At 51.3% G+C, this 57,671-nt stretch carries 46 protein-coding genes (1 of these 46 running past the window's edge); 20 read left to right on the top strand and 26 right to left on the bottom strand.

Features of this window, described 5'->3' with window-relative positions:
- Positions 1 to 66 carry the beginning of a TlpA family protein disulfide reductase gene (locus FJM74_RS17890; RefSeq protein WP_187264012.1) on the bottom strand. 435 nt of this gene lie to the left of the window's left edge, so the window shows 66 of its 501 coding nt (coding positions 1-66); it begins with the start codon at positions 64 to 66; its stop codon lies beyond the left edge, outside the window.
- A 313-nt stretch (positions 67 to 379) separates the two neighbouring features.
- Entirely contained in the window at positions 380 to 1,684 is a 1,305-nt protein-coding gene (locus tag FJM74_RS17885; RefSeq protein ID WP_187264011.1) for a PepSY-associated TM helix domain-containing protein, read from the bottom strand.
- Between the two features lie 765 nt (positions 1,685 to 2,449).
- On the opposite strand from FJM74_RS17885, the gene FJM74_RS17880 reads away from it, so the two are divergent.
- Positions 2,450 to 3,004 carry a type 1 glutamine amidotransferase domain-containing protein gene (locus tag FJM74_RS17880; RefSeq protein ID WP_187264010.1) on the top strand — a complete coding sequence of 185 codons (555 nt, stop codon included), beginning with the start codon at positions 2,450 to 2,452 and terminating at the stop codon, positions 3,002 to 3,004.
- Between the two features lie 95 nt (positions 3,005 to 3,099).
- Here FJM74_RS17880 and FJM74_RS17875 read toward each other — a convergent pair whose 3' ends face one another.
- Positions 3,100 to 3,858, bottom strand: coding sequence for a YceI family protein (locus tag FJM74_RS17875; protein WP_187264009.1), 759 nt, complete (start codon positions 3,856 to 3,858; stop codon positions 3,100 to 3,102).
- 22 nt (positions 3,859 to 3,880) lie between these two features.
- Entirely contained in the window at positions 3,881 to 4,522 is a 642-nt protein-coding gene (locus FJM74_RS17870; protein WP_187264008.1) for a porin family protein, read from the bottom strand.
- 474 nt (positions 4,523 to 4,996) lie between these two features.
- On the opposite strand from FJM74_RS17870, the gene FJM74_RS17865 reads away from it, so the two are divergent.
- On the top strand, positions 4,997 to 5,899 hold the full coding sequence (locus FJM74_RS17865; protein ID WP_187264007.1) for a histone deacetylase family protein: 903 nt from the start codon (positions 4,997 to 4,999) through the stop codon (positions 5,897 to 5,899).
- Between the two features lie 332 nt (positions 5,900 to 6,231).
- Here the strand turns inward: FJM74_RS17865 and FJM74_RS17860 are convergent, their stop codons facing one another.
- The 4 genes from FJM74_RS17860 to FJM74_RS17845 form a co-directional block, all read right to left on the bottom strand.
- The gene (locus FJM74_RS17860; protein WP_187264006.1) at positions 6,232 to 6,438 is read right to left on the bottom strand and encodes a hypothetical protein; all 207 of its coding nucleotides are present in this window, start codon (positions 6,436 to 6,438) and stop codon (positions 6,232 to 6,234) included.
- 99 nt (positions 6,439 to 6,537) lie between these two features.
- A complete protein-coding gene (locus FJM74_RS17855) occupies positions 6,538 to 7,254 on the bottom strand; it encodes a methyltransferase domain-containing protein (protein ID WP_241739231.1) in 717 nt (238 codons plus the stop codon).
- Positions 7,244 to 8,356: a type III polyketide synthase gene (locus tag FJM74_RS17850; RefSeq protein ID WP_187264005.1), complete on the bottom strand. Its 1,113-nt coding sequence runs from the start codon at positions 8,354 to 8,356 to the stop codon at positions 7,244 to 7,246. The genes FJM74_RS17855 and FJM74_RS17850 overlap by 11 nt, the downstream gene beginning before the upstream one ends.
- 141 nt (positions 8,357 to 8,497) lie before the next feature.
- Entirely contained in the window at positions 8,498 to 9,610 is a 1,113-nt protein-coding gene (locus tag FJM74_RS17845) for an NAD(P)/FAD-dependent oxidoreductase (protein WP_187264004.1), read from the bottom strand.
- A gap of 162 nt (positions 9,611 to 9,772) precedes the next feature.
- Between FJM74_RS17845 and FJM74_RS17840 the strand changes: the two genes are divergently transcribed.
- Positions 9,773 to 10,156 carry a T9SS type A sorting domain-containing protein gene (locus FJM74_RS17840; RefSeq protein ID WP_187264003.1) on the top strand — a complete coding sequence of 128 codons (384 nt, stop codon included), beginning with the start codon at positions 9,773 to 9,775 and terminating at the stop codon, positions 10,154 to 10,156.
- A gap of 177 nt (positions 10,157 to 10,333) precedes the next feature.
- The gene (locus FJM74_RS17835) at positions 10,334 to 10,732 is read left to right on the top strand and encodes a Spy/CpxP family protein refolding chaperone (RefSeq protein WP_187264002.1); all 399 of its coding nucleotides are present in this window, start codon (positions 10,334 to 10,336) and stop codon (positions 10,730 to 10,732) included.
- Positions 10,733 to 11,225: 493 nt separating this feature from the next.
- Here FJM74_RS17835 and FJM74_RS17830 read toward each other — a convergent pair whose 3' ends face one another.
- Positions 11,226 to 11,540 carry a hypothetical protein gene (locus FJM74_RS17830; protein ID WP_187264001.1) on the bottom strand — a complete coding sequence of 105 codons (315 nt, stop codon included), beginning with the start codon at positions 11,538 to 11,540 and terminating at the stop codon, positions 11,226 to 11,228.
- A gap of 344 nt (positions 11,541 to 11,884) precedes the next feature.
- Between FJM74_RS17830 and FJM74_RS17825 the strand changes: the two genes are divergently transcribed.
- From FJM74_RS17825 to FJM74_RS17815, 3 genes are all read left to right on the top strand, one after another.
- Positions 11,885 to 12,445 carry a hypothetical protein gene (locus tag FJM74_RS17825; RefSeq protein WP_187264000.1) on the top strand — a complete coding sequence of 187 codons (561 nt, stop codon included), beginning with the start codon at positions 11,885 to 11,887 and terminating at the stop codon, positions 12,443 to 12,445.
- Between the two features lie 81 nt (positions 12,446 to 12,526).
- Entirely contained in the window at positions 12,527 to 13,150 is a 624-nt protein-coding gene (locus FJM74_RS17820; protein WP_187263999.1) for a WG repeat-containing protein, read from the top strand.
- Positions 13,151 to 13,348: 198 nt separating this feature from the next.
- The gene (locus FJM74_RS17815) at positions 13,349 to 13,918 is read left to right on the top strand and encodes a DUF4256 domain-containing protein (RefSeq protein WP_187263998.1); all 570 of its coding nucleotides are present in this window, start codon (positions 13,349 to 13,351) and stop codon (positions 13,916 to 13,918) included.
- A 79-nt stretch (positions 13,919 to 13,997) separates the two neighbouring features.
- On the opposite strand, the gene FJM74_RS17810 is transcribed toward FJM74_RS17815, so the two are convergent.
- Together FJM74_RS17810 and FJM74_RS17805 are read right to left on the bottom strand one after the other, a co-directional pair.
- Positions 13,998 to 14,654 carry a beta/alpha barrel domain-containing protein gene (locus FJM74_RS17810; RefSeq protein WP_187263997.1) on the bottom strand — a complete coding sequence of 219 codons (657 nt, stop codon included), beginning with the start codon at positions 14,652 to 14,654 and terminating at the stop codon, positions 13,998 to 14,000.
- Between the two features lie 191 nt (positions 14,655 to 14,845).
- Positions 14,846 to 15,865 carry a sugar kinase gene (locus tag FJM74_RS17805; RefSeq protein WP_187263996.1) on the bottom strand — a complete coding sequence of 340 codons (1,020 nt, stop codon included), beginning with the start codon at positions 15,863 to 15,865 and terminating at the stop codon, positions 14,846 to 14,848.
- A gap of 108 nt (positions 15,866 to 15,973) precedes the next feature.
- Between FJM74_RS17805 and FJM74_RS17800 the strand changes: the two genes are divergently transcribed.
- The 3 genes from FJM74_RS17800 to FJM74_RS17790 all read left to right on the top strand — a co-directional run bounded on the left by FJM74_RS17800 (position 15,974) and on the right by FJM74_RS17790 (position 19,051).
- Positions 15,974 to 16,999 (top strand): LacI family DNA-binding transcriptional regulator, encoded by a 1,026-nt coding sequence (locus FJM74_RS17800; protein ID WP_187263995.1) that lies wholly within the window; start codon positions 15,974 to 15,976, stop codon positions 16,997 to 16,999.
- A gap of 283 nt (positions 17,000 to 17,282) precedes the next feature.
- Entirely contained in the window at positions 17,283 to 18,125 is an 843-nt protein-coding gene (kduI, locus tag FJM74_RS17795; RefSeq protein ID WP_187263994.1) for a 5-dehydro-4-deoxy-D-glucuronate isomerase, read from the top strand.
- 134 nt (positions 18,126 to 18,259) lie between these two features.
- Positions 18,260 to 19,051: a gluconate 5-dehydrogenase gene (locus FJM74_RS17790; RefSeq protein ID WP_187263993.1), complete on the top strand. Its 792-nt coding sequence runs from the start codon at positions 18,260 to 18,262 to the stop codon at positions 19,049 to 19,051.
- Between the two features lie 88 nt (positions 19,052 to 19,139).
- Here FJM74_RS17790 and FJM74_RS17785 read toward each other — a convergent pair whose 3' ends face one another.
- Both FJM74_RS17785 and FJM74_RS17780 read right to left on the bottom strand, forming a co-directional pair.
- Positions 19,140 to 20,288, bottom strand: a complete 1,149-nt coding sequence (locus FJM74_RS17785; protein ID WP_187263992.1) for a methionine aminotransferase — start codon at positions 20,286 to 20,288, stop codon at positions 19,140 to 19,142.
- A gap of 120 nt (positions 20,289 to 20,408) precedes the next feature.
- Positions 20,409 to 20,996 (bottom strand): uracil-DNA glycosylase family protein, encoded by a 588-nt coding sequence (locus FJM74_RS17780; RefSeq protein ID WP_187263991.1) that lies wholly within the window; start codon positions 20,994 to 20,996, stop codon positions 20,409 to 20,411.
- Positions 20,997 to 21,749: 753 nt separating this feature from the next.
- On the opposite strand from FJM74_RS17780, the gene FJM74_RS17775 reads away from it, so the two are divergent.
- On the top strand, positions 21,750 to 22,286 hold the full coding sequence (locus FJM74_RS17775) for a hypothetical protein (RefSeq protein ID WP_241739230.1): 537 nt from the start codon (positions 21,750 to 21,752) through the stop codon (positions 22,284 to 22,286).
- A 45-nt stretch (positions 22,287 to 22,331) separates the two neighbouring features.
- Here the strand turns inward: FJM74_RS17775 and FJM74_RS17770 are convergent, their stop codons facing one another.
- The 9 genes from FJM74_RS17770 to FJM74_RS17730 all read right to left on the bottom strand — a co-directional run bounded on the left by FJM74_RS17770 (position 22,332) and on the right by FJM74_RS17730 (position 37,107).
- Positions 22,332 to 22,796, bottom strand: a complete 465-nt coding sequence (locus tag FJM74_RS17770; protein WP_187263989.1) for a hypothetical protein — start codon at positions 22,794 to 22,796, stop codon at positions 22,332 to 22,334.
- A gap of 371 nt (positions 22,797 to 23,167) precedes the next feature.
- Entirely contained in the window at positions 23,168 to 23,992 is an 825-nt protein-coding gene (locus FJM74_RS17765; protein WP_187263988.1) for a hypothetical protein, read from the bottom strand.
- Positions 23,993 to 24,156: 164 nt separating this feature from the next.
- A complete protein-coding gene (locus tag FJM74_RS17760; protein ID WP_187263987.1) occupies positions 24,157 to 24,564 on the bottom strand; it encodes a response regulator in 408 nt (135 codons plus the stop codon).
- A gap of 21 nt (positions 24,565 to 24,585) precedes the next feature.
- Complete coding sequence (locus FJM74_RS17755) at positions 24,586 to 27,654, bottom strand: PAS domain-containing protein (RefSeq protein ID WP_187263986.1); 3,069 nt, start codon at positions 27,652 to 27,654, stop codon at positions 24,586 to 24,588.
- A 248-nt stretch (positions 27,655 to 27,902) separates the two neighbouring features.
- Positions 27,903 to 29,531: a PAS domain-containing protein gene (locus FJM74_RS17750; protein WP_187263985.1), complete on the bottom strand. Its 1,629-nt coding sequence runs from the start codon at positions 29,529 to 29,531 to the stop codon at positions 27,903 to 27,905.
- Positions 29,532 to 30,123: 592 nt separating this feature from the next.
- Positions 30,124 to 33,501: a transcription-repair coupling factor gene (gene mfd, locus FJM74_RS17745; RefSeq protein WP_187263984.1), complete on the bottom strand. Its 3,378-nt coding sequence runs from the start codon at positions 33,499 to 33,501 to the stop codon at positions 30,124 to 30,126.
- 468 nt (positions 33,502 to 33,969) lie between these two features.
- Positions 33,970 to 34,518: an REP-associated tyrosine transposase gene (locus FJM74_RS17740; RefSeq protein WP_187264063.1), complete on the bottom strand. Its 549-nt coding sequence runs from the start codon at positions 34,516 to 34,518 to the stop codon at positions 33,970 to 33,972.
- Positions 34,519 to 34,703: 185 nt separating this feature from the next.
- Positions 34,704 to 35,330 carry a hypothetical protein gene (locus FJM74_RS17735; protein ID WP_187263983.1) on the bottom strand — a complete coding sequence of 209 codons (627 nt, stop codon included), beginning with the start codon at positions 35,328 to 35,330 and terminating at the stop codon, positions 34,704 to 34,706.
- 565 nt (positions 35,331 to 35,895) lie between these two features.
- Positions 35,896 to 37,107, bottom strand: a complete 1,212-nt coding sequence (locus FJM74_RS17730; RefSeq protein ID WP_241739229.1) for a mechanosensitive ion channel family protein — start codon at positions 37,105 to 37,107, stop codon at positions 35,896 to 35,898.
- 1,051 nt (positions 37,108 to 38,158) lie between these two features.
- Between FJM74_RS17730 and FJM74_RS17725 the strand changes: the two genes are divergently transcribed.
- Entirely contained in the window at positions 38,159 to 39,667 is a 1,509-nt protein-coding gene (locus tag FJM74_RS17725) for a GumC domain-containing protein (protein ID WP_187263981.1), read from the top strand.
- Between the two features lie 19 nt (positions 39,668 to 39,686).
- On the opposite strand, the gene FJM74_RS17720 is transcribed toward FJM74_RS17725, so the two are convergent.
- The gene (locus FJM74_RS17720) at positions 39,687 to 43,943 is read right to left on the bottom strand and encodes a hybrid sensor histidine kinase/response regulator (RefSeq protein ID WP_187263980.1); all 4,257 of its coding nucleotides are present in this window, start codon (positions 43,941 to 43,943) and stop codon (positions 39,687 to 39,689) included.
- A gap of 827 nt (positions 43,944 to 44,770) precedes the next feature.
- Here FJM74_RS17720 and FJM74_RS17715 point away from each other — a divergent pair.
- Both FJM74_RS17715 and FJM74_RS17710 read left to right on the top strand, forming a co-directional pair.
- Complete coding sequence (locus tag FJM74_RS17715; RefSeq protein WP_241739228.1) at positions 44,771 to 45,811, top strand: DUF4421 domain-containing protein; 1,041 nt, start codon at positions 44,771 to 44,773, stop codon at positions 45,809 to 45,811.
- A gap of 300 nt (positions 45,812 to 46,111) precedes the next feature.
- Complete coding sequence (locus FJM74_RS17710) at positions 46,112 to 47,191, top strand: acyltransferase family protein (protein ID WP_187263979.1); 1,080 nt, start codon at positions 46,112 to 46,114, stop codon at positions 47,189 to 47,191.
- Between the two features lie 169 nt (positions 47,192 to 47,360).
- Here FJM74_RS17710 and FJM74_RS17705 read toward each other — a convergent pair whose 3' ends face one another.
- Positions 47,361 to 47,987: a TetR/AcrR family transcriptional regulator gene (locus FJM74_RS17705; RefSeq protein WP_187263978.1), complete on the bottom strand. Its 627-nt coding sequence runs from the start codon at positions 47,985 to 47,987 to the stop codon at positions 47,361 to 47,363.
- 83 nt (positions 47,988 to 48,070) lie between these two features.
- On the opposite strand from FJM74_RS17705, the gene FJM74_RS17700 reads away from it, so the two are divergent.
- On the top strand, positions 48,071 to 49,204 hold the full coding sequence (locus FJM74_RS17700; protein ID WP_187263977.1) for an FAD-dependent monooxygenase: 1,134 nt from the start codon (positions 48,071 to 48,073) through the stop codon (positions 49,202 to 49,204).
- Positions 49,205 to 49,566: 362 nt separating this feature from the next.
- On the opposite strand, the gene FJM74_RS17695 is transcribed toward FJM74_RS17700, so the two are convergent.
- Positions 49,567 to 51,324: an ABC transporter ATP-binding protein gene (locus FJM74_RS17695; protein ID WP_187263976.1), complete on the bottom strand. Its 1,758-nt coding sequence runs from the start codon at positions 51,322 to 51,324 to the stop codon at positions 49,567 to 49,569.
- 215 nt (positions 51,325 to 51,539) lie between these two features.
- Here FJM74_RS17695 and FJM74_RS17690 point away from each other — a divergent pair, with 215 nt between their 5' ends.
- The 4 genes from FJM74_RS17690 to FJM74_RS17675 all read left to right on the top strand — a co-directional run bounded on the left by FJM74_RS17690 (position 51,540) and on the right by FJM74_RS17675 (position 54,925).
- Complete coding sequence (locus tag FJM74_RS17690) at positions 51,540 to 52,313, top strand: hypothetical protein (protein WP_187263975.1); 774 nt, start codon at positions 51,540 to 51,542, stop codon at positions 52,311 to 52,313.
- Positions 52,314 to 52,481: 168 nt separating this feature from the next.
- Entirely contained in the window at positions 52,482 to 52,958 is a 477-nt protein-coding gene (locus tag FJM74_RS17685; protein WP_187263974.1) for a hypothetical protein, read from the top strand.
- Between the two features lie 798 nt (positions 52,959 to 53,756).
- Positions 53,757 to 54,287: a DUF2911 domain-containing protein gene (locus FJM74_RS17680; protein WP_187263973.1), complete on the top strand. Its 531-nt coding sequence runs from the start codon at positions 53,757 to 53,759 to the stop codon at positions 54,285 to 54,287.
- Between the two features lie 77 nt (positions 54,288 to 54,364).
- Complete coding sequence (locus FJM74_RS17675) at positions 54,365 to 54,925, top strand: GNAT family N-acetyltransferase (protein ID WP_187263972.1); 561 nt, start codon at positions 54,365 to 54,367, stop codon at positions 54,923 to 54,925.
- Between the two features lie 313 nt (positions 54,926 to 55,238).
- Here FJM74_RS17675 and FJM74_RS17670 read toward each other — a convergent pair whose 3' ends face one another.
- Positions 55,239 to 56,174: a glutamate--tRNA ligase family protein gene (locus tag FJM74_RS17670; RefSeq protein WP_187263971.1), complete on the bottom strand. Its 936-nt coding sequence runs from the start codon at positions 56,172 to 56,174 to the stop codon at positions 55,239 to 55,241.
- A 534-nt stretch (positions 56,175 to 56,708) separates the two neighbouring features.
- Between FJM74_RS17670 and FJM74_RS17665 the strand changes: the two genes are divergently transcribed.
- Positions 56,709 to 57,653 (top strand): glycoside hydrolase family 43 protein, encoded by a 945-nt coding sequence (locus tag FJM74_RS17665; protein ID WP_187263970.1) that lies wholly within the window; start codon positions 56,709 to 56,711, stop codon positions 57,651 to 57,653.
- Positions 57,654 to 57,671: the final 18 nt, after the last annotated feature.

The raw sequence follows: 57,671 nt of genomic DNA, 5'->3' as shown, positions 1-57,671 counted from the left end.
CAGTGTTGGCAAGGCTGCCGCCACTGAGAGGGCAAAGGCAAAAGCCAGGTGTCTTAACTTGATCATAAGATAGAAACGGTGCCGGGTTTAGAAATGATATGTGGGCAACCTAATTTACGGAAAATCTCCAAATGTTGCAGCTATTACATAAGTAGATAATCCGCCTTGCGAAACTGGCCGTTTGGCTATAATGCGCACAAAAAAACGGCAGCTTACAAAGAAATCGTAAGCTGCCGCTGAAATGTTTTGAATGAAAAAGCCCCTCCGGAGCTGCGCACGCTGCGAGGTTTGTTCTAAAACAAATTATTCTAATGAAAATACCCCTCCAGGAGCTCTGCTGCTCCTGCTGCGTACCATCAGTTATTTAGTTGGCGCAGTGCTACGCCGCCATGCTTCTGCTTTTTGGCGCGCTTTTCTTCCCGGATTTTTTCCTAAGCTTATTGATCCAGATAATGGTGCCGGTTACCGGGAGTGAGGTGGCTACCAGGCAGGCAATAAAGTACAGGATTTTGGAGAAGGTGCCGAAAATGTCGCCCACGTGCAGCGGCTTTATCAGGCTGGCCACCTGTGCGTTAAAGGCTTTGTCGGAGAACTTCTCTACTTTTAGCGGTTCGTTGGTGTACTGGTTCAGCTGCACCTTGTCGGAGGCGGCGAGGGCAAAAAAGCCGGCCTTGTTTTTAGTTACCACCACAGAGCCAGCCGAGTCGGCAGGTAGTGCCACGCGCAGGTTGCCCTCGTAAGGCAGCAGCAGGTTAGCCTGCTGCACGTAATCGGCTACAGTGGGCCGGCTGGCCGTGGCCGTGGCAGGGTCCGATGGCAGCGGCTTCTCGCGGCGGCCTTTAAAGATCTCCTCGCCAAGCACGGCACCCAGGCCATCTTTGTACCACTCAAACGACCAGCATAGCCCAGTAAGCGACATAACCAGCAGCAGCAGAAAAGAATAGAAGCCAAGCGTGTTGTGCAGGTCGTGGTTGGTGCGTTTCCAGTTGCCGCTGGCTTTTACTTTAAGGCCCTGCTTCCAGTTCTTCAGTTTTACCGGGAACCACAGCACCAGCCCCGACAGCAGCAGAAAGGTGAAGATGATGGTGGAGGTGCCCACAATCACTTTGCCCGGGTTAATAGCGCCCGGCTCTGCTTCTACGAGCAGCCAGCGGTGCAGCTTCATCATCGATTTAAAAAACTCCGTGGCCGGGCCTTCCGGCGTTCCTTTTACCGCACCAGTATACTGGTCTACCAGGTAGGTTTTGCCACGGCCACCGCCAGGAGGGCCTTTGGCCTCTGCTTTGCCTCCCTTGCCGGCGACTGCGCCCTCGGCGTGTTTGCCGTGCTGTTCTCCTTTAGCTGTAGCGCCTGCCTCCTTTTTCCTGCCTTCTCCGCCGCCTTCGGTTGCAGCAGCCACGCTGGCACGATACGGCTTCTCAGGATCCTGCGGAATCTCCAGCGATATAACCTTGCCCTTCAGCTCCTGCTCCAGGCTGGCGATGAGCACATCCGGAGCAATAGGTACAGCATTGGCGGGCACGGCAACACTGTATTTGTCGGGCTCCAGCAGCTCCTCCACCTCGGTATGGAAGGTGTAGATGGTGCCGCTCAGGCACACCACAAAAAGCACCAGGCCGCTACCTATGCCCAGCCACAGATGCAGGTCGTTAATTAGTTTTCGCCAGAGAGGTTTCTTTTTCATACACAGTTTTACTAAGGAGGTATAGGTATAGGTTTGCGTTCTTAAAGAATCGGTTGCAATATGTACAGATGCGCATGATATTGTGCCCAAATTTAAAGTTATTTAGACTAATTCCAAACAGTGTAAGTGGATAATATTATGCAAGCCGGGAAATGGGTGTTCCGGTACAGTGCGGATTCAGATCCGAGACCTTTGAGGTAAAAAGATGAGCAGGTTCGGAAATGAACGGGCAAAGCAGGTTTTAAAAGTTATCAACTCTTCACGCTCAACCCGCCTGCCTTTGCTTCGCAGCAGCCAATTTCACCACTTGTATTTGGTATTGCGGCTTTTTTCGCTGCTCTGGCAGTGAGGTTCGCCGGAGACTACACCCAGCGACTATGTTCCGCACGATCCCGGAAATCCTGAGGATAAGGGGCGCTGAATAAAGACTCTTCCATAATGTCTATCATCAAACTTCTTATTAAGCAGCAGCAGAGGCTCCGGAGGGGCAAATTCATTCAAATAATTCAGGCTGATGTTAAGGAATGCGCTCCTTATGTAGGCGAAATATGCCTCTCCCTTTACCAGGCAGTCTTTTTTCAACAAATAAGAATTCCTCTCGTTTATAAAGAGCTACAAAAGAAAACAGCGTTGCATTAAATTATCGCAGAGGGCAGGAGCACCAGTAGTAATATAGGTGCCTGAACCAATAAAAGTCCTGCGTACTGTGACTGGAAACCTGTATTCTCTTGCTTTTGATGTTTAACCTTAAAAATAAAATAAAAGATGGCTACACAACTGGCTGGAAAAAAGATAGCGATATTAGTAGATAATGGATTTGAGCAGGTAGAACTGACCGATCCGCAGAAAGCCTTAGAAGGTGCGGGCGCCGAAACGCACATCATTTCGCCACAGGATGGGGAAGTAAAAGCCTGGAAGCACACCGACTGGGGCGATAAGTTTAGAGTAGACAAAAAGATAAAGGAGGCCAGGGCAGAGGATTACGACGGTTTGCTGCTGCCAGGCGGCGTGATGAACCCGGACCACCTGCGCGGAAACAAGGAGGCCGTTGCGTTTGTAGACAAGTTCCTGACAAGCGGAAAACCAGTGGCCGCCATCTGCCACGGCCCCTGGACCCTGATCGAGACGGGTAAGGTAAAAGGGCTGAAAATGACAAGTTACCCAAGCCTGCAAACCGACCTGAAAAATGCCGGTGCAGAATGGGTAGACCAGGAGGTAGTAGTAGACAAAGGTATCGTGACGAGTCGGAACCCGAACGATATTCCGGCCTTTAATAAGAAGATAATCGAAGAATTTGCCGAGGGGAAACATGAGCGCTAAGCTCATGTAGTATTGTGACGAAGTGAAACGGCTGCCTTGCAAAGGGCAGCCGTTTCTTGTTAGTCGGTCCTGAGAAGGAGCAGGTGCTGCTGCCGCTACTCCGATTCTGCTAGCGAGTCGTCGGATGCGGGCCTGGCAACAATATCGAAGCCGATGTTGACGCTGGAGTAGATCGTCTTGTCACCAAGCGATTCGTCGGAGCGGTAAACCAGGCCCCACTGGGTGCGGTCTATGTTGAAATTTGCTTTGGCTCTCAGCTGGTCCTTCTCCAGCCTAACCTTTGCCGGAAAAGAGATGCTCCTGGCAGTGCCCTTAATAGTGAGGTTGCCCGTAATGGTGTGAGTCGGACTATTTATTTTAAGCTCGCTATAGTTGGCCCGGGTATGTGGTGTCGCTTCTTTTCTGGAAAGGCTGTCGTATGGGGCCACCGACACTATTTCGAAGGTGGCTGTAGGATGGTTCTCTACATCAAAGAAGTCGGCCGATTTCAGGTGGGTGGCCAGTTTCTTGCTGCTTTCTGCATTAATATTTTTGTCGGTGCAGACCAGTTTGGTAAGGTCAATCACAATGTGCCCACCACTGATCCTGCCCTGTAGCAGCTGCAGCTCACCGGTTTCTATACAGATAGTGCCATTGTGCCTGCCCGTCATTTTGGAGCCGATCCAGGTAACCTGGCTTTGGGCTGTGTCTATAATCATCGGCTCAGATGAGGCAAAGGGCCTGGCGCTTTGCAGGGGCTCACCTACCTCTGCGTCGTCCGTTTTTATGGTTGTGTCGCAAGCCGCCAGCTGCAACGCCAGGAGCATGCATGCCATAAGCCCGTAGACTTTTTCCCATCTGCTTTTGCCTCTCATGGTTAGTAATACGTTTATTCGCTTAAATGCCGATGCCCAGGTACACCTGGAAAACGCCGTTCTTGATATCTTCGTTAATTTTCTGGCCTAAATCGTTTTCTTTGCGCAGGTCAGTAAGGCCCAGGTAGTAGCGCGCGCCCAGTCTGAACCGGCTTATTCTGGCCTCGGCACCTACTGCCGCGCCATAGTCGAAGGTATTGTAAGGCGCCAGGTCAATTTCTTGTTCGCTTTCCTTTCCCGACATCAAAATACCGATCTGCGGGCCGGCATGAAAACTGATGTTGTCTGTTACGTTAACAACAGCCAGGATGGGTACGTTCAGATAGTCGAACCGGAAAGTAGAGTCGTTGCGCTCGTAGCCTCTGCGCGAATACAGCACTTCGGGCTGAATAGAGAACATCTCTGACAGCGCAAATTGCGCAAAAACGCCGGCATGGAAGCTGGTATGACCACTTACACTTCCGAGCAGGTCTTTGTCGCTGCCTCTTACCTGCGAAAAGTTTAAGCCCCCCTTAATGCCGAAGCCGGAGTTGTGTGTGTTTACGCCACCAAAAATATTGTGGTTCTGTTGCATGCCAGTTGGTCCGCCATAATCTTCTTGCTGGGCGTGGGCTGCAAAAACTAGGGTAAGTAATATCGCAAAAGTGGTTAGTGTCTTTCTCATAGTTCCGTTGGTTAGGAGGTGTAGTAAGTATCTTTTTGTGAGAATACTCTTAGTATATACTCCTTTAGGAATATGATGGGTTACAAAATGCCTCCTGGCCCTGCCCGGGAAGGGTGCAAAATGCCTGGTGAGGACACGGTTTTTTTTAAACGTAACTGGTCGCTAAAAGGCTGGTCATAACTATATCTATGAAAAAAATGTTAAGAAAAGTTGTATTTGTTAACACGCTTTTAACAAACAATAGTGGATAAACATAGGATGTTAACAAAGTTATCCACATTTTAAAGTTTTTTCAATAACAGCAGTGTAAGGTTCCTATATACGCTTCAGAAAAAGTTGCAGACTTAATTGGTCAGATCCGGAGAAGGGGCAGCCCGGTTGATATGGAAAGCCACAGAAGTGATATGGAAAGCCACAGAAGATTTTGTGCCTCGCCTCAAAACTTCTGTTCCCGCTTTGTTGTTACTTTGTGATATGCTTAAAATTGCCTGGTCCGATATATTTGCTCATTCCCTGCCCGAGGGCCATCGTTTTCCGATGGAGAAGTATGACCTGCTGCCTGAGCAGCTGCTCTACGAGGGCACCATTACCGCTCAGAACCTGTTTGCGCCGGCCCCGCTCGAAGACGCAGTTATAACGGCCACACACGATGCTGCCTACTGGCACCGGCTGCGCCACCTGCAGCTCACCCCGTCCGAAATCAGGAAAACAGGATTTCCGCACTCTGAGGAACTGATAAACCGCGAGATCGTGATCATGAACGGAACGGTGCAGGCTGCACTGTTTGCGCTGGAGTTTGGCATCGGGATGAATATTGCCGGCGGTACCCACCACGCCTTTACCGACAGGGGCGAAGGTTTCTGCCTGCTAAACGACATAGCCATTGCAGCCAATTACCTGCTCCGGCACAAGGGTATCGGTAAAATTCTGGTAGTAGACCTGGATGTGCATCAGGGCAACGGCACGGCCGAGATTTTCCGGGAGGAGCCACGGGTTTTTACCTTCAGCATGCACGGCGGCAACAATTACCCGCACCGCAAGGAGCAGTCGGACCTGGATCTTCCGCTGCCTGACGGCACCGACGACAAAGCTTACTTGGCTATGCTGAACAATACGCTGCCCCGCCTGCTGCAGGAGCAGGAGCCGGAGTTTGTGTTCTTTCAGTCGGGGGTAGATGTGCTGGCAACCGATAAGCTGGGCAAACTGGGCATGACCATAGCCGGCTGCAAAGAGCGCGACCGGCTGGTGCTGGAGCTGTGCGCTAAACAGAAGCTGCCGGTAACGGTAAGTATGGGAGGCGGCTATTCCAAGCAGATCGCCCATATTGTAGAGGCCCATGCCAACACGTTCCGGCTGGCACAGCACATTTTCTTTTAGGTTCTGGCATGGTCAGGTATAAAAGCAGCTGCATTACAAATTATTCCAATGAAAATGCCCCTCCGGATGCTTCTGCTGCTCCTGCTGCTCCTGCTGCTGCTCTTCCAGATTGTAGCTGTTCCGTTTTTTTTTGTCTGAATCAGAATACCCAGAATTTGAGAATGTGCAGAATATTTCAACATCGTATTGACCGCCTTTGTTGATTCCACACGTTCTTAATCAGTCAGAAGCATCTTTAAAATGTCTTATCCCCAAACCAACCATTTAACATTTAAGCCATTTAACCTTTCAGCAATTAGCACATCAGCACATTAAACCATCAGCACATTAACTTACTCTCTTTTCTTCAGCTTGTCGGTATCGCTTTTGCGGCGTGGCAGGAGCAGCCTTAAGATCAGGTAAATAATGGGGGCAAGGGCCATGACCAGGATCACGTAAATTATCAGTTTTAGTGCCTTAAAGAACAATGAAATGGCGATAACCGACAGGATGATGGAAACGATAAAGAGAAGCCAGAATTGAATGGTGCCTTTGTTCATAGCGGTTATGTTGGAATGAAAAATGCTTTTTGCAGCTAACTACACGCCGCTGCTTTATTACCAGAAAACGGGCAGGCATGTTTACGGAAACGGCGGCCCTTAGATGCTGTCCTTTCTCAGGATCAGCTGCCACCGGAATGCCCACATCCAGCTGAGTTTAAAGTTAGGCGTATTGGCCTGCTGCAGTAGCTGGTGCAGTTCCCCTCTTTTAAAAGCCCTCCAAACCGATAGGGGCGCATCGTTCTTGACCAGGTAAGATCTGGAGAAAAGGGCGGTTATCCATTTTATAGAATAGTAAGCCAGCCAGTGCCGGTGCAGGTCGTTTACAATGACGGCCACCTGCGCCTGTGCGTGTAGCTGGCTAAAGAGCCGCACCAGCTGTGCATCGGTGAAATGATGGCAGAAGAGGCTGCAGACAATCACATCGTAAGGCTGCCGGCTAAAACGGTCGGAAAACACATCGTGCAGCTCCACCTTTATTTCGGGGTAAGCGGTGCTGTGCTGGCGGGCATACTGCACCATAAAATCGTTGGCGTCTATGCCTGTCAGTTCTACGGCTACTCCCTTACGCCTGGCCCACCTGGCCATGGCCCGCAGCATGTCGCCGCCGCCACAGCCTATATCGGCAATGAGGAGCGGCCTGAGTGGCTGCTTGCGGTCTGCTACCAGCTGGTTCAGGGCGTGCAGTACTACTTTGTGGCCACCCAGCCAGTGGTTGATCGCTTCCAGCTCCTGCAGGTTTCGGCGCAGGTCCTCACCAGAAAGGGTGAGGTCGTCCATCAGCTCTGGCTTGTTTGTCCTTTCCTTAAGCAGCATAATGCACTTTCAGTAACATAGACTCCAGGGTAAGGCCGGGGCCGAAGGCAAAGCTCAACACAGGCTCATCGCGGTTCTCCAGCGTAAGCGAGGCCATCAGCGACTTCAGCACAAACAGCACCGTGGCCGACGACATGTTGCCAAAATCCTGCAGCACCTGGTAGGCAAAGCGGTTGTGGTGGCGCGGCATGCCGAGTTCCTGCTCTATTACCTCCAGTATGCGGCGGCCGCCGGGGTGTATGGCAAAATGGCGTATATCAGCGATAGTAGTTTTGAGCCCCAGCAGCAGCCGCTCCGTCAGGTGCCGGATGCCACTCTTGATCAGGTCGGGCACGTACGAAGACAGTGTCATCTCAAAGCCGGTGTCGCCGATGTGCCAGGCCATGTCGCGCTTGCCGGCTGGTGCCAGGTCGCAGTGGAACGACTGCAGCTCCAGGCTCATTGGGGTGCAGGGCCGCCCCTGCAGCAGCACGGCCGCTGCGCCATCGCCAAACAGCGCATTAGATACCAATTGGTCGTGGGCAGCATTCTTCTGGAAGTGGATGGTGCAGAGTTCGGTGCACACCATCAACACGTTGGCGCCAGCATCGGCCTTGCAAATAGCATCGGCCAGTTTCAGGGCGTTGAAGGCGGCATAGCAGCCCATAAAGTTAACGGCGGTGCGCTGCACGTTTGGCGACAAGGCCAGCCGCTCCACCAACTCAATGTCGAGGCCGGGCGCGTACATGCCCGTGCAGCTAACCGTGATCAGGTGCGTAATATCTGCCAGCTGAAAATTGGGAACATCTAAGATGCAGTTCCGGACGGCTGCCTCAGACAAGGTTACGGCGTGCTGCCGGTACACCTCCATGCGCTGCTGCACCGTCGGGAAAGGCTCCAGGTCGGGGGTGTTGGGGTAAAAGGTGAATTCTCCGTTTGCGCGGGTATAGTCTTCCAGCACGGTATAGCGCCGGCCGATGCCAGAAACCCGATACAGTGCTTTCAGCTTGCGGGTCTGCGGCTCATCAAACTGAAGGGCAGCGGCCATGAAGTCTGCGACCTGCATCTGTGGGATCATATGTGGCGGGTTAGCCGTGCCAATGGCACATATGTAGCTTTTCATGCTTTGTTGTTTCTGGTTAATTGCCCCTCTTACACCACAGGCCCGGCGAGACATTACAGGGCAGGAAACACGCTTATAAGGATGAACATTACCTACGGATTAAGGCTTGTGTTAGATGTATTCTACACAAACAATCTGTGCTCAAAAAGGTTGTCCGTGGGTTTGGCGCATCAGAAGCTGCACGGCGGAAGGCAGCTGTTTCAGAGCGCCGACAGCCAGCTCGGTGAGCACCGGGTGGCCAAAAAGCCGCTGCACCGCCCGCCCGATCTGCAACCTGGTGGCAAACTGGTTTTTCCAGGCTTTGGAATACCCCTGCTCCAGCTGCTCCCGGTTGCGCCCGTTTGTAAAGTACGTCAGCACCTGCTCTGTGGCCAGTTTGCCGGAGTGTATGGCCATCGCCATGCCGTTGCCGCAAAGCGGCGCGATCATGCCTGCCGCGTCGCCGCACATAAGCATGTGGTCTTCCAGGCAGCTCTTGGTAGCGAAACTCACCTCGTTGATCACTTCCGGCTGCGCATATAAAAACTCGGCTTCCTGAAAAATGCGTCGCAGGTGCGGGTTCTGGTGCAGCACGGCTTTTTCCATGGCCGGAATGGTGCCGTGGGTGCGGAGGTTCTGGCGGGTGGTGAGGTAGCAGAAGCAGTAGCGGTCGTTCTCTACGGCAGATATGCCGGCGTAGCCATCCTTAAAATTGTGCAAAGCGATCTGGTCTTTGGGGAGCGGCAGGCGCACATGGTACTTTACTCCGATGTAGGGCGAGCGCTGACGGAAGAATGGCCTGTTGAGATTGCGGTCGAGAGAGGCGCGTTTGCCGTAGGCTCCCAGCACCACCGGCGCCTGCAGGGTGAGCCCGTCTGCCAGCTGTATCGTAAAGGCGTCGTGGGAGAAGGTGACCTTTTCTGCCTGCCTGCGGGTGTGGAACCGGACGCCCTGCTGCAGCGCCACCTGGTACAGAAAATGGTCGAGGGTATAGCGGCTCAGCCCCCAGCCCCCGAGGTCCAGATTCGCCTCCAGCGTTCTTCCAGAGGGGGAGCTGAGCAGAAACCGGCTGATGCGGACGGGCTGCAGGGGAGCCGGGTCAGCGCCAAGCGCAGCCAGGTAAGGCAGCACTTCGTTCGAGACATATTCGCCGCAAACACGGTGGAAAGGATAGGCTTTTTTTTCGACCAGCGTTACTGCGAGCCCCTGTCTGGCAAGCCCGATGCTGCTGATCAGCCCGGCTAATCCTCCTCCTATAATAACGATATCTTCCAAATATTTTTTTGAAAAGGAATATTATGAATTTAATACAATATAGCTACAAAAATTTATGAAAATCGATTTGATTTATATGGTAAAATACAATAACTTAATTTAAATTGAAGCGTTTTAATACAAATAGACCTATATTAATACGCATATTGATCTGAACTATCCATGAAGCAAATTATACTAACCTTCTTTTTAACCTTAGCTGTGCTTGTGGCTCAAGCGCAGGCCCGGAGTTCTGTGCCCGGTCCTGTGGTGCAACCCGACAAAGAGAAAGTGCAGGAGGAGGTACAACAGGAGGAGCAGGAGATAGCTATATACCCGAATCCTAATGCCGGGGTTTTCACTGTGTCGTTGCCCAATGCGGAGGCAAAGCATGCCGAACTGCGCGTGATGAACGTAATCGGCAACGAAATTCACCGGGAGGTGCTCACCAGAACAAATGCACAGTTTTCTACAACCATCAACCTGACCAGGTTTGCCAAAGGCCTCTACTACGTAAAACTGGAAACCGACAATTTCAGCGCTATCCGGCGGGTGGTGATAAAATGAGGTACTAGATATTAGATTTTAGCTAGCGTAGTTTTTAGCTAACATAACACATCGGCAGCAGGCGGCTCTCTGGAAACAGGAAGGCCGCTTTTTTGTTTTTATGAATTTTTTTCAGGTGGCTTAAACCCTTTGGCAGTTGCTTTGTCAAAGAATAAATGTTCATAAAATACAAGAGCCATGAAAAGATTGACCACCCTTACCCGCATCCTGATGATTTGTTTAGGCCTTTTTCTGTCGTTTGGTGCTGCGGCACAGCAGGGGCAGCGGCAAAGCATGCAGGAGCGACATGCCCAGATGCTGAAGGAGTATAAGGAGCAACTGAACCTGACAGATGAGCAGGTGACTAAACTGGAAGCCATTTATGCCAGCACCGGAGCACAGCAGCAAGCCCTGCGCAACCAGAATGCCAACCGCGAGGAAATGATGACAAAGCGCCGCGAGTTGATGACTAAAACCCAGGCAGAGGTCAGGGCTGTACTGACGGAGGAGCAGGCCAAAAAATTTGATGTGATGGTAGCCGAGCGCCAGCAGCGTATGCGCAACGGGCAGGGGCAGCGACCACGCAGCAACAATTAAGGCTTCGCCGGATTAAAAATAAAAAATTATGGATGATAGGCTGGTGCTGTTTTCCTGATCTTGGATTTGGCCCGGCTGTGTATCGGTAAGTAATTCTGGAACCCGCTCAGGTGTAATGCCTGGGCGGGTTTATTTTTTGAACGCTCTGTGTTGTTTTTACTCAACAGGTTTGTAAACCTGGTTTTGACTTAGGTACTGATTTTACGCAGCAGCAGCAGCAGAGGCTCCGGAGGGCCATTTTCATTTAAATAATCTGGTCTGGCACAAACCTCGCTTTGGGAGAGCTGCTGCTGTTCCCTCAGGCACTCGCAGGAGCTGCGCACGCTGCGAGGTCTTTGCTGCTGTTCAACAGGATTTACATGACAGCAGCATATGCCTCAGCCGCCTGTGCTATAAAATTGCCAAGGATTTAATTTGCGTAACATCAGTTGGGTAGTAGCTTGTAAATTATTCTAATGAAAAAGCCCCTCCGGAGCCTCTGCTGCTCCTGCTGCTACTCAGGCAGAATGGCTTTTGGTATAAAGCCAACGTAAACTTTTTCTTCTTTCCGGACACGTACTTTCGTGAAAATCACATCCGATGTATCGAGTATCTGCAGGTCCTGTGCGTTATCGAAGCTGGTAAGTGTGGCGCCTTCAAAGCTGGCTTCGTCGTAAAGTTGTCCGCCAACCAGAGGTTTGGTGATGCTGATCACATCTGCCGGCAGGCTGTGGTCTGCTGCTGTTCTCTCGTCTGTGGTAGAAGTGTTGCTGCAGGCAGAAGAGAGGAGAAGCAAAATCAGCAGGCAAACTATCTGTAGTGGCTTCATAAAATTATTGCGTGTATAAATGCTATATGGCAGCGCCTCATAAAAGTTGCCTGCAGGAACAGGTTTCTTGCAGAGCAGCAGCTTTTTAATGTGCCAAGGGCTAAAAAGGTTACTATGTGTTTTTCTCCCTTTTAGCTTCCTGTGAGAGCAAAGCCTTTGGCAAAAGACATCTCGAATTTTTTTCTCCTGGGAATCCTTAGAGTGGGCGGCTTCTATAAAGATTCAGACGGGTTGGTCAGGCAACTGGTCAGCAGCAGGAGCAGCAAAGTGCTCCGGAGGGGCTTTTTGATTAGAATAATTTGCGAAGGATGGTATTTTAATTTGGTTATATAGTATATTCGGTAATGGTATTACGTTTAGCCAACCACCGTTTTGCGGGTATACGTAATTATTACTGTTATACTACCGTTGTAAGAAACCTCAAAGAAATAGAAATGCTAAATATTTTTACGAAATCTAAGTTTCCTTCAAAGCTTCCGATTCAGAGGATGGAAGACTACCACACACATTATTTAGGTAAATGCGGAGATGGTAGACGATTCTTTGGGTATGAAACCTTCGCTTTTCTGCAATCATATTGGGAATCGCCACCAGAAGAACGTGAAAAGCATAGGATTGAATTTGCCGTTCTGTACTTGTTTGACAATAAAGGCAAATTTAGAGAAGTAAAGTATTGGTCATCTAAAGACAAGACTGACACTTTTAACACATCTGATAAACTGGAAGAGTTAGTGCAATCGCTCGGAGCTGTTGAATACTGTGACATAGAAGTAGAACTGTTTGAAACTGAGATAGAAGGAATAAAGTTTGGCTTAATCCCTAATGAAGAAGCAGAATCAATCGACCTACAACCAAGCTCAACAATCTCTTTTCAGGAGCCTTGGGACGGTGAGTATTATACATAAGTTAAGAATGGCACCTTACAACACCAGCTATAATGCATGAGCGCATCATAGCAAAACCGTTAGCGTTAATACTAAGAAACCATGCGAAAAAGCCAAATAATGGCAATTACATTCTTGCTTCTGTTTTGGAACTGTTCTTATGGACAAAAGAAATTCAGAGTTGAAGTAAAAGAAACTGGAACCTGGAGAGAAATTTATACGCTGGTTGACGAAGAAGGAAAAATAATCAGGCAATTGGACACCGCAAAGTATTACCTGTCATTCAATAACGACCAATATGTCTATTTTGCAGTATTTGGGAAAAAAGGGAGTTCCGGTTGGACCGCTATTGACGCACATGAAAACGAATTGTTTAAAGTATATAATACCAGCCAGGGAGAACCAAGCCCTGACTATTTGATAGAAAATAAGATTAGAATTGTAGACGAAAATGCCAAAATTGGTTTTGCAAATGAAAGAGGGGAAACCATCATACATCCCCGGTTCGACATGGTAACTTCCTTCTATAAAAACAAAGCCATAATTGGACAGCTATGTAAGGAAGTTCCCTGGGACGAACATGCAAAAGAGACAGATTGCCAGCATTATTCCATTGGATGCGAAAAGCATGGCTACATAAATAACAAAGGCATCGTAATTAAAATCGGTGCATACTCATTTGACCAAATTATGAAGGAAATCGGCTGGAAGATGCCTGACGATTAAAAGCACTAACGCCACCGAGATATAACCATCCGCCTTCTGCCGACGGCCTTGCACACTGATTGTAATCACCGCAGGACAAGACAAATAAGTTTCAGGAGGACCAGGTCCGGCTCGAAAGCTGCTGGCGAATAGTTTGATCTTGGAACCTGCAGAGGGCAGCGCCGCCTCAATCCTACCACTCATAAACAAACACATCGTATGACAAAACAAAGCCATAAGGACACGTCTCCAGCGCAACGAGAAAAACTGTTCAGCATACTGAAAGCCCGTTTTGAGAAAAACATGAGCCGCCACGAAGGCCTTGTATGGACGAACGTACAGGCAAAGCTGGAGGCAAATCCTGAAAAACTGTGGTCGCTCCATGAAATGGAAAATACAGGAGGAGAGCCGGATGTTGTCGGGCAGGATAACAAGTCGGGCGAGTACATCTTTTACGACTGTTCAGCGGAAAGCCCTAAAGGACGCAGAAGTGTTTGTTACGACCGCGAGGGAATGGAATCGAGAAAAGAACATAGGCCGGAGAACAACGCTGTTGATATGGCGGCTGCCATGGGCATCGAACTACTAACAGAAGAACAGTATCGGGAACTGCAGAAACTCGGAAACTTCGATTTGAAAACATCGAGCTGGGTAAAAACACCTGCCGCTATCCGGAAACTTGGTGGCGCCCTCTTCTGCGATCGCCGCTACGACACTGTTTTCCTGTATCACAACGGCGCCCAATCGTACTACAGTGCCAGGGCGTTCCGGGGTGCGCTAAGGATTTAGCCTGAAATACCAAAAGGCCCATTCCATAGAATTATTCTAATGAAAATGGGCCTTCCGGGCTATAAATTATCTGCTGCTGCTACTTCTTCACCATCTCCAGCATATTTGCGGCGCGTTTGCTTAGCCACTCATAGCCATCGCCGGCATCTGCTGGTTTCTCGAACAATTTGGAGCCCAGGCCAGTGGCAGTTACGCCGGCACTGAACCACTCATCGAGGCTTTCTTTGGTTGGTGCCACGCCGCCGGTTGGCATAAAGAGCAGCTTCGGGAACAGTTCTTTAATGGCTTTCAGGAAGCCGCTGCCCAGTACGTTGCCCGGAAACAGTTTCACGAGGCTTGCCCCGGCTTTCTCGGCCTGGTCGATCTCGGTTGGCGTCATGCAGCCAGGTATCCAGAGCAGCCCCTGCGCGTGCACCGTTTTGGCAATGTCGGCGTTCATGATCGGGCTCACGATAAAGTCGGCGCCGGCCTCTATAAACTTGGTGGCTGTTTCGCTGTCCTTAATCGTGCCGATGCCCAGCTTCATGCCCGGGTACTGCGCTTTGGCTGTTTCTACCAGCACCTTAAAGTTGGCAAGCGCCTGCTCGCCGCGGTTGGTAAACTCAAATACCCGCATGCCGCCTTCGTAGCAAGCTGCCAGCACGGCCTTGCAAACTTCAGGGTCAGCGTTGAAAAATACGGGAATAACCGGTGATGTTTTGATGGTATCTAATACCTGGTTTTTATCTGTTGCCATTTTCTTTTTTTAAGATGTTAGATGTTAGATATTAGATGTTAGACTTTTCTTAAAATACTCAGATGATAAAAGTCACAAATGATCTTGTAGCATCTCCAAAGGAAGAATCCATAAAATGGAGGCTACTTTGCTTTAACATGGCAATGAGTGAAACTGTAAAAATCTAGCATCTAATATCTAACATCTAGAATCTAATGGATAATATGTTGTTTGATATGCGATAAGGAGTGGTTTCCGAAGTCGCCGGAAACGAAAAGCTTCTGGTAGGCCGAGGCGGTAGCGAAATCAACGACATCCTGCCCTTCCAGTTGCCCGTGCAGGCTGTAGATGAGGCCGGCCATGAACGCGTCGCCGCTGCCGATCCGGTCCACTACTTCCTGGGTTTCGTACACATGCGATACGTATTGCTGCTGCCCGTTGTAGTAAGTGCCGTAGAAGAGGTTGTGGTTCGGGCTGTCCATAAACCGGAACGTGAAGGCCACATGCTTGCACGCCGGAAAAGCCTGCATAATAGCCCTGGCCGATTGCTCTGCATGCTGCAGGTATTCCTCCTGACTGGTTTCACGGTGCAGGCCTTCGGCTATCGGAGTGCCCAGCATCACATTAGCTGCCCAGATGTTGCCCATGACCACATCGCAGTACTGCACCAGCTCCGGCATTACCTCGAGCGGGGTTTTGCCGTAGGTCCAGAGGCGGTTGCGGTAGTTCAGGTCTACCGATACAGTCAGCCCCAGTTTTTTGGCTGCTACCAGCGCCTCTTTGCAGATAGTGGCTACGTTCTCGTTCAGGGCCGGGGTAATGGCGCTCCAATGGAACCACGAGAAATCTTTCAGGATGCTTTCCCAGTCGATGCTGCCGGGCGTGAGCTGGCTGAAAGAAGAGTATTTGCGGTCGTACACCACCTGGCCGGTGCTCAGGCCATTGGCCGACAATAAAAAGTAAAGTCCCACGCGGTCGCCCTGCTTCAGTACCAGGTCGGTTTTTACGCCACGCCGCTCCAGTTCCTCCAGCGCCTTGGCCGAGAGTTCGTTTTCGGGCACGCAGGTAAGGTAGGAGCAGGGGATGTCCCAAAGGCCCAGGGAGGCGGCCACATTCGCTTCAGCTCCGCCCGGATAAATCTGTAATAGGTTATCTGCAGATTCCAGGCTTTTGTCTACGGAAGCCAGGCGCCACAACAACTCACCAAAAATGAGAACTTTCCCTTCTCTCATATGCTTTTATTCTGTTAGGGGTGTACTTAAATTTTGACCGTTTAAGGTTGAACTTTGACTAAAGTTAGGTAGATTTACTTTCTTTGCAAACGATTGCAGGAATTATCCATGAAGAAACAAGTTCAGCACACGATAAAGGATATTGCCGCCACCCTTGGCCTTTCTATCTCCACTGTGTCGCGTGCCCTGAACGACCACCCGCACATCAGCCAGAGTACCAAGCAACGGGTGCGGGAGGCTGTCGAAAAGCTGGATTACCGCCACAACGCGCTGGCTGCCAGCCTCCGCAATAGCAGGTCCAACATGATCGGCCTGATCGCGCCCCGCATCACCATGTACTTCCAGTCTACTGTTATCACGGCCATTCAGCACAAGCTGCACGAGTACGGCTACAACCTGATGGTGTGCCAGTCTAACGACTCGCCTGCCATCGAGAAAGAACTGGTGGGCGTAATGTACGCCTCGCGTGTGGATGGCCTGATCGTGTCGTCTACACTATATACCGAAGACTTTTCGCATTTCGATATTTTTAACAGAGCCAATATACCGCTGGTTTTTTATGACCGGGTGCCGCACAATTACCCGGCTCACAAAATTCAGGGCGACGATTACCAGGGCGGTTACCAGACCACGCGCCACCTGCTCGAACAAGGGGCCAGGAAGATTGCCTATATCACGGGCCCCTTAAGCTGCAAGCTGTACCGCGACCGGTATGAGGGCTACCAGGAGGCGCTTCGGGAGTTTGACATGACGCCCGACGAGAGCCTGATGTTTTGCCACGAACTGAACAAGAAGAACGCGCAGCTGACCTGCAAGGCGCTTTTTGCAGAAGGTGGTTTGCCGGATGCTGTTTTTGCGGGTAACGACACTACTGCTGTAGCGGTCGTGCAGTGCGCCAAGGCAAAAGGAATTTCTGTTCCCCAACAGCTAAAGGTGACCGGCTACTCCAACGACTCTCGCACCGAAATTATTGAGCCGCCCATAACCTCGGTAGAGCAGTTCCCCTACGAAGTGGGGGTGCAGGCAGCCACGCTGATGTTGGAGCTGCTGGAGCAGAAAACTAATCACAGCCAGAACCATATCTCCCTTATCACGCCTATCGAATTGGTAATAAGGCGCTCCAGCAGGCTGTAATTTGAATTTTTAACTGGCAACTGCTGCCTGAAAAGCACTGGAAATAGGCTTTTGTAAGGAGATGGTTAGAGTAAATGCTGAAAACCGGCAAACTACATGGGAAGAACATTTAAAATGGTTAAATTTGATATGCTTATAGGAATAAGTATACTTTATTAGATTAACATAAGGCTGTTTGAACTGGTAAGCAGTGCAAGTAACCTTTAGTTTTTACAGGTAAGAATTAAGATTTTATTTTGTCCTGCATCTGGTTGTGCAGGCTTCACTCCAAAAATATATAAATATGAGTATGCAATTTGATGTGCGCTATGCCGTAAGTCCGCAGGAAACCAAGCAGATGGACACAGAAGCGCTGAGAAAAAATTTCCTGATTGAAACCGTTTTCGCAGCTGATCAGATTCAGCTGACCTATACTCATTACGACCGTTACATGGCTGGAGGTACCATGCCCGTAAGCAAGAGCGTAAAGCTGGAAACGATAGATCCGCTGAAGGCTGAGTTCTTTCTGGAAAGAAGAGAGATGGGCATCATAAACGTAGGGGGCGCCGGTACGGTAGAGGCCGACGGGCAGAGATTTGAGCTTCAGAACAAGGAGGCCCTGTACCTGGGCAGAGGCACCAAAGACGTAACGTTCTCAAGCGCCGATTCAGGGAACCCCGCCAAGTTCTATATCAACTCAGCTCCGGCACACCATGCCTACCCTTCTAAAAAAGTTACCCGCGAGCAGGCAGAGGTTGTGGAGCTCGGAAGCCTCGAAACCGCCAATGCCCGAACCATTACCAAGCTGTTGGTAGCAGGCGTTATAGAAACCTGCCAGGTGCAAATGGGCATGACGGAGCTGAAGACCGGAAGCGTTTGGAACACCATGCCAGCCCACTCGCACGATCGCCGTATGGAAGTATACCTGTACTTTGATGTGCCGGCAGAGCAGTCGGTGTGCCACTTTATGGGAGAGCCTACCGAAACGCGCCACATCTGGATGCAAAACGAGCAGGCGGTCATTTCGCCGCCATGGTCTATCCACTCCGGTTCAGGCACTTCTAATTACACCTTTATCTGGGGCATGGCCGGCGAGAACCTCGACTACGGCGACATGGACATCCGCAAGATCACTGAGTTAAGATAGCAGGTAAAAAGGTACAGGCCTGAAATTAAGTTTGATGAGGCCTGTGTAGGCTTTTTGCAAAACAACATACTACTCTGTCCGGAGTTTCGCCCGCGAAGCTTCGGACAGACTCTGACCCATTAAACCTCAACAATATGATATTAAAGCAATTTGACCTGACCGGCAAGGTGGCCTGGATAACTGGCGGCACCCACGGTTTAGGCATGGCTATGGCCATGGCGCTTGGCGAAGCAGGTGCCACTGTTGTCGTAAACGGCAACTCCTCGCAGGAGAAAATAGACAAGGCGGTAGAGGCCTACAAGGCTGCCGGCATTAAAGCCTACGGCTACCGCTGCAATGTTACGGACCAGCAGCAGGTAGTGCAACTGGTGGCCACCATAGAGCAGGAGGTGGGCCCGATCGATATTCTGGTTAACAATGCTGGTATTATTAAGCGCATTCCGCTGGTAGATATGCCGTTGGAGGAGTGGAAAGAGGTAATTGATGTAGACCTTACTTCGCCATTCATTGTAACGCAGGCGGTTATTAAAGGCATGATCGGGCGCGGCCAGGGAAAAGTGATCAACATCTGCTCCATGATGAGCGAGCTGGGCCGCCAGAACGTTGGCGCTTACGCCGCAGCCAAGGGCGGACTCAAAATGCTGACCAAGAACATGGCCACGGAATGGGCCAAGTTCAATATTCAGGTAAACGGCCTGGGGCCCGGCTATTTTGCCACCTCCCAAACGGCTCCAATTCGGGTAGACGGCAACCCGTTCTTCGACTTTATTAATAACCGCACGCCTGCAGGTAAGTGGGGAGAGCCAGAAGAATTGGGCGGCGCCATCGTATTCCTGGCTTCGCAGGCAAGCAACTTCGTGAATGGCCAGATACTGTATGTGGATGGTGGCATTCTGGCAACTATCGGTAAGCCGGCCAACGAGTAACAGCTGAGAAAATTAAGTGTTAAAAGCCTCTCTTTCTGCCAGAAGGAGAGGCTTTTTTTGGGCTGGTGCTGCGCCTGAAAAAGCGTAGCTACAGCTCCACGAGTCGTTCGGCAGCCTGGCGCAGGGTGTCTTCAGATTTTGCGAAGCAGAAGCGCAGGAAATTGTTGTCGGTTTTGTCGTGGTAAAACACCGACACCGGAATAGAGGCCACGCCTATTTCCCGGGTAAGCCGCTTGGCAAAGTCCAGGTCGTGCTCCTGCGAGATGGCATCGTACCGGGCGAGCTGAAAGTAGGTGCCGGACGATGGCAACACCTGAAACCGGGATGGCTCCAGCAACTGGCAGAACAGGTCGCGCTTGGCCTGGTAGAAATGGGGTAGCGTGCGGTAATGGGTGTCGTTATCCAGGTAATCGGCAATGGCCAGCTGCATGGGGGTAACGGTGCTGAAGGTGAGGAACTGGTGCATCTTGCGCAGCTCGGTGGTAAGGGCAGGCGGCGCAATGGCATAGCCTATTTTCCAGCCGGTGGTGTGGTAGGTTTTGCCAAAAGAGGAGATCACCATGCTGCGCGTGCGCAGTGAGGGGTGCCGCAATACACTGCTGTGGGTGTCTCCATCAAACACCATGTGCTCGTACACCTCATCGCTGATCACCAGTATATCGGTGCTGTCGATAATGCTGGCCAGCGTTTCCATGTCCTGGTGCGTCATAACGGCACCGGTTGGGTTATGCGGCGTGTTGATAATGATGGCACGTGTACGGGAAGAGATGCGTTTCTTTACCAGGTTCCAGTCTACATGAAAATCTGGCACTACCAGCGGCACATGAATCGGGATGCCTCCCGCCAGCCGGATGGCCGGTATATAGGCATCATAGCATGGCTCCAGCACCACCACCTCGTCTCCGGCTTTCACTACGGCGGCTATGGCGGCAAACAAAGCCTCTGTGGCACCAGATGTTACCGTTATCTCGCGCTCGGGGTCTGGCTGATAATCATACATAAGCTGTGTTTTTTCACTGATTTTTTCCCGCAGCCGCTTTACCCCAGGCATGGGGGCATACTGGTTATGGCCGTCGCGCATGTGCCTGGTAACGAGCTCAATTAGTTCTTCGGGGCAGTTAAAGTCCGGAAATCCTTGTGAGAGGTTAATGGCCTGATGCTCGGTTGCCAGCCCCGACATAATGGTGAAAATGGTGGTGTTGATGTCAGGGAGCTTGCTGGAGGGGTAGTTTATCATGGGGAAAGATCAGTTATTCGCATGTAGAGCAGGTATACGTTTTGTTTTCTGTGCTGCAAAAACAAAATGTACACATGTTCTAATATAGACAAATGCCATGAAAATTTGCATTAAAATGAATTATAAATGTGAGCGCACAAGTTGCTGCAGCACCGGCACCGCCTCCTGCTCAAACCACGGATTCCGTTTTACCCAAAACTGGTTCCGGGGCGAGGGGTGGGGGAGCGGCATGTAGGAGGGCAGGTACTCCTGCCAGTGCGCCACGGTTTCGGTGAGCGTGGGCCGAGCGCGGTTTCCTAAAAAATAATCCTGGGCATACTTGCCTACCAGGAGCGTTAGCTGCACCGCCGGCAGCTGTGCCAGTAGCAACTGGTGCCAGTGGCGCGCGCATTCGGGCCGGGGAGGCAGGTCGCCACTCTTTCCTTTGCCAGGGTAGCAGAAGCCCATCGGAACAATGGCAATTTTTGTTTCGTCGTAGAATGTTTCCTCGTCCAGGTTCAGCCATTGGCGCAGGCGCTTTCCGCTTTGGTCGTGCCAGGGTATGCCGCTGGCGTGCACCCGGGTGCCGGGAGCCTGCCCCACTATCAGCACACGGGCGCTGGCCGATGCTCGGAGCACGGGCCGTGGCCCTAGGGGCAGGTGTTCTTCGCAAAGGCGGCAGCTGCGAATCTGCTGCAGCAAAGCATCGAGTGGAGAAGTAGCTGGCATGGTAACTGCAAAGATACATACTCCTTGCCAAACACGGCGCAGCCTGGCACAAGTCTCCTGTACAGAACCTGAGCTCTGGGAAATAGCTGGTTGTTTGTTATGCTTGAAGTGTAGAATTCATCCCGGCAATCTAAACATAAGGAGCAGCATGGGCCAGGTAACAACAAACAAATTATTCTAATGAAAAAGCCCCTCCGGAGCCTCTGCTGCTCCGAGTGCTGACCGGCTGCCCAGTTATCATGTAACAGCCAGTAATTATTCTAATGAAATAGGCCCTCCGGAGCTCATTTTGTAAGGAAAAGCAGGTCGCTGGTGCGAGCTTGTCGCTCGTAACAAATGGTCCTTACGGCTACAGCTTAAAAGAATGGATCTATAAGAAGCTGCTTTGGCCCCTTCTGGAAAGGCAGGGGTATGAAAGTACGAGCGGCAAGCTCGCACCAGCGCAAAATTCAGGAAACAGAAGCCTTGTTTATTCCTGCAAGATGTTCTCCGGAGGTTCTGCTGCTCTTGTTAAAAGCTGAATTTTTTATCTGAATCAAAATTTACGGCATGTAATCCATCTCCACTTTCCCAAATCTTCGAATATCCAAATCAACCATTTAATCATCAACAAATAACAACCAACAACTAAATCAGCCCCTCCGGAAACTCTGCTGTTCCTGCGGCTAACTGTTAACTTTATGGTTGGCACAAAGTATAAGCAGAAGTATGGTACGCACCTTGTTTATTCTATGGCTTTTGATGTTGAGCGTTTTGCCGTTTTCATGGAGTAGGGCGCAGGAGGCATTCAAAAACTCTATTACGGTAAAAGCATTCGGGCTTTCGGTGCATCTGAAGGAGAGCCCTTATCCGGAGATTTTCCCTAATCGGCTCGACAGCAAAGGTTACACCACCATTAATTACGGCGGCATAGTTGGGTACGACCGCTTTGTGGTGCGCAACGACCTGAGTGTGCGGATGGAGCAGGGCTTGTATGCCGATTGCGCAGAGTCGATGGCCGGCTTTACGCATATCGGGTTTCGGGGTAAGATCTTCCGGAAAGGCAGGCACTCCGTAAACGGGGGCATTGGCCCCACGCTGGTATATCGCCGCGACTGGAACCGGCTGGAAGGTTATGTAGACAATGGCTATTTTAACAGACGGGGCGACTGGCAATACAAGTTTTACTGGTACGGGGGCGAGTTTGAGTACAATTACCAGCTGTCGGAGCAAAACGACCTTTCGCTTACGTTAATACCTGGTATTCCGGAACTGGTGTCTTTCGGCATTGGCTTCAGGAGGAGGTACTGAAGCATAGCGGCAGAAAAAAGACCAGATGCTGATCTGGTCCTGATATTAGTGTCTGCTACGGCGGTGGTCTTCTTCTTCCCAATCTCTGAACTGCCTGTTATAGCGCCTGCGCAGTTCCTCTTCGCGTACGATAAAATCGTCCTGCTGCCAGCGGTCGCTTGGGTATTGGTGGTGCCTGTTATAGTTGTCCTCCTGGCGCTGCTGCCTCGGGTCTCGCTGCTGCCTGTACCGGTTCTCGTACCATTGCTCGTACTGGTCCCGCTGCTGGTCGGCTTGCTGCCGTCTGGTAGGGTGGGGGCGTTGCTGATCCCAGTTGTCGCCGTCGTTCTTAAAGCGCTTGCGCTCGTCAAGCTCTTCGTGCCGATAGCGGTGCAAAGGAGGCACCGGCTCGTTCCACCGGCTACTGAAATCGTTAAAGTGCTCTTCGTTATCAGGCCTTGGCCGTCGGTTTCTGGAGCCTTGCTGCCATCTTTCCTGATGGTTTCTGTGGTCTTCTTCCTCGTAGTGCATCCTGGTTCTGTTTAGGTTCAAAAATATATGCCAGCTTCAACTTCCCTTTTTGTACGAGTGCCTTTTAAGGATGTTCAAGTGTTGGGCAATTGTTTAGGATTCTTAGTAAAAGTGCTGTTTGGTTTTATAAGTAGTTTAAATATAAGGCAATAAGAAATGGCACGCAAATACCAGGGGGTAGAATTAATTCATTATTTTATACTAAATATTTGAAAGTCAGAGGTAAGCAGGGCGTGCTGGAATTTTTGTGTGGTGCAGGTTACAGGGTACAGGTGAGGCCGGTTACCCCCTCTGCAGCAGTACGGGAAAAATAAAGGGAACCGACACGTATGTACCGGTTCCCTTTATTTTAATAATGCCTGGCTACCTGCTTATCTTCTGTAGCGTTGGCTTCTGTCGGTATCATTGTAGTAGTCATCGCGGCCGGAGTCTGTTTCGTCGGCCCAGCGGGGGCCGCCTTCGTAGCCTCTGTCGTAGCGCCTGTCGCGGTAAGGCTCGGAGCCCATACGTACGCGGTCGCTTCCTTTCTCGGGGGCCTGGTAGCGGTAGTGCTTGTCCTGGTAATCCGGGTCATCGGCGTGCATTATATCGTTCCAGGTATCGCGTATGCCTTCGCCCATTCGCTGAAAAAAACCGCGGTCGTCGTGGCGCCGGTCAGGATCTTCGTCTGGTGAGTAGCGGTTTTCGCGGTACCAGTTGTGTGAGCCGCTGCCGTAGCGGTAGTCGTCTTCTTTGTAGCGGCTTCGGGAGCCGGGCCCCTCACGGTGCACATTGTCTTTTTGAGAAGGCGGCTCGTTGTAGTTGCCTGGCTGAGAACCAACTCCGCTGCTATAGCGGCCCTGGCTGCCGGCATAGTTGTCGCCGTGGTTCAGGTAATTGCGTTCGTTGCGGTAAGCACTGTTGCGGCTGCTGCCATAGTGGTCTTGCTGCCGTATGTTTTGCCCCTGGGGGTAGGAGTTGCCGGTTCCGCCCCGGTTATACGAATTGCCGTAATTGCTTTGGTCGCGGTCCTGAGCGCCTCTTTTATTGGGGCCTGTATGGAAGAAGGTGCTTTCGCCCCACTCCTGGTACCCTGGGTTTTGGTGCCTCTGGGAGGTTGGCTTTCGTTCCTGGTCTTTTCGGTACAGATCCCGGCCTATGCGTTGGTTATATTCGCCACGGTCGGTGTAATTGCTGTCTCGCTCGTTGTTTTCCATTGTTTTATTTTTAGGTGTCAGCTTTCTGTTTAACCGCCTGTTGCGGATTTCTTTTTACGGCTATAACACGCTCAGAGTTAAGGTTGCCACGCTAAGGTGTTGTGTATAAGCAGAAAGGCGCCCCTGTGTGGAGGCGCCTTTCTGAAGAGCGAAACAGTAACCGGCTAAAAGTATTCTGCTATAATCTCCCGCACATCGGCCTCGGCCAAAGGCTTGGAGTAGTGCCTGCGTACCTCCGGGTACTTCTTAAGTTTTTCCAGGTCGTAGAAGCTTGCAGAAGAGGTCAACATAAGCATTACGATACGGTCCTTATCCTGTTCATCAAATTTCTGGTACTCGTCCAGAAATTCAAAGCCATCCATCACAGACATTTTTATATCCACAAAGATCAGGTCCGGATAAGGGAAGTCTCTGGCTCCCTGAAAGGCTTGCGTCAGGTACTCCAGTGCTTTCTCTCCGTCTGTCACCACCCGGATATCATCGGCCAGTTCCATGCGCGATAGGAGCCGGTGGTTCAGGTAATTGGTGGTGTCGTCGTCGTCTATTAGCAGAATAGTTTTAAGCGGCTTCATATGTTTTATTTTACTGGTATGTTAGACTAAATCTTTCTTTTGGTTGAAGTACAGGTAAAAAGTGGTGCCCTCATTCAGCGTGCTCTCTATATTAATGTAGCCCCCACTATTGGTAAGTAACCTGTTTACGATGTATAATCCAAGCCCGGAGCCATTAACATGATTATGAAAACGCTTAAACATCTGAAACAGTTTGTTCTGATGTTTGTTCATGTCTATTCCCATGCCGTTGTCCTGCACCCTGAGTTCTATAAATTCGCCTTTAACGGCTGTGCTGAGGCTGATTTCTGCCACGCGCGTATGGTCGCGGTATTTTATGGCATTGCTGATTAAGTTATAAAAAATGCTTTTCAGGTTTGCCCTGGAAAAAGCAATGACCGGCGCCTCACTAAAATCTGTGGCCAGGCGGGCGCCGGTGTTTAAGATGGTTTCCTGAATACTCTCGAGCACATCGCTGGTAAGCTGCTCCAGGTTAACGAGCTCCAGGTCGCGCGCATCGTTCTTCTGCACCTTTACCACCTCCGACAGTTCATGGATGGTGTTATGAATCTGGCGCAGCGATTTGTTGAACATGCCGATCATCTTTTGCGCATCCGGGTCTCTGAACTCGATGTTGCGGGTAAGCTCCTCAAAAATGCCGGCCATGTTTATAATGGGCAGCTTGAGGTCGTGCGAGGCTGTGTACACAAAACTGTCGAGGTCGTAGTTCATGCGTTTGAGCTCCAGGTTTTTCTCCAGCAGCTCCTCTTCGGCTTTTTTATGGTCTTCTATGTCGGTGCAGGTGCCAAACCATTTCACAATGTTGCCCCTTTCGTCGCGCATGGGCATGGCTTGCGCCAGGAACCAGCGGTAAACGCCATCGTGGATATTCTGGAAGCGGTATTCGATCTCATAGTATTCGCCGGTGCGGAGCGAGTGCTGCCATCTTTCCCAGGCTGGCTTGCGGTCGTCGGGGTGCAGTACCTCCTTCCAGGTAAAGCCTATGCTCTCGGCCAGCGACATGCCGGTATACTCTGTCCAGCGCTTGTTAAAATAGTCGTGGTAGCCGGTAGGGTCGGTGGTCCAGACGATCTGCGGAATAGACTCGGCCAAAAAGCGGAGTTGCTTCTCCGACTGCTCCAGCTCTTCCTGTAGCTCTATCTGGTCGTGTATGTCGGTGGCTGTGCCAAACCATTTGGTTATGCGCCCCTGCTCATCGCGCATAGGCATGGCGCGGGCCAGGAACCAGCGGTAGGTGTCGGTATAGATGTTGCGCAGGCGCAGGTGCAGGTTGTAAGGCTCACCTGTGTGTATGCTTTGTAGCCAGGTAGTTACGGTTGTCTGCCGGTCGTCGGGGTGCAGGGCGGGTCTCCAGCCAAACGCAAGGCTTTCTTCCTGACTCATGTGGGTGTATTGGTACCACCTTTTATTAAAGTAGTCGATGTTGCCATCGGGGTTGGCGCTCCACACGATCTGGGGGATAGACTCGGCGAGGAACCGGAGCTTCCGGGAAGTCTCTTCCAATGCCAGGAGTGTCTGTTTGTTGTCTTCGATATCGGTATGCGAGCCAACCCATTTGGTTATAGCGCCAGACTGGTCGCGGATAGGGAGGCTGCGGGCCAGAAACCAGCGGTAATTGCCATCTCTGGCCGATCTCCAGCGGCTCTGGCTGGTAAAGGGTTCGCCGGTGGCCAGTGAGTGCAGCCACTGCTGCTTGGCTGCTGCTGCATCGTCCGGGTGAATGAATTTTTCCCAGCCCCAGTCTTTCATCTCCTCCAGGGTAGAGCCGGTGTAGTCGAACCAGCGGTGGTTGTAGTAATCTACCAGGCCGTCGGGGGTGGCGGTCCAGGTCATGAGCGGCAGCGACTCCATAATGTGGCGGCTGTGCGCCACGCTTTCCTGTAGTTTCTGCTCTATCCGGCGCCGTTCGGTTATATCGAGCATGGCACCGATCATGCGTACGGGCTTGCCGGAGGCGTCGTGCATCACATACCCGTTGTCCTGAATGGTAAGGTAAGTGCCGGAGGCGCACCGGAACCGGTACTCGTCCTGCCAATAGGTGTTGCCGCTTTCTATAACTGTATGAATCAACCGTTTTACACGCGCCGCATCATCGGGGTGCATTCTGGATGTCCAGGATATGGCGGTAGGCTCAATTTCTTCTTCCTTGTAACCGAACAGGTTTTTAAAGCCGTCGTTCCACCAGATGGTGTCATCCTCCAGGTTCCAGTCCCAGATCACATCGTTGGTGGCCCTGGCAATAAGCTCAAAGCGCTCGTTGCTTTCCTTTAGCTTAGATTCCTGTGTCTTCTGCCGGCTCAGGTCTATCATGGTGCCGACCATGCGCAGAGGCTTGCCCTTGTAATCGTACATAATGTAGCCATGGTCGAGCACAGGTGTGTAGGTGCCATCTGCTTTCAGGTAGCGGTACTCTCCGGTCCAGAACTTGCCTCGGGCCGCTATGGTGGCATTGATACTGTGGCGGGTTTTCATCACATCATCGGGGTGCAGGTGCTGGTCCCAGATTTTGAGTTCGTGCACCAGCGGGTCTTCCGTGTAGCCAAACACTTCTCTGTAAGCCTCGCTAAACGTTAACCTGTTGCTGGCGATGTAAGCTTCCCACACGGTGGCGCCAACTGCTTTGGCCATGAGCAGCAGGTTCAGGTGCCCTGCCTGCGACTCTTTTTCCCGGTTAATCTCTTCTGTAACTTCCCTGATTTCGTGGAGCAGGTAGGCAACCTCTTCTCTGGCATCCAGCACAGGTGTAACAGAGCCCTTCCAGTATAGCTCTCTGGAGCCATGGGCCCCGGGCGCCCGGAAGTTGTAAGGCAGCACAGGCAGCTGGCAGGTTTGTTTCTGCTGTATGGCGCACCGGCACGCCTCCTGTAGTTCTCTTCGGTAGCCCGTATGACCGGTCGCTGCATTTTCCGGGAAAACCTGAAAGTAGTTGTGGCCTATAAGCGCTTCGCGGGGTTTTGCTGTAGCTTCCAGAAAATAGTCTGTGGCAGCCAGTATCGTTAGGTCAGTAGCGAATGCCACACACCGGGTAGGCATTGCCTGGAAAAGTTGCTCAAAATTAACGCTATGCTGAAGGACAGGCTCGTTTCTCATGCTTTATGGTAAGTGGTTAAAACAAACGCATAGCTGCCTAAAGTGTTTTAAGTCCGGGTTTAAAAATTTTGTTGTTTGTACACATATTTAACTGCGTACTTTTGTCTTTAGCTGCTGCCACGGCGCTTCGGCGCATGCACCCTCCGAAGAGTTGGCCCCCTAGTTGCGGATTATTCTAATGAAAACAGCCCTCCAGAGCTGCTGCTCCTCCTGCCGCAGTACCCGATAAAAATCTGAAGGGCCCTGTTTTATGGAGAGGAGGAGAGGTTTTGTTGCTGCAGGGCAAGCTCCAGCTCCGCGATTTTTTGTCTGGCCTGGATCAGCTCGGTTACTTCTATGGCAGAGATCAGCACGCCCTCTGTATGGCCCTCGCTATCTGAGATAGGCTGATACTTAAAGTTAAACCAGGCATCGGCGAGTTCCCCGTTCTGTTGCCTGTCTATGACGAGCTTGTAGGCCTCTATCTGAACGGCTTTTCCCTGGTGGTACACGTAGCTGAGCATTTGGTGGAAGTCGAATTGTTCCAGCTCCGGCCATATTTCCCGGGCAGGCCTGCCCAGGTACCTCCTGTTGCCATACATGGTGTAAACGCCTGGGGTAATAAACCGGCAGATCTGGTCTGGCCCCTGCAGCAGGCAAAGATTAGCCGGCGAGAGCTTCAGAATGTTCTCGAGGCGGCGGTCGCGGCGCTGTATCTGTTCCATGGCCTGCTTTTGCTCATCAATGTCGGTATAGGTGCCGATCCAGAGTTTTATGCTGCCCTTCTCATCGTACAGGGGTTCGGCCCGCTCCAGAAACCACCGGTACTGGCCATCTATGCTGCTCCTGATACGGCACTCTCTTTCATAATAGCCGCTGGTCAGGGCATCGTGCCAGGCGGTAATAACATGGGCAGTGTCTTCCGGGTGTACCACACTGACCCACCCTTCCGTCTGCCCCTGAAGCATGCCGGTGTAGCTGTACCAGCTCTGGTTAAAAAAAGAGATTTTTCCGTTGGGGTGGGCCGTCCAGGCCATATGCGGGAGGGCCTCCAGCAAACCATGGAAACGCTTGTCGCTCTCTCGGAGAGCCTGCTCCGCCTGTTTGCTTGCACTCATGTCGATCATGGAGCCTATCATCCGGACGGGCTTTCCGTGACTGTCGTAGATAAGAAAGCACTTATCAATAACATGGGCATACTCGCCGCCTGCTTTGGCAAAACGGTACTCCATGGTTAAAGTGGTGGCGCCGGTCTTTTGGGCCTGCTCCATGGCCTTGAGGGCCCCCTGCAGGTCGTCGGGGTGCACGAGTTTGTCCCATGCATCGCCTTCAGTGCCTAACTCCTGTGGCGTGTACCCGAATACATCATAGAGGTTGGCACCCCAATAAATGACATCCTGCTCGATGTCGAGTTCCCAGTTGGCCGCATGAATGGCACTGGAGAGCATTTTCAGGTGCTCCTGGCTATACAGGTTGCTTTGCCTTTGCCGAACATGTTCTGTAATGTCGTGTGTTTCGTGCAGAATATAGGCCATTGCGCCCGTCGTCTCATCAAAAACAGGTGTGTTGGTGGAGCTCCAGTAGCGTTCTTCAAAACTGCTGGTGGAGCCGTCGTGGCCGTTCACCACATCATACCGGATGGTGGGCATTTTGTGGGGCTCCCGGTACTGCAGCACATGCCGCAGCGACTGCTCCAGTACCTGCAAGGATTCTGTTCTGGAAATTGCCGGATTGGCAGGGAAAGCCTGCAGTACATGCTGCCCCACCAACTGCTCCCGCGAGGAGAGGGCAGCCCGCAGATAAGCATCGGTCGCATCCAGTATCACCAGATCACAGTTCAGGACCAGGTAAAGCCCGGGTAGCGCACGGAAAGTTGGCTTTAGGTAAGTAGTGTTCATTGATTTTAAGTTTGTAGTCACAGCGCGTAAGTATTTATCCTTGAATTTTCAGGAATAAATAATTAATTTAAATAAACTATATCAGAACAGCAAGTAAAATATACGGCCTGCTCAAGGCTTTGCTTTAGCAGCAGTTACTACAAGCTGCTGGTGGCCGGGCCCGAAAAATTGCCATGCCTTTGTAATTTGTTGTGTGGCAGGTGAGTTAGCGGCCTAATGGAGTGGAGTAGCTTTTGGGCAAATGAGAGCAGGGCAACGAAACAGGCAGGGAACTAAGTTCAGCCATGTTACGGAGAGGCTGAAACTGTTTACTGAAAAGTAGTATCGGCCAATTATTCTAATGAAAATGCCCCTCCGGACGATACCTGCCTTGCTGCTGCTGTAGACGATAAATACTTGGTGTTTGATGATAGACTTTACCTGAAACGATATAAAAAATTGCCTGCTTGCCAGAAGAAAGCAGGCAATTTTTTTACCCCGGCTGTTCCTTCCCATCTCCAAACCAACCAACAATTTAACAATGCAGCCATTTAACAATTACCGTATCAGCACATTGTTGTTGCGCACATAAAATCTGCAGGAGCAACTTTGGCTAAGAGGTGGTTGGTACGGGTACTGGCACGCCTATTTCGTCGAACACTTCTTTGGCATCGGCAACCGCACGGATGTCTTCTACGATCACGATCAGCTTGTCCTTGGCTTCCTTCAGGCGGGAGCGGCGGGAGTGCTGCTGCACGTACTTCAGGATGTTGCCAAACACCTCCGACTGAAAATACTTGTCGTTGTTGGCCGTTGGCAGGTAGCCTTTCAGGGTTTCTTTTTTGATGGTGAGCTTCTCGAAGCCGAGTTGCTGTGCCTGCCACCTGAGCTGCACGATCTCCACAAGTTTCTGCACCTCCTGCGGCAGCGGCCCAAAGCGGTCTATGATGCTGGCCTTCAGCTTTTCGAGCTCCTGCAGGTCTTTGGTGCTGTCTAGTTTGCTGTAGAGGCTGAGGCGCTCGGAAATGTTGCTCACATACGTATCCGGAATCAGCACTTCCATGTCGGTTTCTATGTTGCAGTCGCGCGCCGGCTCTATGAACTGCTCCATGTTGTCGCCCAGGAAGAGGTCGCGGAACTCGGTTTCTTTCAGTTCCTTGATGGCATCGTCGAGCACCTGGTGGTACATTTCAAAGCCCAGGTCAGAGATGAAGCCTGTCTGCTCGCCACCCAGCAGGTTACCGGCCCCCCTGATGTCGAGGTCGCGCATAGCGATTTTAAAGCCTTCGCCCAGGTCGGAGAATTCTTCGAGGGTGCTCAGGCGCTTGCGGGCATCGCTTGGCAAACCCGAAACAGGTGGCGTGAGCAGGTAGCAATAGGCTTTTTTGTTAGACCGGCCCACACGCCCGCGCATCTGGTGCAGGTCCGAGAGGCCAAACATGTGTGCCCTGTTGATGATGATGGTGTTGGCATTTTCGATGTCGAGGCCTGACTCGATGATGTTGGTAGACACGAGCACATCGTACTCGCCGTTCACGAACTTCATCATGCGCTTTTCGAGCTTCTCGGGGTCCATCTGCCCGTGCGCGAAGGTTACTTTGGCATCAGGCACAAGGCGCAGGATCATAGAAGTGATTTCCTCAATGTCCTTTACGCGGTTGTGCACAAAAAACACCTGCCCGCCGCGCTTCATTTCCAGCACAATGGCATCCCGGATCAGGACCTCATCGAATACGTGTAGCTCTGTTTTTACGGGCTGGCGGTTGGGCGGCGGCGTGGCAATCACAGAAAGGTCGCGGGCGCCCATGAGCGAGAAGTGCAGCGTGCGCGGAATAGGCGTGGCGGTGAGGGTCAGCGTGTCCACGTTCACCTTCATCTCCTTCAGCTTGTCCTTTGTTTTCACCCCGAACTTCTGCTCCTCGTCGATCACCATCAGGCCGAGGTCCTTAAACTTCACGTCTTTGCTCACGATGCGGTGCGTCCCGATCAGAATATCGACCTTGCCCTCGGCCACGCGTTTCAGGGTTTCCTTGGTGTCTTTGGCGGTTTTGAAGCGGTTGATGTAGTCAACGGTTACCGGGAACTGCTCCAGCCTGTCGCGGAAGGTGCGGAAGTGCTGCATGGCCAGAATGGTGGTGGGCACCAGCACGGCCACCTGCTTGCCGTCGCAGGCGGCCTTAAAGGCGGCGCGGATGGCCACTTCTGTCTTGCCAAAGCCCACGTCGCCGCACACGAGGCGGTCCATGGGGTGCGGCTGCTCCATGTCGTTCTTCACGTCTTCGGTGGCTTTGCCCTGGTCTGGGGTGTCTTCGTAGATAAAGCTCGACTCCAGCTCGGCCTGCAGGAACCCGTCGCGGGTAAACGAGAAGCCGGGCGCTGCTTTGCGTTTGGCATAAAGCGATATCAGCTCGTGGGCAATGTCTTTTACCTTGCCTTTTACTTTCTTCTTCTTGTTCTCCCACTCCGGCGACCCCAGTTTGCTCATGCTGGGCGGGCCACCCTCTTTGCCGCTGTACTTGCTGATCTTGTGCAGCGAGTGGATACTCACATATAGCAAATCATCGTCGCGGTACACTAGCCGGATCGCCTCCTGGAGCCGACCGCCCACTTCTACTTTCTCCAGACCGGCAAAGCGGCCGATGCCATAGTCTACGTGCGTTATGTAGTCGCCGGGCTGCAGCGAGCGCAGCTCCTTCAGCGTCATGGCTTTGGACTTGGAGTGCCCGGTTTTGGCCTTGTGCTGGTAGAAGCGGTCGAAGAGCTGGTGATCGGTGTAGCAGGTAACCTTCAGGTTCTGGTCTATGAAGCCTTCGCGCAACGATACCGGCAGGTGCTGAAAACGCACATCGTGGTCCAGCTCATCAAAAATCATGGTGAGGCGGTTGATCTGGCGCGGCGAGTCCGTGGCGATGATGTTTACGAAGCCCGCACCCTGCTGCTCGTGCAGGTCTTTTACCAGCCGCTTAAAGTCTTTGTTGAAAGAAGGTTGCGGCTTGGCCTGCAGCTGTATGATCTCAGCCGATTTAAAGTGGAAACGCTTGCCGATCTCTACCACGTTAAATGAGTCGAGCAGTTTTTTGAATTGTTTCTGCGTCTGGAACAGCTGCTCCGGGTCCGACACAATCTGCATGCCGCCGCTGCCGGCCATCATCTTTTGGAATGCATGGGATGCTTTGTCGAAGTACTCCTCAATCACATCGAGCGTCAGGCGGATGTCTTTGAACCAGATGTTCGTGTTATCAGGCAGGTAATCCAGGAAAGCCTCGCGTGTTTCCTGCAGCAGCTTTGTCTGTACGTTGGGTATAATCGAAATGGCCTTCTTCGTCTCCACACTCAGCTGTGTGTCGGGGTCGAAGGAACGGATACTTTCAATCTCATCGCCAAACAGCTCGATGCGGTACGGCAGGTCGTTGGCGTAGGAGAACACATCCACAATGCCGCCGCGCACGGCATACTGGCCTGCTTCGTACACGAACTCTGTCCGCTCAAAGCCATACTCATTCAGCATCTCCGCCAGGAAACCCGAGTCAAGCTTTTCGCCTACCTTGGCGCCCAGGGTATTTTCTACCAGCGATTTTTTGTTGATCACTTTCTCCGTGAGCGCCTCCGGGTAGGTCACGATCAGTTCGCCTTTGCCGGTTTTCTGGTTGAGGCGGTTGAGCACTTCGGCCCGCATGAGTATGTTGGCGTTCTCGGTTTCGTCGAAGCTGTAGGGGCGCTTGTAGGAGGTAGGAAACAGCATGACTTCCTTCTCGTCGCCGAGCAGGTTCCGGAGGTCGGTGTAAAAATAGGCGGCCTCCTCTCTGTCGTGGAGCACAAAGAGTTGGTGCTGTTTGTTTATGGTATATACCGCCGAGGCCAGCACCGCATCCAGGCTGCCGGTAAGGCCTTTGAGTTGCAGGCGGTGCGCTTTGTTCTCCTTCAGCCGGTCGGCAATGGTTTGCACCACGCTGTCGAGGCGGTACAACTCTAAGAAATCTTTAACTTTCAAGTTATTCTGTTCCTTTGTTAAATAAGACACCGGTAGCAGGGCACGGAACTTTAAAGCAGTATTGTTAACCTGTGCCACAGGTGATTAAGCTACCAGTTTATTTTGGTTCTTCTGTGCAAAGATACGACATCTTGCTGGTTTATCAGAACTGGGAGCAGCAGGAGAAGGTTGTGTGTTTTAAGTCAGATTGCGAAGAAATTATCCAAAGAAACAATATAATATCCTTTTTTTGACGGACATTGCTGAAAAAACGAATATCATTTCCGTCAGAGCTATTTCTGTTTCTCTATAATGAAGGTGCTACATACCTACATACCGCAAGTTTAGGCGCAGCCGCAACTTGTGGTTGTATAGGAGAGCAAGTTTGTAACTTGCGGATCCGCATATTCCTATTCCTTCACACGCAAGTTACAAACTTGCTATCATGGATTCCCACCAGTTACCGCTTCGCTCAAACTGGCGGTATGGTTAGCTGATGTGTATAATCTCTACCAGGCCTTTTCCGCCTGCATAATCTATGGCGCTGCTATAAGGGTAATCGTGAGGCTCTCTTACAAAGCCTGCCTCAACAGGATTATTGTGTATATAGTCCAGTTTCTGATCTATCAGGAAGTTAGAGTTTAGCTCAATCGGTTGGTTGTGTTGTTGCCAGAACTGGTAAGTTGTGTTATTGCTATTTCGTTTGCCAGCCCTTTCAAATATCCAAAGCATCCACTCCCGTCGACTTTCCTGCGGGTTTTCGGCTATCTCTTTAATAATCGTTTTGGCTGTATGCTTTTTCATGTCCCGGATGATATTACTCTGGTTGTCGCCCTGAGAACTTATAATCAGATGAACATGGTTTGACATAATGCACCAAGCATATACCTCCAAGCCTTTATGTCTGATACAGTAGTTCAGACTTCCTGCAACCACATCTTTATAAGCAGATCTTGTAAAAACATCAATCCAGTTAACTGTTGCAAAAGATAAAAAGTGGAGTTGGCTTTGATCTCTTATTTTATAGTTTCGGCTCATAACAAAATAGAAATGCTTATCCATACCGCAAGTTTAGGCACAGCCGTAACTTGCGGTTGTATTGGATAGCAAGTTTGTAACTTGCATCACCTTCTTTCCTATTATATGCAAGTTGCAAATTTGCAGCCATGACTTCCCATCTTTACCGCCTCGCTCAAACTGTAGGCATGGCAGGTCAACCAACACTATTCCCGTGCATCAAACGGAATAAAGCGGCCATTCTTCAGCACATACATAGTAGTGCGGTTTTCCTCTATCACCGAAACGCCATCTGTCGGCAATGTTACCTTTCTTTGGTTTCTGGGGTCCTGTACCACAGAGTCTTTAGGAGCCAGTTGTAACTGATACACACTGTACCATTGGTCCTGCAGTTGCCGGGCAGGGTAGGCTGCTATTTTTACCGCTCGCGCCCTGGTGGTATAGTCCAGAAAAGCCAGCACATGGATAGAGTCGTTTTGCAGCACCTGCACCGCATAATCCGGCGAGCTGTTTCCGTCGAAGTTGCCTTTTAAGTAAACCGGGTTTTCTACCTGCATGCGCCGGTTTACCAGCGTCTCGTCCTGAAAGTTGGGGAGCTGTGCCTGCGGCTGCTCTTGTTGCAGTAGCCTGGTTAAGGTATCGGGTACCGGAAACAGGATGTTGCCTTCGGTAGCGGCTCTCGCGACACTGTCTATAGACGCTTTGGTGCCGGCGTCAACCTGCTCGCCGATAAGTTCGTCGCTGGCGGCGCGGTTGTAATTGCCATCGGCAGAGTCGGAGCCGCAGGCGGCCAGGCCTAGCAGGGCGGCAAAAAGAATCGGGTGTAATTTCATGGTGTATATGGCCAGGTTATAATAGCTTAACTATCACTACATACCAGCCTCATGTCCTGAAAGTTGTTGCATCGGCAGAAATAAAAACAGGAGCGCCACTTTATACCTGCTGCCATTGCGGCGGCCACAAAAAAGGAGCCGCCCCCGGATTTCTCCGGGGGCGGCTTTAGCTGTAGGGGGAGGAATCGAACCTCCACGGAGTGGTTAGGCAAAAATCTTTGTACTATCAAGTTTAAAATAACTGCTTTATCCCGGTTTCTCCACCCCCGAGAGAGGAGGGCTTGTCTGCCAGTTTCAACACCCTACATTGTTTGTTGATGATGTAAAGGTAAGGAAAGATTTTTTAATTGCAAATATTTTAAACAAAATTTATTTTCTTTGATTTAATAATAACGAATCGCGTGAATGATTGCCATGTTTTCAATTTAGAGAGCCAGGAAGATTCGGGTAGGATTTGCCGCAAAAGCTTATATACCCTTACCTGTGGTTTATCTTCTTGCTGAAATCGAAGGAAGTTAACCTTGCATTCTGAGGAACTGGCCAGCTGTATGTAACTTGCTGATACTTATAGAGATGCTTGTGCTTTCTCGCTGCTGCCCTTATCCATGAACCTGGCTTCTACAGGCACGCCATTCGGGTCGATAAACTGCACTTGCTGGCGAGGGTATACAGGTATGATCTTGTTGCGGTACTCCGGTTTGTTCAGTTCCTCGGTTATGCGCAGCGTCAGCTCGCTTTTCCATTTGCGGCGCTCGCGGGCACCTACCAGGTAGCGAATGGTGATGTTGGTCCAGGAGTCGTCCATGGAGATAAACACCTGCGGCTGGTCAGGCACATTATCATCCAGGCCGGCGCTTTTCAGGAGGCTGGCATAAGCGCGGGTTGGTTCTACCATATAGCTGCCGAGCAGTTTTTCAGCTATGATTTCCAGTACCTTCATCGCTAGCTTCATATCCGATTCGTTGGCCACGCCTACAGAAAGTTCATCCCAGACATAAGGGAAATCGCCTGTCAGGTTAATGACGGAGCCGGTCAGGATCTCGTTGTTCGGAAACGTGACGAGCCGTCCGGTCGGCTGTTCGGCCTGCACAAACCCGGACTGATAAGGGGCGCCAATTTCCCAGACCGTCGTGTTCAGGAAATCGATGCGGTACACATCGCCAAAAACCTCTCCTACTCTTATCCGGTCGCCCACGCGGTAGTAGCCCTTAAAGGAGTTCATGAGCCAGCCCGTAAAGCTCTCGATAGGCGTTTGCAGCGACCACGACAGGGCCAGGCCGATAAGACCCAGCGAACCAACCAGCGCGCGGATATCTCCTGCCACCACACTGATCGCCACGCCAGCGGCCAGGAGCCAGCCAGCAATCGAGACCAGCGAAATAATAGCGCTGGAGCTTTGCCAGCGCCCCAGCACCCGCTTTAAAATATAGTTTATCAGGCGTATCAGGACCCAGGCGAGCACCAGGGTGCCGAGCGCGATCAGCATTTTGGGCAGATTATAGAGAAAACTTTCCCACAGCCCCTGTAGCGCTCCAATGGCCTCGTAAGTGGCATCTTTGCTCGACAGCACTTCTGTTGTGTCTGTGGCGGCAGTTGCAGCCAGGTCCTCCTCTGCCAGCGCTACGGAGTCCACCGCCACCGGGTCGTCCTGTGCCAGGCCTGCTTCTGAAGGGGCAAAAAGCAGCATGATAAAGCCCGTAATGGCCACCGCCAGTATAGAAGCCTGCCTGAAGCTCTTCAGCCTTTTTTGAGCTCCCTTTACGGCTGAGCCTCTCATAGCTTTTCTTTTTCTGGCAGTGGTTCTTTTGTATCGTCTGGTTCGGGTGGGCTCACTTGTGCCCATGGCCTGCGCCCGGGCTCTGGCCTTAGCAGTTGATGCTGTTAGCCTGCTGTTTCTGCTCTGAATATTGTTTTTTTTATACAAAGGCATAGTTTGCTGCTGGTTAGCTGATGATCCGAGGCATGAACACTGCGCTGACAGATCGGAAGTATGGCTCTACAAGCTATACGGGAGAAACAACCCTGCTGGTACAGGAGGTGAGGCAGACACGGAATCACCAGCAGGGGCCTAATGAGCAGCAGCAAAGCCTCCGGAGGGGCTTTTTGATTGGAATAATTTAGTTAATGTGCGTATAGTTTAATGTGCTGATTCTCCATTTGGAGATTTGAAGCCCAAATGATCTGGAGATGAACCGGAGAGCGCCCTCTTAACTTATTAAGCGTGTCTTGCGTCCTGTTCAGCAGCTGAAAGCCTCTGGAGGGGCAATTTTATTAGAATAACCCAAGTTGTGCGGTAGCAGCCCTAAATAATGTGGTGCGGCGGGTAACTACGAGTCAGATACAGTTGCCAGGTGCAAAGAGTGACGACTTTTTGTTTGAGCGTTCAGCGAGTGGGGGTAGGGGCCCTCGACAAACAAAATCGTCTTGATTTTTTTGGTTCTTTTTGTATCAAGACAAAAAGAACAAAGACATGGGCCATGAAACAAGCTGCTTCTACCAAAAAGTCTTAACAAGCGGCTATGCTAACTTAACCCCAGGCCAGTAGCCATTGCCTTAGGCTCTCGCCCACAAGATCCTTTCAGGAGGACAAAGGGACAAAGTCAGAAAGGCTCTATACCGCACAACTTGGGTTAGAATAATCGGGAGGCGGCAGGCGTTACAGGTAAGCAGCGGACAGACCCGGAGGTTTTGGCAGTGCTCCGTTTTGGTTCAGCTAATCGCCCATAATGATATTCGATGCCAACTATTATACTTTTTGTTGCCAAATATGCGTATGTAACAGTATTTTTAAGTTGGCAGTAAGAGTTTGGTAAAAGCCGCAGACGTGCATGTTTCGTAAAATTAATTTTGATAAAATTAATCGCTACTCCTTTTCAGAGGTTTACGCTTCTGTAAAAGAGTTCTGCGCCGTGTTTGTGCAAAGCAAATACTCCTTTATCCGGGCCATTGTGCTGAGCTTGTCGGTGGTGTTTATTTACCATATGCTCTCCTCTCCTGAGTACACTATCTCGAGCACCATTTACCTGCAGAGCAACGAGCAGGCGCCAGCTGGCGGGGAATTTAAGGCTACCTCCGTTAATGCCACCAGTGGGCCAGACGAACCGCTAACGCTGGATGTTGGGCCACTGCAGCTGAAAGGCGCTGCCAGAAAAGCCATTGCAGACCTGAACCTGAACGTGCACTATTTTGAAGACAAATGGCTAGGGAAAGATGAACTGTACGGAGAAGAAGCGCCCATAAACCTGGTCCTTATTTCTTACAGCCCCAGGATAACCCAGCAGACTCTTGCCATTAAGGTCATCGATAAAAACACCTTCGTGCTCCGGGAAGATGGCCAGGTAAAAGCCTTCCTGTTCGACCAGATTATTCAAAAGCCTTATGCTACCTTTAAAGTAACGCCCGGGCCTGCTATCGGCAGCGGGCCGGAAGATTTGCTGGTCACCTTCAGCGACCTGAACCTGATGGCGGAGGCATATGTGGAGCAGATCAGGTTTAAGCGCAAACACCTGCATCCTGACCTGCTCACCATAAGCCTGAAAGAGGAGATACCGCAGCGGGGCGTAGATTTTCTGAAACGGATGACTGCTGTGTACGCCGAGGGGTATGATGTGCACAAAGAGTCTTACAGAACAGCCATGGGGGTGGTGTACAGCAGCCTCGACAGCATACGGCTGGAGATTGCCCGCCTGGATATACTACTGGAAGGCTATGGCCACATCAGGGACGCACAGGAAGAGCAGCCGGAGGAGCAGTTGCCAGCTGCCGGCGCCGCAGCAGGCCGCGAAGAGCAGCTGCAGGCACTGCAGGCCCTGCAGCCGTACGTGCATCACCCGGTTTCGCAGATTACCATTATCCCGGAGAACCTGGAGCTGGGCGACGGCATGCTGCAGGACCTGATACAGGATTATAACCAGCAGCAGCTCGATAAGCTGGATCTGCTCAGGACGCACCCTGAAAACAGCCAGCCCATAGCCAAAACCAACAAGCAACTGGCCGCCATCCGGCAGGCGATCGTGCAGCGAATCGGCATCATACAAGAAGATAAGCCCCAGGGGGGCGAAACCGCCTCAGCCACCGCAGGCCAGAAGCGGGCAGCCACCGAAGATGATATAGCAGCGCTAAAAGTAGAAAGGCAAGCCAAGAAAGCCCAATACAACTACCTGCTCGAACGCAAAGATAAACTGAGCAATTTGCTGGCGGCGTCTAAACACAAACTGCTAACCATTCATAAGCCCGAAGACAACATTGAGGCAAAGTCTTATTTCATAAATTACTTCCTGGCTTTCCTTTTCGGGCTCGGCATGCCCTTGTTCCTGATAAAGGTGCTAAAATGGTAGCAGGGGCCCTCCAACGCGGCTACCCGACAGGGTTTAGCACATCGGGGGCAGGGTCTCCGGCAGCCAGGGTGGCAGCTGCCTTCTCCAGCGACTTCAGGAGTTCCTCCAGGTCAATAGGCTTGCTGATGTAGTCGTTCATGCCGGCTGTGAAGCATGTTTGCACATCTTCTTTCATGGCATTGGCCGTAGTGGCGATGATGTAAGGCTGAGGGCCATCTTCCTGCTGGCGTATCTCCCGGGTGGCTTCAAGCCCATCCATTTCGGGCATCTGCACATCCATGAGTACAACATCGTAGCTTTTCCGGCTCAGCGCCTCCAGTACCTGCAGCCCGTTTTCGGCCAGGTCGGCGGTATAGCCAAGTTTCTCCAGCACCATTTGCGCCAGCAGCTGGTTTATAGGGTAGTCTTCTGCCACCAGTATCTGCAGCGGATAGTTCTCGGCAAAGTGCTCCGAAAACTTTTTCTTCTCTGTTTCCTGCTTTTCGGTTCTCTCCTGGTTCTTCAGGCAGCTTACGAGCTGCTTGTATAACTGCTGATGTTTTACGGGTTTGGTTAAGGAGCAGCAAAACAGTTTCTTGTGAGGGGCTGCTATACTGTCGCCAATGGAACTCAGTAGGAGAATGGGGAGCTGTGGGTGCCATTTTTTAATCTTCTGGGCCAGGGCCACACCATCTGCCTCCGGCATGTGCATGTCGCTGATCACGATATCGAATGGCTGGGATTTTAGCAGCTCCAGTGCCTCCTGCGCAGACTTTGCCAGGGTGGGCACAAAGCGCCACTGCGTAAGCTGGGTTTTCAGGATTCCCCGGTTGGTGGTGTTGTCGTCTACTACCAGTATGCGCTTGCCTTTCAGTTCTGCCGCATTCAGGTGCACATAGGCCTGATAGGCCTGGGTGCTTGGCTGTGCGAGCATGCTGAAGCGGAAGGTGGTGCCTTTGCCAGGCTCACTCTCTAAGCCGATGCTGCCGCCCATAAGCTCTACCAGGCGCTTGCTAATGGCCAGGCCTAAGCCTGTGCCGCCATACTTGCGTGTGGTGGAGGAGTCTACCTGCGAAAAGGCCTTGAATAATTGTGCCGCCTTGTCGGCCGGAATTCCAATGCCTGTGTCGCGCACCTCGAAGCTCAGCTCTGCCAGGTTGTTGTCGAGCAGGCGAGTTTGTGTAACACTCACAAATATCTCACCCTTGGCTGTAAATTTAATCGCGTTGCCGATCAGGTTAATCAGGATCTGCTTTAGGCGCATGCTGTCGCCGATAACCTGAGCCGGAATATTGTAGGCCAGCTGGTACATCAGGTCCAGGTTTTGCTGGGCGGCTTTGTTGGCAAACATGTCCAATACTTCCTCTATGGCTTCGCGCAGGTCGAAGGGCTCCTGCTCCAGCTCCAGGTTGCCGGATTCTATTTTAGAGAAGTCCAGGATGTTGTCTATAACAGCCAGCAGGCTTTTGCCGGAGCTGCGGATAATCTCGGTGTAGTTGCGCTGCTCGTTGTTCAGCCGGGTTTCCGATAGCAGCGAGGTCATGCCGATTACGCCATTGAGCGGCGTGCGTATTTCATGGCTCATGGTTGCCAAAAATGTGCTTTTGGCCTGGTTTGCTTTTTCCGCCTCCTGCCGTGCCTGCTCCGCCTCCTGCCTGGCCTGCTGCTCGTGGGCCTGTTGTTGATGGAGCTGCGTGTTTAATTTCAGGAGCTGAATGGTATGATCTTTCAGCTCGGCTGCCTGGGTCTGCAGCGCCTCCTTCTGTAAAATAACCTCAGAGGTGCGTGCCTTTACCTGCTCTTCCAGCTCGGCCTTCTGCTGGTTTACGGCACGCAGCCGGTACCGGTAAAAAGCAATGCCGCTCCCGATAAGCGCCAGTACGGCCAACGACCTGAACCACCAGGTAGCCCTATAGGGCGGGGTTATAATGAGTTTTATGCTGTCGCCGGTTTCGTTCCAGACCCCATCGTTGTTCGAGGCTTTTACCCGGAACACATATTCTCCCGGATCGAGGTTGGTATAGGTCGCTTTCCGGTCGCCGCCCACATAATTCCAGTCTTTGTCGAAGCCCTCCAGCATGTAGGCGTACTGGTTTTTGCTGCTCCTGATGTAGTTGATGGCCACGTACTCAAAGGACAGCACCGACTGCTTATGCGATAATTTAATTTCTTTGGCGGCGCTTATGGCCTGCTTCAGGGGCGAGTCTGCCGTACCTACCACTACATCTTTGTTGAATATCTGCAGGTTGGTGATATAAACAGCCGGTGCTTTTTTATTGAAAATGAAGTTGTCGGGCTTAAAAATGTTGAAGCCGTTCAGGCCTCCGAAGAGCAACTCACCGGTGCGTAGCCTGTAAGCAGCACGGGGCAGGAACTCGTTTAGCTGCAGGCCGTCTTCTGCTCTGAAGTTCTGGAAGGTGCCCTCGGCCGGGCTGAAGCACGACAAGCCATTGTTAGTGCCCAGCCACAGCTTTCCACTCGCATCTTCCTGAATGCTGTTGATAACACCGCTCGGCAGACCATGTTTTTCGGTATAGCTGCGGAAGGTGCTGGCTGCCTGGTTCATCAGGTTCAGGCCGTTGTTGGTGCCAACCCAGAAATTGCCTTTCCTGTCTTCGTACACATGAATAATGATGTTGCTGCTAATGCTGCTGGCATCGTCAGGGTTATGCCTGAATACCTCAAAGGCCCCTTTCGGCTTGTTTATTTTATATAAGCCCTCTGAGGTGGTTCCAATCCACAAATTGGCTTTTTTATCGATATGGAAACTGTTGATGCCGGTTGTAGGTATGTTTTTCCCTGCCCAGCTGTAGCGGTAGAAGGTGTTGGCTTCTTTATCGTACTTAAAAATGCCGGTGTTCAGCGTTGCCACAAATAGCTCTCCCTGCGGGGTTTGCTGCATGTGCCATACATCCCGAAGCAGAATAGTGTCCTGTGTTATCGGGTCGATGCCTGTAAAATGCTCGTAGGTGCCTTTGCTGCGGCTATAGCGCAGAATACCTGCATCAAAAGTGCCAAGCCACAGGTTGTTTTCCGTGTCCTCAAAAAAAGTGGTGATGGTTCCCAGCCACCGGTCTGTCTGCGTACGCTGGTGATGCAAGAATTTGCCGGTTTTGGGATTATACAGATCAAAGCCATCGCGCAGGCCAACCCAGATATTGTCCTGTTTGTCCTGGTAAAAAGAAAATACTTCTTTGCTACTCAGGCCATCGGGTTTGCCGGGGTTGTATACATGGTGCGTAAAGTTTACGGGGTAGGCCTCTTTTATAGAAATGCCAGCTATGCTGCCAATCCAGATGTTGCCGGTTGGGTCTGCATAAATAGTGTTCAGGCCATTGTCTAACAAAGAATTGGTTACAAACGCATCGTGCTGGTAATTGGCAAAAGTATCTGTCCTCTTGTCCAGGATGCTTAAGCCGTAATTGGTGGCAATCCAGATGCGGCCATCTTTGCCCTGGCAAATGCCCGGCACATAATCTGCCAGCAGCGTCGGTTGCGGGGAGCTGTGGTAGGTGTAGACTTTAAACGATTTTGTTTCAGGCATAAATCTGTTCAAGCCTCCAAATGCGGTGCCTATCCACACTTCGCCTTCCTTGTCGATAAAAATCTTCCGGATAGAGTTGATGCTCAGGCTGCCCGGGTCCGACTGCCTGTGGGTGTAGTGGGTGTATGTTTTCCGGTCTTTGCTTATGACGCTGATGCCGGCCTCTGTTCCTACCCACAGGTTGCCTGCTTTGTCTTCCTCCACCGCCCTGATAACATTGCTGATCGGGCTCCCGGGGTTGAGGGGGTTGTGCAGGATGCGGGTGAATTTCTGGGTGACAGGGTTAAACATATTGAGGCCGCCCCTGTCGGTGCCAATCCAGATCAGGCCCTTGTGGTCTTCGGTAATAGAGGTGATGCGGTCGTCGCTGAGGCTGTTCAGGTCCTGGGGGTTGTGCCTGTAAACCGTGAAATTGTTCATTTCCTGGTTATACACGTTCAGCCCGCCATTGTCAGTGCCAATATACAGGGTGCCTTTCCGGTCGAGGAATATTTTGATAACGGCATTCGTACTCAGGCTGCCGGGCAGGAGCGGGTTGTGGCGGTAGACTTTGATCTGGTAGCCATCGTATTTGTTGAGCCCGTCGGAGGTGCCGATCCAGGTAAAGCCGTTCTGGTCCTGCACAATGCTCCTGACAAAGCTCTGCGACAAGCCGCTTTTAGTGGTAAGGTGCCTGAAAGTAATGTCGGCAGGCTGCGACAAGCCTACTGCCGTGTACAACAACAATAAGATAAGAAAGTAAAATTTTGTCATGCAGGTCACTTCAGTATAACATGTCGGCTTGTGTTTTCTATTTCTCTCCGGCCACTCCCTCTGTAATGGCCAGAACGCATTAATTTTCTAAACAATTCCTGGTGTGGATAACTTATGGCTTTAATTGCTCCTCCCCGAAAATGCAGGTGAGGCAGCTGCTGTATAAGCTTGTTTGCTGGCTTGGTAAGGGTTTTCAGGTGTTACGGGGCGAGGCGCTTCTCCTGCATCAGAGAAAGCGGGAGCAAGGGTCATGCTCTTTCAGGTTCTTAAGTTAGATGCTTATAAATGAGGTTCTTTTTTATTTGAGCAGCAGCGCAAATGTAAGGAATAATCCTGCTCTGGTAGAAAGTTACAAAGGTATTTTTATTTTAAGGAATAGCTGGCCTCCGAAAAGGCATGTTATAAACATCTCTGCTAACGTATCGGCATCAGAAATTGCAGCGCCTCAGGAAACAGGCCGCAGGGCTTTTTTATCCTCCTGTTGAAATCAGACAAAGAACAATCGGCGACTGCAGTGAGTTTGTGTTGCTGGCTGCAATAAATGAGCCAGCAACGATCCGGCAATTATTCCAATTAAAAAGCCCCTCCGGAGGCTCTGCTGCTGCTTTGCCATATGCTGCGCCTGCAGCAAAAGCGTGCTCCGAAGGGGCTTTTTAATTGGAATAATTTCAGACCCTGATTTGTCGGCAGTGGCCTGCGCTCCTGCTATAGTGCTGTTCTTTGGCTCCTGCAACTGACCAGCCGGGCGGTGAACTGTAACCAGAAGCAGCGCAAGCAGGTACTATACATAGGTCCTTTTCAGAATTTTAATTATGCCTGTTTAAACCATGATGCGCACATTGCCTGGCTGTTTCAAGATATTCGCCATCTGCTGCCTCGCCTTGCTGGGGGCAGCAGATGCCAAAGCACAGGCAACAACCGGGGACACCTATTACCAGACCTTCCCGGATCTGCTCACAACCAGGTTCTATCTTTCCGGGAAATATACCGGCTTCAGGATCAGGGAAAAAACCGACAACACCAGGTACGTGTATATGCCCAATACCAGCCTGAACATGGGCGTGGGAGCCACCTACAAATGGGCTACCCTGAACCTGGCCTATGGCTTCGGCTTTCTGAACCCAGACCATAATCAGGGCGATACCCGCTACCTGGACCTGCAGGCGCACATCTACCCCAGAAAATTCGTGATTGATGCTTTTGGCCAGTTTTACAAAGGCTACCACTTGGAGGAGCGGGGCAGGGGAGCAAGATCAGACGATGATTTTTATGTGCGGCCCGATATTGTCCTCACCAAAATAGGGGCTTCGGTGCAGTACCTCTTCAACCACGAGCGGTTTTCGTACAGGGCGGCTTTTATGCAGAACGAGTGGCAGCAGAAATCGGCCGGCTCTTTTCTGCTGGGCTTCGAGATGTATGGCGGCAGGATAGCCGGCGACAGTGTGCTGGTGCCGGTGCCCCTGATCGGGAGCGAGGCCGGAAACTTTACAAAGCTCAATTTTTTTGAGTTTGGCCCCAATGCCGGCTATGCCTACACGCTGGTTATCAAAAAACACTTTTTTATAACCGGCTCTGCTTCTGCTAACCTGGGCGTAGGCTACTCTGAGAAACAAGAAGATGCCGGCACGCATACCGAGTGGGGCATTAACCCGAACCTGTTTCTGCGCGGTTTCGTGGGCTACAATGCCGGCAGGTGGGCCATCAGCGCCAACTATGTCCGCAACAACGTGCGGGTAATCTCCAACCAGGGCTTCTCCAACACCATCATGACGGGCAACTACCGCCTCAACTTCGTTTACCGCTTTACCACCGGCCCGAAGCTGAACCAGCGCATCCTGCGCCACATAGACCGCTTAGGGGCCGAATAGCCACTCCTCTTAATCTGCTACAGCCTCTATTCTGGAGGCGCGCTACAAGATTGCATTCTGTGTAGGTACTGCCGCTGCGCCATGTAGCTGGATATAGAAAAGTGTTTATATAATAATTTATAGATTTAGGTCTATTTTGTAGAAAATGAATAACAATATTCTGAAATATACGGTACAAAAAAACCAGGGCGAAAGCTGAGAATTTAATTGAATTATTTTGATGCAAGTCTTTCAGGGAGTTGAGGGTGCGTTGTATTTTAGCTGAAGGCAGGATTTATGGAGAAGAACAGATTACTTTTTATGGATTCCCTGAGAGGGATCGCCGCTTTTTTGGTCGTGCTCTATCACTACACTACTACATACAGAAGTTTATACGGTCATAACTTTAGCCGGCAGTTCGATTTTGCCTACGGTAACTATGGCGTGGAGCTGTTCTTTATGATCAGCGGGTTCGTGATCTTTTTCAGCTTCAAGAATATTACAGACGGCAAAGATTTTTTGTTTAAACGGATCACTCGCCTCTACCCGGCTTATTGGTTCTGCGCCATCGTGACCTTTGCCGCTGTGCAGTTCTTTGGTCTGCCCGGCCTCGAAACCTCCTTTACCGATTTCCTGATAAACCTCACCATGTTCCAGAAGCTGGTAGGCGTGCCCGAGGTAGACGGCGTGTACTGGACCCTGTTTTATGAGTGGATGTTTTACCTGATGCTGCTGGTGATCTTCGTAACCCGCAAGCTCGATAAGATACTGTATATCGGGGCCGTGTGGATGGCGCTCAACTTCGTGAACATGCACCTCTATGAAATACCGTTTGCCAGCAAGCTGCTCAACCTGTATTACGGAGCCTTTTTCTATTCCGGCATTTTGTTTTACCTGCTCAAGTTTAAGCCGGAGGTGCGGAAGCACGTGCAGGTGCAACTAGCGATTGTAGCCGCTATGGCACTTTCGTTTTACATCGAGAAGGGCCTGACAGATGTGTTGATCATTGGTGGCATGTACCTGGTTTTTTTCCTGAGCATCAGCGGTAAGCTCGATTTTATGTCGAACAGAGTGTTTCTTTTCCTGGGCAGTATATCGTACCCGCTCTACCTGTTCCACCAGTACATCGGCTATATCATTATCAACAACATTAAAGATTATTTCGGCAGCAGTGTGCTGGTTATCGTGCCGCCCATTGTCTTCAGTATTATTTGTGCTTACCTGATCTCGGTGTATGTGGAGCAGCCGGTTATGCAGCGCATGAAGAACTGGTACAAAGCCCGCGCAGGCAACAAGCCCGCCCAGGAGAGCAAGCAGGTAGTAACCAGCGCCTTTGCCCAGCCGAAGCCGGAGAAACCCGAAAGGTTTAAAATTGGCAGTGTGAGTCGCTCTGAATTGTAAAGAAGTTTCAAAAAGCCTTTCAGTTGGTGGTGGTTTGTGGGATGGAGTGTCGGCTGCCCGGAAAGAGATAATCTAAAAGCCCCTTACATTTTCAATTCTTATATCCAGCAGCAGCAAAAGCTACGGTATGGCCTGAATCATTAGCATAATTTGCCGGCTGAACCAGGCTTCAGGCATGCTGCCGCTTTACCCAGTCTAGCACCTCATCTTTTAGTGGAGCACTAAAATAAGGGACAAACAAGCCCATAGATAAGGCCACATAATGTGCAACCAACTCCGGCTCGCTCAGGTGCTGCTTGTCTGGCAGGCGGGCATATTTTACCCAGTTGTCAGATAAAATAAAGAACTGCTCAAACAGCACCGGAAAAAGTGCTGCATCCACGTCTGCTGCAAAAACACCATCCTCCTTAAACTTTGCGAACACATGCAGAAATAGCTGCCTGCGGTTTTCTATCAGCTGCTGATAGGCCTTAAATACCTTCGGGTACTTTTCCAGGATAGCGACAGACTCCATGAAAATAAAAGCGTACCGGAGCATGACCTCAAAGCTTTTGGTAATGGCTGCCAGCATGGCTCCGGCTCCCGGGCTGGTGGTATTATCTTCTTCTGCAAAAGAGGCAATGGTTTGCTCCATCTCCGAGAAAGTGGCCAGAATAAGATCCTCCTTCGTTTTAAAATAATACCGCAGGTGCCCGTCGCTGATCGAGATCTCCTTCGCAATATCGCGCAGGGTGCTGCTCCTGATGCCTTTGCTGTTGAATAGCTCAATGGCTGCTGCAAGAATTTTTTCTCTCATTTAGCTCTTTTGAGCTAATGTAAGAAAATTTCTTTTACATTTGCATTAGCTCCATGGAGCTAAACGGTTAAAACAGTTTCGTTATGAAAAGAATTGCTGTGATTGGGGGAGGGATAGGCGGCTTGACGGCTGCTATCTCCCTGAGGAGTTTTGGCTTTGCCTGCGATGTGTATGAGCGAAGCCCGGAGTTCAGAGAAGTAGGAGCCGCCATCAGTGTGTGGCCAAATGCGCTGCGCGTGTACAGGCAGTTAAATATGCTGGACAGCGTGCTGGAAAAATGCGGTGAGCTAAAAGAAGCGTACATTAAAACCAGCTCCGGCAAAATTCTGACACGCACCAGGCCGGCATACGAGCTGCCGGCTGTGTGTATGCACCGGGCCGACCTGCTGAACGCCCTCCTGCAGCAGCTGCCCTCAGAGAATTTGCACGCCGGCCACGAGCTACAGCATTTCAAAACGAACAACGACAACACCATCGCACTGCGGTTTAAAAACGGCAGGGAAACAACATATGATTTGCTCATTGGCGCAGACGGTATCAACTCGGTGGTGCGGCAACAACTGCTAGGCGATGGCGAACCTGTTTTTAGAGGCTACAACATCTGGCGGGGCATTGCCGAGCTTCCGCTGTCGCAAGGCTATGGGAGCGAAACACTGGGCAGGGGCAACCGGATAGGCATTGTGCCCATCCGCGATGGCCTGTTCGGCTGGTGGGCCACCGCCAATGAGGCACTTGGGCAAACTGATGAGCCGGAAGGCACCCTGCTTAAGCTGAAAAGGATCTTCAGCGACTGGCACGATCCCATTCCGCAGCTCTTCGACAGCTCGCCCCAGATCATTAAAAACAGCCTGGTAGACAGGGTGCCGCGCAGGGGCTGGAGCAAAGGCAATGCAGTTCTGATTGGCGATGCTGCGCACCCAACTACTCCTAATCTGGGGCAGGGAGCCTGCGTGGCCATAGAAGGCGCTTACCTGCTTTCCCGTTGCCTTGCCAAGTATGGCATCTCGGCCCAAGCGCTCAGCACTTACGAGGCCCTGCACTTTCCGCGAACCAAGTACATCAACAAAAACAGCTTGCTGGTGGGGCAACTGGGGCAGTGGCAGAACCCTGTAGCCGCAAGCCTCCGGAACTTGATCTTTTACCTGCAACCCGAAAAAGCCAGCCTCAAAATCCTGGATAAGTATTTCAATTACGATGTCACACAAATTCCTGTCTGATAGCCTGGTAACTGAGCAGCAGCAGGTAAAATAGCTCCGGAGGGGGTTTTTGATTAGAATAATTTGGTTAATGTGCTGATTATTTGATTTGAAGATGAACCGGAGAACACCTGTTAACACTTAACTTCTTAAGCGTGCCTTGTGTCCTGTTCAGCAGAAAAAGGCTCCGGAGGGGCATTATCATTAGAATAATTCCTCAGTGGTAGGTGAGCCTTATAAATTCAGCGACACCACTTATCGGAGTTTGGCTCTCCTTTTATACAAGCAGTAAAAAGTCGTCATACGTGTGTCGTTTTTCTCAAGGTGATGCCACGTATGGTTCCGGAAAGTGAAGTCGCAGTCTAAATCAACCAGCAGTCAAATTACCGGATCAGCTCCTGCTTGCGCTCCCCGATCTGCTGGCGCCACATGGCGTAGTAGAGCCCTTTTTGGTCTACCAGCTCCGTGTGGCTGCCTTGTTCTACTACCTTGCCGCGTTCCAGCACATAAATGGTGTCGGCGTGCATGATGGTGGAGAGGCGGTGGGCGATGAGGATGGTGATCTGCTCGCGCATGGCCGAAATCTCCTTTACGGTGGTGGTGATTTCTTCTTCGGTGAGGGAGTCGAGGGCGGAGGTGGCCTCGTCGAAGATGAGCAGGCGCGGGTTCCGGATCAGGGCGCGGGCAATGGAGAGCCGCTGCTTCTCGCCGCCCGACATTTTGAGGCCGCCTTCGCCTATCTGCGTGTCCAGGCCTTTTTCGGAGCGGGCCAGCAGGTTGGTGCACGAGGCGCGCTGCATGGCGGCCAGCATCTCCTCTTCGGTGGCGTCGGGTTTCACGAACAGCAGGTTCTCTTTTATGGTGCCCGAAAACAGGTTGGTTTCCTGGGTTACAAAACCCAGCTGCCGCCGAGCCTCGTTCAGCCAGATGTCTTTGGCCGAGAAGTCGTTGTAGAAGACTTCGCCGCTGTTCGGCACATACAGCCCCACCAGCAGCTTTACGAGTGTAGATTTGCCGGAACCCGATGGCCCCACAAAAGCAATAGTGTCGCCGGTGCTGGCCTCGAAGGAGATGCCGGCAAGGGCGTTCTGCTGCGCGCCTCTGTGCCGGAACACCACCTCCTCGAACCGCAGCCGCTGCAGCGGGCCAATGTCGATGGCCGACTCCGGGCGCTTCTCGATCGGTTTCTGCATCAGCTCATCAAAATTATGCAAGGCTGCCTCTGCTTCGCGATAAGACAGGATAATGGTGCCCAGGTCCTGCAGCGGCCCAAAAATGCTCACCGAAATAAATTGCATCGAGATCAGCTCGCCCGTGGTGAGCACATCCCTGAAAATAAGCCAGAGCAGCGTGAACAGGATAGATTGTTTGAGGAGGTTGAGCGAGGTGCCCTGCAGAAAAGACAGTGTCCGGACGCGCTTTACCTTCACCATTTCCAGCTCAAAAATCTGCTCGGTATGTGCCCGCAGCCGCCGCACCTCCTGAAACGTGAGTCCCAGGCTTTTTACCAGCTCAATGTTGCGCAACGACTCCGTTATAACCCCCGACATTTTGTTCGTGGCCCTGTTTATGGAGCGTTGCATGGTTTTGATCTTCTCGCTCAGTAGCCCCGTGAGCCCGCCCAGCACCAGAATGCCGATCACAAAAATAGGCACCAGCGCCCAGTGCTTCGTAACCGCGTACCACACCAGAAAGCCAACGCCCACCACCGACGAAAACAGGATGTTGATAAAAGCATTGATGAAACGCTCTGTGTCGCGGCGCACCCGCTGCAGAATAGAAAGCGTTTCGCCGCTGTTCTGGTCGGCATACTCCTGGTACGAGAGCCGCAGGGTCTGCTTCAGGCCGTCGTTAAAGATCTGCACCCCGAACTTCTGCACCACCAGGTTAGTCAGGTACTCCTGAAACGCCTTCGCCAGCCGCGAGAGCAGAGCCACCACCACCGCCAGCAGCATCAGCCACAGGGCACCCTTTACCCGGTCGTGTGGCGGCATGGTAAAAGGTGGCGTGGCATAGCGGTCTATTATCTGCCCAAAAATAATAGGGTCTACGAGGGCCAGCACCTGGCTCACGCCAGCCAGCAGCAGCGACAGTAGCACAAGCCTTCGGTTAGGCTTCAGGTAGTTCCAGAGTAGGCGCATGCAACAAATGAGTTTAGAAGTTGATACCTACGGAAAACTACAGCTTACGATACCTGCCTTACCTGCTGCCTGAGATACGTGCTGCTCCTGTGGCTGCTTGCAGCAATATGCCCGGAAGTCTGTGAGTTTGTAGCCAGGGTGTATGTTTATATTAATTGTTAAAATAATTAAATATAGTTATATTTCACAGGAAATAAATCAACCCTCACTAAATTATGTCACAAATTTTTAATGGGAAAGTGCCGGCAACGCTTAATGGTGCAGGTGCTGCAAAAGAATTTGTTCTCCTGAAAGAAGAGCCAGCTATCAAGTCTGTGCCTGCCCATGGAGCATCAGTAGTTACCTGCCTGCTCTGGGCAGCCGGAGGGTTGCTGGTGCTCCACCTGCTGGTGATGCTGGCGATACTGGCAGGCGATGCTCAAAAGCTGCTTCCGGCCTGGCAACCCGTCTTTTATTTTGATAAAGAAGGCAACCTGCCATCATTCTTTTCAACTTTTATCCTGCTCTTGTCTGCTTTCCTGCTAGCAGTTGTAGCGGCCATCAAAAGAAAAGAAAAAGACTATTTTGCCCGGCACTGGGCGGGCCTTGCTATTATATTCCTGTGCATGGCTGTAGACGAGGCGGCGGGCATACATGAATTACTGCTGGCCAGGTTTAGCGCCGAAGGTACAGCGCACATTTTCTGGGGCATGGCAGGCGGCGTCCTGGTGCTGGTGTTTGCGGTGGTTTATTATCAGTTTTACAGGAGCCTGAACGTGGCAGCCCGCAGAGGGTTTTTTATTGCCGGGGCCTGTTTTCTGCTGGGGGCACTTGGCCTGGAGATGCTGGGAGCAAGCCTGCTGAGCCAGGGCCACAGCGACCGCGATCTGGTTTTTATGATAGTGATGACGGCAGAGGAGGTGCTGGAGATGGGCAGCATCATATACCTTATTTCTACGCTGCTACACTACCTGAAGCCCTATACAGCCGTTGGGTTTTTGATAAAATAAATGCTGAAACTCATCCGTAACATAAAAATCCTGTTTTCAGCTTTGTATTGGCTTCTTCTGTAATGGTGCCTGACAGGAAAAGGAGGCTTGTACCATAGCTGTTCCTGGTTGTGTAGCTGCTTTTTTATTCTCAAGCTGTTATTTTGCGGCAAGCCTTATGTATCTGCCATGGCCACTTATATCTACAAAACAGGCAAGTATTTTTCCGGAGGGGCCCGCATGTTGGGTTGGGTGCTGGCAGTTATAGGCGTGGTGGCTGTAGTGAAAGGGGTGGTGGCCGGAGCCTTGCTTTTTTCGGCTGCCATTATTACGCAACTTACCTATGCGGCCGTAAAGTTCGATCTGAAGCGTGCCACGTTTGGGCAGGGGGTGCAGCTTTTTGCCTACTTCTTCGGAGCCGACCAACCGCTTCCGGGGCTCGACTTCCTGTACCTGAAGCGCAACAACTACAGCCAGGTGGCCGAATCGAGGGGCTCGATGGCGACGTTTTACAGCTCCAGGTTCGATGGCTTCCTGCAACTGGCAGATGGCACCAGACTGCACCTGCTGCAGCACCGGATAAAAGAAGTGGCCCTGCAGCATATGGAAAAAATAGCGCAGGACCTTGACGTACCGCTACGCGACTTAACAGACGTGCGGCCCTGAAAACCGATCTGGGTCTTTCGATCCTTTTGGGCTAGAACAAAAAAAGAAGCCGGCCCGGGATTGCTCCCGGGCCGGCTTTTGCTGTAGGGGGAGGAATCGAACCTCCACGGAGTAGTTAGGCAAAAATCTTTGTACTAAATAGTTTAAAATTGCTGCTTTATTCCAGATTCTCCACCCCCGAGAGAGGAGGGCTTGTCTGCCAGTTTCAACACCCTACATTGTTTGCTACTGATGATACAAATGTATACGAAACTTTATTATGTTGCAAATATTTTATCAAAAATAATTTAATGTTTTTTTATTCGTAACGGAAATGCAAATGTTTTAGTAAAATCGTAATTACAAAATTAATAGAATGTGGTATACGAGGCATCAGGAAATAAGGTTGGAGGATCTTGATTTTATAATACTTACGTGTGTTAGTATGGCTCTGCTGCATGCCCGTTTTTCAGCAGAAGTAGCCATAAAACAAGCCACCTACACCTGATTACAATGATTAAACCCTGGCAGGCATGAAATATTGTCGGGACAGGTTGAGAAGAAATGGCCTGAATGCAAGAATTATTCTAATCAGAAAGCCCCTCCGGAGATGCTGCGGCCCCTGCTGGAGTTCTTCAAAATTAGAGATAAACATTATGGCAGCTTTCCAAGCATCAAACCTTTCTGAAAATGAAATTGGAGGAGCACTGCTGGCGTAGCTGAAGCAGATTATGGTGTACTTTTTTACTTGCAAAGCATTGTGTAGCAGAAAACTAAATAGTTTCTTATCTTTCTGATACAATCAAAACAACGTAAAATATGAAAAACAACCATTTGTTCAGTTCGCTGCTCCTGCTGATGCTGGGCCTGCTGATGTCAGCAGGTGCCCTGGCGCAGGACGATAAGGCAAGCCGTCCGAGCCCTCCGGCCACGGCATCGGGTAAGATCGGCCAGGCAAACGTAACCATTAACTACAGCAGCCCGGCCGTGAAAGGACGCACCATTTTTGGCGATAGAGTGCCCTATGGCAAAGTGTGGCGCTCCGGGGCCAACGAGGCCACTACCTTCGAGGTAGACCAGGCCGTGACGGTAGAGGGGAAAACGCTTCCGGCCGGAAAGTATAGCCTGTTTACCATTCCAGGCGAAGACCAGTGGACCGTTATCTTTAACAAAACCTCCGACCAATGGGGCACGCAGTATAAAGAAGACCAGGATGCGCTGCGCGTGACAGCCAAACCCCGCAAAGCAGCTTCGATGCAGGAGCGGCTGGAGTACCAGGTGCAGGAGCCGGGCTTTGTACTGCGCTGGGAGAATCTGGAACTTCCTGTCTCGGTAAAAGCTAAAAAATAACCAGGGTAGCCGGGAGCCGCAACAAAGAGCCCTTCTGCTCCGGCTCCTGCTGCACACACACACAGCGGCTTCTTCTCATGATACAGTTTAAAGAAGAAATCAGGACAGATCGCCTTCGGCTAAAGGTGCTCGAAGAGGAGAATGCCAGCACTTTTGCAGAGCTGGTTTCAGCAAACAAAACCAGGCTGCAGGAGAGCTTTCCTATAACCGTCAGGCGGGCTACCGATAAAGGGGCTGCCAGCATTTACCTGAAAGAGCTGCAGTACGACCGCCTGCATGGCAGGTCCGTGTTGTATGGGGTTTGGTTCAGGGGCCTTCTGGTAGGCATGATCATCGTGAAAAACATAGACTGGCGTATTCCCAGAAGCGAAGTAGGTTACTTTGTAACCCAGACTTATGAGGGGCTTGGCTTTACCTCAGAGGCTTTGAGAGCGGTGTGCCTGTACTGCTTTGATGATCTGTCGATCCTGAAAATTTGCGCCAAGATTATTCCAACCAATCTGCAAAGCAAACAGCTGGTCGAAAAACTGGGCTTTGAGCTGGAAGGTACTCTCCGTAAAGAATATAAAACCGGTTTAGGCGAAGTAGTGGATATAAACTACTATGGCCTGCTCAGCCAGAGCCGGCCTGAGCAGTAGCTTGTGCAGGCGTTTAAATTGTCGTCTTCTACTAAATTATTCTAATGGATTTGCCCCTCAGGCGGCTCTGCTCCTGCTGCTTAACTAGGACACGAGACACAGGATCTTCTTGAAGTTAAAAGTGAAAAGTTAATTGCACTTTCAAAGCTTGGAAGAATTCATTTCCAAATCTCCTCATCTCCAAATCTTCAGATTAAAAAATCAACCATTAAACGATTTAGCCATTTAACTATTCAGCAATCAACAACCAAATTATTTGAATGAAAATAAACCTCCATAGCATCTGCGCCTGCTGCTGTTCAAGCCCCCTTACTCATAACTCATAACTCTTAACTAATAACGGTATCTCCTCGGGTCGGAACCGCTCCAGGAAACTGCGGGCATCTGCCACATCGGCATCGTGCCAGCCGAGCAAGTGGGCCAGGCGCTGCCAGAGCGCTGCTGGTGTCATGCCTTGCTGCCGCATGCCATGCAACGACTGCGCATCCTGCGATTTGGATAGTTTGGCACCGTCTGAGCCCAGCAGCAGGGGGTGGTGCAGGAAGCGCATGTTGGTGAACGCCGTATGGCCGGTGCATTGCGCCAGAAACACCTGTGCCGCCGTGGAGGTGAGCAGGTCCTGCCCCCGCACCACCAGGTTGATGCCCATCTGCAGGTCGTCGCACACGGAAGCTACCTGGTAGGCCGGTATGCCATCTTTGCGGCGCACCACAAAATCGGGCATCTGCTCCCAAAGCGGCACCTCGTAATTTTCGCGGAGCAAAAGGTCATAAAAAGAGATTATGGTATGATCAGGCACGTGAATGCGCCAGGCAGCTCCAGGCTCTGAGAGCGGCACTTGCAGGTTGCGGCAAGTCATGGGGTAGAGCCCCTCTGGGGAAAGGGCCGCGATCTGGCTTCTGGAGCAGGGGCAGGCGTAGAGCAGGTCCTTTGCCAGCAGTTGGTCCAGGAAATCGTGGTACAGCGGTAAGCGGTGGTGCTGCGAGTAGTTACGCAGGAAATCGTCGGGGCTGGCGGGGCCTTCGTCGTAGTCGATGCCCATAAACTGCAGCGTGTCGAAAATGTTGTGCAGGTACCCTGGCCGGAAGCGGGTGTTGTCGAGGTCGTCGATGCGAAGCACGACCGTGCCGTTTTGCTTGCGGGCCAGCGCCCAGGTTATGGCAAACGACAATGCATTGCCCAGGTGCAGGTAGCCGCTGGGTGTTGGCGCTATCCGGGTCTTGATGTTGGCTGCTGGCTGTGGTTTCAAATGCTTTGTGGCTGTTGCTCCTTCAAATTAGAAATTCAAAATTAAAAATTAAAAGTCAGGGAAGTAAGAATCACGGGCGCGGCCTCGCTTCAAGCTCCTGTTTCGCAGCCTCTGGCCGCGTTAAAGGCAAGCTAGCAGCAGCAGGAAAAAGCTCCTGAGGGCCTTTTCGATTAGAATAATTCCAGAAACCGACCTTCCTGCCTTACCTCCCGCTCAAGCGTCAAAACTACCGGAATGGCACTTCGTAGTCTGGAAGAAACTTATCTGGCAGTTCCCAATTGCAATTTTGTGCTTTATCTGGTAACAGTTTCGCGGGTAGGAACTACTGTGAAAACATCAAAAGTAAGGCAAAACAAGTGCTTCAGATAGTTTATTTCAGTTAGCTTTTGGATTCAAGGGCAAAAGCTACTATCTAGTGATTTGAATGAAAACAGTCTCCGGAAGGCCGTTTTCATTCAAATAATTTGCTTCAGAACCGATAACCAACACCATACCGCCACAAGTCTACCATCAATTATTTATACGCTGACATCAATGAAGAAATTACAGTTTTTGCTCTGGCTGCTCTTGCCCCTGCTCTGGTCCTGTTCCGCTTCCCGGCAGGCTGCCACACCCGACGAAGAGGTATACCTGTTCTCTTACTTTAAGGGCAACGGCGATGGGCTGCACCTGGCGTACAGCACCGACGGCTACAACTGGCAGGCCCTCAAGAACGACTCCATCTTTCTGAAACCTACCGCAGGCAAAGACAAGCTGATGCGCGACCCCTGCATTATCCGGGGCGGCGACGGCAAGTTCCATATGGTCTGGACAGTGAGCTGGAACGAGCGCGGCATCGGCTATGCCAGTTCCGATGATTTGCTGCACTGGTCGGAGCAGCAGTATGTGCCGGTTATGGAGCACGAGCCGGGCGCGCGCAACACCTGGGCCCCCGAAATCACCTACGACGACAAGACAAAGGAGTACATGATCTACTGGGCCACCACCATTACCGGGCTTTTCCCCGAAACGCAGGCGGCCGAGGACAATGCCTACAACCACCGCATGTACTACGTGACCACCAAAGATTTTAAGACCTTCAGCGACACCAAGCTGCTGTATGAGCCAGGCTTTAACGTGATAGACGCCACCATCGTGAAAGACAAGGGCCGCTTTGTGATGTTCCTGAAAGACGAGACACGCACGCCGCCCCAGAAGAACCTGAAAGTAGCCTACGCCGATAAGCTGACCGGACCTTACTCAGCGGCAAGCGCGCCTATTACGGGCAACTACTGGGCCGAGGGGCCTACTACGCTAAAGCTGGGCGACACCTGGATCGTGTATTTCGACAAGTACCGCGACAAAGCTATGGGAGCGCTGCAGTCGCAGGACCTGCAGAACTGGACCGACATCTCTGATAAGATCTCTTTCCCGCAGGGCATGCGGCACGGCTCCATTTTTAAAGTGACGAAGCCTGAGTTCGAGAAGCTCCTGAAGTAACAGCACTTGAATAACAAT

Source organism: Pontibacter beigongshangensis (genome assembly GCF_014332515.1).
GTDB lineage: Bacteria > Bacteroidota > Bacteroidia > Cytophagales > Hymenobacteraceae > Pontibacter > Pontibacter beigongshangensis.
Note: the sequence above shows the minus strand (reverse complement) of the source record. Positions and strands in the feature narration are given on the sequence as shown.

Coding starts and splice junctions, on each gene's coding strand:
- FJM74_RS17735 (WP_187263983.1), bottom strand. CDS start 35,330: ATGAAATTACACCCGATTCTTTTTGCCGCCCTGCTAGGCCTGGCCGCC.
- FJM74_RS17865 (WP_187264007.1), top strand. CDS start 4,997: ATGCTTAAAATTGCCTGGTCCGATATATTTGCTCATTCCCTGCCCGAG.
- FJM74_RS17690 (WP_187263975.1), top strand. CDS start 51,540: ATGTCACAAATTTTTAATGGGAAAGTGCCGGCAACGCTTAATGGTGCA.
- FJM74_RS17885 (WP_187264011.1), bottom strand. CDS start 1,684: ATGAAAAAGAAACCTCTCTGGCGAAAACTAATTAACGACCTGCATCTG.
- FJM74_RS17770 (WP_187263989.1), bottom strand. CDS start 22,796: ATGCACTACGAGGAAGAAGACCACAGAAACCATCAGGAAAGATGGCAG.
- FJM74_RS17710 (WP_187263979.1), top strand. CDS start 46,112: ATGGATTCCCTGAGAGGGATCGCCGCTTTTTTGGTCGTGCTCTATCAC.
- FJM74_RS17715 (WP_241739228.1), top strand. CDS start 44,771: ATGATGCGCACATTGCCTGGCTGTTTCAAGATATTCGCCATCTGCTGC.
- FJM74_RS17830 (WP_187264001.1), bottom strand. CDS start 11,540: ATGAAGCCACTACAGATAGTTTGCCTGCTGATTTTGCTTCTCCTCTCT.
- FJM74_RS17750 (WP_187263985.1), bottom strand. CDS start 29,531: ATGAACACTACTTACCTAAAGCCAACTTTCCGTGCGCTACCCGGGCTT.
- FJM74_RS17695 (WP_187263976.1), bottom strand. CDS start 51,324: ATGCGCCTACTCTGGAACTACCTGAAGCCTAACCGAAGGCTTGTGCTA.
- FJM74_RS17720 (WP_187263980.1), bottom strand. CDS start 43,943: ATGACAAAATTTTACTTTCTTATCTTATTGTTGTTGTACACGGCAGTA.
- FJM74_RS17730 (WP_241739229.1), bottom strand. CDS start 37,107: ATGAGAGGCTCAGCCGTAAAGGGAGCTCAAAAAAGGCTGAAGAGCTTC.
- FJM74_RS17875 (WP_187264009.1), bottom strand. CDS start 3,858: ATGAGAGGCAAAAGCAGATGGGAAAAAGTCTACGGGCTTATGGCATGC.
- FJM74_RS17825 (WP_187264000.1), top strand. CDS start 11,885: ATGGTATTACGTTTAGCCAACCACCGTTTTGCGGGTATACGTAATTAT.
- FJM74_RS17685 (WP_187263974.1), top strand. CDS start 52,482: ATGGCCACTTATATCTACAAAACAGGCAAGTATTTTTCCGGAGGGGCC.
- FJM74_RS17850 (WP_187264005.1), bottom strand. CDS start 8,356: ATGAAAAGCTACATATGTGCCATTGGCACGGCTAACCCGCCACATATG.
- FJM74_RS17805 (WP_187263996.1), bottom strand. CDS start 15,865: ATGAGAGAAGGGAAAGTTCTCATTTTTGGTGAGTTGTTGTGGCGCCTG.
- FJM74_RS17835 (WP_187264002.1), top strand. CDS start 10,334: ATGAAAAGATTGACCACCCTTACCCGCATCCTGATGATTTGTTTAGGC.
- FJM74_RS17860 (WP_187264006.1), bottom strand. CDS start 6,438: ATGAACAAAGGCACCATTCAATTCTGGCTTCTCTTTATCGTTTCCATC.
- FJM74_RS17765 (WP_187263988.1), bottom strand. CDS start 23,992: ATGGAAAACAACGAGCGAGACAGCAATTACACCGACCGTGGCGAATAT.
- FJM74_RS17700 (WP_187263977.1), top strand. CDS start 48,071: ATGAAAAGAATTGCTGTGATTGGGGGAGGGATAGGCGGCTTGACGGCT.
- FJM74_RS17810 (WP_187263997.1), bottom strand. CDS start 14,654: ATGGCAACAGATAAAAACCAGGTATTAGATACCATCAAAACATCACCG.
- FJM74_RS17780 (WP_187263991.1), bottom strand. CDS start 20,996: ATGCCAGCTACTTCTCCACTCGATGCTTTGCTGCAGCAGATTCGCAGC.
- FJM74_RS17740 (WP_187264063.1), bottom strand. CDS start 34,518: ATGAGCCGAAACTATAAAATAAGAGATCAAAGCCAACTCCACTTTTTA.
- FJM74_RS17725 (WP_187263981.1), top strand. CDS start 38,159: ATGTTTCGTAAAATTAATTTTGATAAAATTAATCGCTACTCCTTTTCA.
- FJM74_RS17760 (WP_187263987.1), bottom strand. CDS start 24,564: ATGAAGCCGCTTAAAACTATTCTGCTAATAGACGACGACGACACCACC.
- FJM74_RS17870 (WP_187264008.1), bottom strand. CDS start 4,522: ATGAGAAAGACACTAACCACTTTTGCGATATTACTTACCCTAGTTTTT.
- FJM74_RS17820 (WP_187263999.1), top strand. CDS start 12,527: ATGCGAAAAAGCCAAATAATGGCAATTACATTCTTGCTTCTGTTTTGG.
- FJM74_RS17800 (WP_187263995.1), top strand. CDS start 15,974: ATGAAGAAACAAGTTCAGCACACGATAAAGGATATTGCCGCCACCCTT.
- FJM74_RS17790 (WP_187263993.1), top strand. CDS start 18,260: ATGATATTAAAGCAATTTGACCTGACCGGCAAGGTGGCCTGGATAACT.
- FJM74_RS17665 (WP_187263970.1), top strand. CDS start 56,709: ATGAAGAAATTACAGTTTTTGCTCTGGCTGCTCTTGCCCCTGCTCTGG.
- FJM74_RS17855 (WP_241739231.1), bottom strand. CDS start 7,254: ATGCTGCTTAAGGAAAGGACAAACAAGCCAGAGCTGATGGACGACCTC.
- FJM74_RS17675 (WP_187263972.1), top strand. CDS start 54,365: ATGATACAGTTTAAAGAAGAAATCAGGACAGATCGCCTTCGGCTAAAG.
- FJM74_RS17785 (WP_187263992.1), bottom strand. CDS start 20,288: ATGATAAACTACCCCTCCAGCAAGCTCCCTGACATCAACACCACCATT.
- FJM74_RS17840 (WP_187264003.1), top strand. CDS start 9,773: ATGAAGCAAATTATACTAACCTTCTTTTTAACCTTAGCTGTGCTTGTG.
- FJM74_RS17705 (WP_187263978.1), bottom strand. CDS start 47,987: ATGAGAGAAAAAATTCTTGCAGCAGCCATTGAGCTATTCAACAGCAAA.
- FJM74_RS17680 (WP_187263973.1), top strand. CDS start 53,757: ATGAAAAACAACCATTTGTTCAGTTCGCTGCTCCTGCTGATGCTGGGC.
- FJM74_RS17755 (WP_187263986.1), bottom strand. CDS start 27,654: ATGAGAAACGAGCCTGTCCTTCAGCATAGCGTTAATTTTGAGCAACTT.
- FJM74_RS17815 (WP_187263998.1), top strand. CDS start 13,349: ATGACAAAACAAAGCCATAAGGACACGTCTCCAGCGCAACGAGAAAAA.
- kduI (WP_187263994.1), top strand. CDS start 17,283: ATGAGTATGCAATTTGATGTGCGCTATGCCGTAAGTCCGCAGGAAACC.
- FJM74_RS17880 (WP_187264010.1), top strand. CDS start 2,450: ATGGCTACACAACTGGCTGGAAAAAAGATAGCGATATTAGTAGATAAT.